Raw genomic sequence first — 56,439 nt, forward strand, 5'->3', positions numbered from 1 at the left:
TAGGGTTTGCCGCCCGCTCGCTCGACGTCCTCGATGGCCTTCTGCCAGCTGTCCTTGAATTCGATTCCGAAGCCCGACGGATCGAGGCGGACATCTGCACCCATGATGCGGGAGAGCAGGATATTGCCCACCTTGTCGTTGACCGAATCCGGCCAATCGACCCACTTCTCCTGCACCAGAACTGCTTTGAGTCCGAGCTTTGCCGCGACCGCAGCCACCTGCCGCGTGTGGTTGGACTGCACGCCACCGATCGAGACCAATGTGTCGGCACCCTGCGCGAGAGCGTCCGGGACGATGTACTCGAGCTTGCGAGTCTTGTTGCCGCCGTAAGCCAATCCTGCGTTGACGTCTTCTCGCTTGGCCCAGATCTTGGCCCCGCCGAGGTGTGCGCTCAATCGTTCCATCGGGTGAATCGGGCTCGGGCCGAAGGTGAGGGGATAACGCTCGAAGTCCGCGATCGCCACGTGGTTCTCCTTTGATCGGTGTGTCATGCAGGATGCAATATATCGCATACTGTACGTGGGACGCCTCGCCAGCGAAAGCGGTGGGCTACGATATTTTGCATGCCGGTCCCCGTCGAGCTCGGAAAACACAAGCGCTCCCTGCTGCGCGACAACGCCTACGTCTCGATTCGCGACGCTATCGTCGACGGCACCTTCGCGCCCGGCGAGCGGCTGCGGGATGCCGAACTCGAGCAGTGGCTCGGGGTGTCGCGTACACCTATACGCGACGCCATGGCCAGGCTGGAACTGGCGGGCCTCGTACACACGCAGCCCGGGCGTTCGACCATCGTGTCGACCATCGAACGCAAGGCGGTGCTGGACGCGCAGGCGGTCGCGGCATCGATGCATGCACTCGCGGTCCGGACGGCTGTACCGCTGATGAACAAGCGCGACATCGCCGCGATGCGTCGCGCCAACAAGGATTTCGCCACCGCATTCACCCGAGGCGATGTGGACCTCGCGCTGGCCGGCGACGACGCATTCCACGCAGTCGCCGTCGAAGCGAGTCAGAATCAGGTCGTGGTCACGGTTCTCGAGCAGGTGACGCCGACCCTGCGCCGACTCGAACGGCTACGATTCGCCTCGCTGGTGGGCCGAGATTCGATAGCCCAACACGAACGGATCATCAAGCTCTGCAGTGAGGGTGACGCGGACGGTGCGGCCGCTGCCGTGCAGGAGAATTGGGAGTCGTTGTCTTTGCTCGTCGATCACGAGGACGGAATACCGGGAAATTGACACCGTCGAACGCCGGCGAAAAGCGGAGTGGCCGCGCCGCATGGGCGGCATAATCGGCCCATGGCCGACTTCAACGAGATCATCATCGACGAGTTCCGAAGCAACAATGGCCACGTGTCCACGGCCGGCTTCGGTGATTCGCTCGTCGTTCTGCACACGATCGGTGCCAAGAGCGGTGCGGTGCGGCTGAACCCGCTCATGGCGATTCCGGAGGGAGAGAGCTGGTTGGTGGTCGGCTCGGCTGCCGGGTCACCGAAAGATCCAGCGTGGGTGCACAATCTGCGAGCCCATCCGGCCATCGACATCGAGGCACCCGGGGACGGAGGCATTCGCACCGTTGCCGTCGACGCCGACGAGATTCCGGAATCCGAGTGGGACCGGCAGTGGCAGAAATTCCTCGATGCCTCGGACGGATTCGCGAAATACACGGAGACGGCCGAGGGCAGGCGGTTTCCGATCTTCCGTCTGACCCCGACCGCCGAGTGAATCAGTTCTGCGTGTCGTCCTCGGGCGGGTGTGGGACGTTCTCTTCATCGACGTGAGCACCGACTGCAGCCTCGTCGGGAGATTCTTCGCGCGGACCGTCGTTGCTGCCTTCGGATGGGATCTCTGCACCTGCATCGGTCGGCATGGTCATGAGCACTCCTGATCGTCGGTCGGTTGGTTGCTGCGCTCTGCATGCCCCGCTTCCGGTGGACTCAACCGTCGAGCGGTCGATTCCTGTTGACTAGCATCGTCAGGTATGGGACCCGATCGATCGATGACAGCTCGCGACCTCACACAGGCGATTGCCGAAGCGACGAGGTCATTTTTCGCACCGTCCAGTCTCGACGAGACTCTGCGCGGCGTGACGGAGAGCGCCCGATCTCTGATACCCGCGGTCGATTGCGCCGACATTCTCGTGGTGGCGGGGCCGAAGAAGTACCAGTCGCACGCCGCGACCAGTGAGCTGCCGGTGCGCCTGGACGCAATGCAGGAACGCCTCGACGAGGGGCCGTGCATCGATGCCGCACGAAGCGAGCTGTTCGTGCGGTGCAACGACTTCCGCTCCGATTCCCGCTGGCCACGTTTCGGTCCGGAGGCGGTGGGAGCAGGGGTTCTCAGCAGCCTGTCCTTCCGCCTTTACACCAACGAGGACACCATCGGGGCGCTCAATCTGTTCGCACTGACCAGTGATGCGTTCAGCGACGAGGACGAGGAACTCGGTCGCGTGCTCGCAACCCACGCTGCGGTGGCGTTGTATGCAGCGAACAAGACCGAGCAATTCAAGTCCGGCTTGGCTTCACGGGACATCATCGGCCAAGCCAAGGGCATGTTGATGGAGCGGTACGGAATCGATGCGGTACAGGCGTTCGACTTGATTTCACGGCTGTCGCAAACCCAGAACGTCCCGGTGGCCACCTTGGCCGCAGAACTCGTCGACCTCGGTTCCGAATCGAACAAGGAACGCTCGTCCAGATAGGCTCGCCGGCTGTTCACACCGTGTGCCGACGAGAGGGTGCAGTCGGCGGCACCGGATGGTCGTGAGTCGAGCCGGCTTGCTGGGTCGACCCGGCGTTCACTGTCGACCCGGTCTGTGCGGTTGCCTCGTAGACGCGTGAAGTGTCCTCGGCGATGCGGTCCCACGAGAAGCGAGATTGCGCACGATCGGAGCCGGACACTCCCAGCTCGAAACGCCTGGACTCGTTGCGTAGCAGCTGGGCCAGCTCTCGTGCCAAGCGACGACGGTCGCCCGGCCTGATCGAGCGGCCGGTGACCCCGTCGATCACCAACTCTCCGGCGTAGCCCACTCCGTATGCGACGACGGGAAGTCCGCACGCCATGGCTTCGAGGGTGGCGATCCCTGCCGATTCGGTCGGGGACAGGCAGACGAACACGTCGGCCGACCTCAACAGCGACGACATGTGGCGATGGCGGACCGGGCCGGTGAACACCGTGCGCCCGGCCATGCCGTGTGCTGCGGCGACCGTGCGTAGCTGCGCCACGCCGCTGGATTCGCGTGGCTCGCCGCCGACAACGACCAATTCGGTGTCGTCGAGTTTTCCGAGCAGTTCGATGATCGTCGATACCTCGGCATCCGACCCGACGGTCGCCACCCGACACGCGGCACCGCTGCGTGGTGCAGTCGGTCCGGATGGATCGAAGTCACTCAGATCCACCCCGGTCGGGACGATGGACACCTTGGCTCTGGCGACGCCCATCCGCGTCAACATGTCGGCCACGTCGGGACATGACGCGATGATGCGGCTCGTCGATCGAGCGATCTTCTTCTCCATAGCCGCCCGGGGAACCACCGAATCGGTGCCTGCTGTCGGGGGCCCGGATCGGTCGGTCGCGGCGAGACCGTGGAACGACATCACCGTGGGGACGCCCGTCGCGCCGGCGGCCAGTACGGTTGCCAGCCCCGACACCCATGAATGTGCATGTGCTACATCGGGTTTCGTTCGGAGCAAGTGATCGCGGAGCGAGGAGGCGAACGCACTCGTGTGAGGTATCGATTCCTCTTCGGTCATCGGGACAGCAGGCCCCGCAGACAGGTTGACCACCCGGTAACCGTCGGGGGTGAGCAGCTCGTCCTCGTGATCCGGGTTCTGCTTCCTGGTGTACACATCGACTCGGGTGCCGGCGCGGGCCAGCGACGAGGCCAGCCGATCGAGCTGGGCAGCCGATTGTTCTGCCTCGATGCCGGCCGCATCATTTATCGGACTCACGTGTTCGGAGACAAGCGCAACGTGCATATCGATTCGATCCCTGATGGGTTCGCACGGCCCCTTTCGGGCGCATAGCCCGGCACCGGTGAAGGGTGTGGGATATGCCGACCCGATTTTGGAGTCAGCGTGCTCGAGACGCGGCCAGAACGGTCATCGCAACTGGGCGTCGAACAACACCCTATTACGTGCAGCCGCGTTGCGAAACCTCACACGAGGGAGTTGCCATCGCTGGAACGCTCACAACGGGCCGAACCGACGTGCCTTGCGGCCGAAGCGGGGAGCGTGTTCGGTACGGCTACCGGGCACTGGATTGCGGTCGGTTCAACCGTCGACCGCCGAAAATCGCAGCAGCGTAGCGTGTTTCGCCAGGCGCATTTGTGTATACACTGTTTCCACGCGGTTGAGGAGAAGCCCCGTAGTCAGGAAGTAGCGACTGCGAGATGTGCCCGACCGCGCTCTTCGACACCTGATGGTCCGAGACTCGTATTCTCGAGAACTGGTGTCAGAGGCAGCCGACAGTCTCCGGTCGCGAGCCGGTGGAGGTGGGCAATGGTGTTTCTACGGTCGGTGCACAGTGATCCGGAATCGATTCGATTGTCGTTCTGTGGGCCGGACAATCCCGAGGACGGCGCATTCGCGCTGTCCGTGGACGAACTCGTCGGCGGACCGGTCGTCATCCGCATCGTCGGGTCGATCGACAGATCGGCAATTCCGGTCATAGGCGAATGCGTGTCGGAGGCCATCGTGTGCGGGCGGTCGCTGGTCGTGGATCTGCTCGTTGTCGAATTCGTCGACCCCGCAGTGGTTCCCGTCCTCTCGGCAGCTGCCTCGCGGCTCGCTGCGCACCGGTGTCGCGCGATCGTCGCCTGTACACCCGAGCTGCAGCGACAACTCGATCCGAGTGGCGCTCACCTCGGTACGGAATGCGTCCGCAGCGTCGCGGACGCCGTTCGAAGTGCGGTGAAACCGGCGAGATCCGAACAGGTTTCGAATCCCTGCACAGGCGAGACGCCTGCGCGGTCAGCGTGACCGGCAGTTCCGCACCGTGCACGATCGTCGCCGCGGTGTATCTCGCGGTGGTCGTCGGCGATCACCCGGGCGACAGCGCCCGATGAGTGCAAAGGCAGTCCCCACGGTTGGAGTGGAGGAGGAGTTCTTTCTCGCCGACATCGACATGCTGCGTCCGGTGGCGGTCGGCCCCGGTGTCGTCGCGCATGCCCGAGCTGCGGGAATCGATGCCGTCTCGGAGCTGACCGAGGTGCAGGTGGAGGCCAATTCGCCTCCGCTGCAGTGTCTTCGCGAATTGCGGGAGAACGTGATCTCCACCCGCGCCACGCTGTCGGCGGTGGCCCTGGCGCAGGGTGCCCACTTACTGGCGGCAGGTGTCTCGCCGGTTGCGCCTGCTGATCGTGGCCGCCTGCCCATCTCGGACGGCTCCCGCTATCGGCGTCTGGCCGAGACCTACGGGGCACTGGCAGAGAGCGTTGCCACGTGTGGGGGTCACATTCATGTCGAGGTGCCGGACAAGGAGACGGCGATCGGGGTATGCAATGTCGCGCGACCCTGGCTCCCGACACTTCTGGCGTTGACGTGCAACAGCGCTATACACGACGGCGTCGACACTCGGCACTCGAGTTGGCGTTCGACGGTGTGGGGCAGGTGGCCGACGGCTGGTCCGCCCCCTCACCTGAGTTCGACGGCGGAGTACGACGACCTGGTCGGCTCGATGATCGAGACCGGGATGATTCTCGACGAAGCATCGCTCTACTGGGATGTACGGCCCAGCTCCCACCAGCCGACGGTCGAGGTGCGGGTCGGCGACGTACCTGCCGTCGCCGAGGAGGTGGTGTTGTCCGCTGCACTGGTCCGCGGTCTCGTCGTCACGGCCCTTCGGTCCATCGACCGCGGCGAGCCGGCACTCGTCGTGGCCGGCAATCACCTCGCAGCGGCATACCACCGTGCCCGCATGGATGGATTGACCGGCGTCGCAGTGGATCCGAGCACCGGGAGACCGGTGTCGGCATCGAGTCTGCTCCGGTCGCTCGTCCGCTACGTGGAACCGGCGCTGACCAGCACAGGCGACCTCCGCTGCGTGCAGACTTCTCTCGAACGTTTGACGCACCTCGGGAACGGCGCGCAACGCCAACGCCGGATCTTCTCGCGCAATGCAGACGCTGCCGCCGTCGCTGCTCACGCAGCCCGTTTCACTACTGCCGAGTGGAACTCGCCGGTGGCACAGGACGCGGGTTGATCGCGGTGGTCGGCCTCGTCTGCAGGCGGCCGTGCCCGCGCCGCGACACTCGACCGATTCCAGGAAACGATCGACGATGCGACCGAAGGTGGTTATCGTGAAAGCCATGGCAAGCACGTCCGCCAGCATGCTTCGTGACGCCGGACTGAGGGTGACGCGTCCCCGAGAGTTGGTTCTCGATATCGTTGATGCACAACCGCATTCCGATACCGACACCATCTTGCGACTGGCGCGCGCCACCCTGCCCACGGTCTCGAAGCAGGCCGTGTACGACGTGCTCGATGCGTTGACTGCATCGGGTTTGGTTCGTCGTATCCGCCTCGCGGGTCACTCCGCACGTTACGAAACCAGGGTGGCAGACAATCATCACCACATCGTCTGCCGTTCCTGTGGTTTCATCGTCGACGCCGACTGCGCCACCGGTGAGCCACCGTGTGCACGACCCGCCCGAGATCATGGTTTCGTCCTCGACGAGGCCGAGGTGACCTACTGGGGAACGTGCCCCAGTTGTGCATCCGACCGATCGATCGCAGCCCGCGATCGTCCATCCACAATGCCCATCGGAAAGGACAATTCGTGACCTCTGACGCACGCCCACCCCACTCCGCCACCGAGACCGCCAGCACCAGCGAGAGCGAGAATCCGGTCATCGAGTCGCCGAAGCCCAAGGCGCACGCACCGCTGACGAACAAGGACTGGTGGCCGGAGCAGATGGACCTGTCCATCCTGCATGCGCATACCTCCAAATCGAACCCGTTCGGCGAAAAGCTGGACTACAAAGCGGAATTCGAGAAGCTCGACGTGGACGAGCTCAAAGCCGACGTCATCTCGGTGATGACCACTTCGAAAGATTGGTGGCCGGCCGACTACGGCCACTACGGCGGACTCTTCATTCGTATGAGCTGGCACGCCGCCGGCACCTACCGCACGTTCGACGGACGAGGCGGTGGGGGTCAGGGCGCGCAACGCTTTGCGCCACTGAACAGTTGGCCGGACAACGCCAACCTGGACAAGGCGCGTCGGTTGCTGTGGCCGGTCAAGCAGAAGTACGGAAACAAGATTTCGTGGGCCGATCTGCTGGTGTTCGCCGGTAACGCGGCGCTCGAGTCCATGGGGTTCGAGACGTTCGGATTCGGCTTCGGTCGGGAGGACATCTGGGAACCGGAAGAGGTCTTCTGGGGTCCCGAGGATCAGTGGCTGGGCACCGACAAGCGATACTCCGGCGAACTGGAGCTCTCCAAGCCCCTCGGCGCCACCACCATGGGCTTGATCTACGTCAATCCCGAAGGCCCCGAGGGAGAGCCGGATCCGGTGGCCGCGGCCCACGACATCCGGGAAACCTTCGCGCGGATGGCGATGAACGACGAGGAGACGGCGGCACTCATCGTCGGTGGACACAGCTTCGGTAAGACACACGGAGCCGGACCGGCCGACAAGATCGGGCCGGAACCCGAGGGTGCCCCCATCGAACAGCAGGGCCTCGGCTGGAAGAACGGTTACGGCAAGGGCAAGGCCGAGGACCAGATCACCAGCGGGCTCGAGGTGGTCTGGACGGAGACTCCGACGCAGTGGGGTAACGGCTACCTGAAGAATCTCTACGGATACGAGTGGGAGCTCACGAAGAGCCCCGCCGGCGCGTGGCAGTTCACTGCCAAGGACGGTGCCGGTGCGGGCACGATTCCCGATCCGTTCGGCGGTCCGGGCCGTGCCCCCACGATGCTCGTCACCGACATCTCCATGCGGGCAGATCCGGCGTACGAGAGGATCACTCGGAGGTGGTTGGATCACCCCGAGGAGCTCTCGCTCGCGTTCGCCAAGGCGTGGTACAAGTTGCTGCACCGCGATATGGGACCGGTGTCCCGGTACCTCGGGCCGTGGGTTCCCGAACCTCAGCTGTGGCAGGACCCGGTTCCATCGCCGCACGGTGACCTGATCGACGAGGCGGACGCATCTGCGTTGAAGTCGGCGATCCTCGACTCGGGCTCGACGATCGCTCAGCTCATCGGTGTCGCGTGGTCGTCGGTCAGCAGCTTCCGAGTCACCGATTACCGCGGCGGTGCCAACGGCGCTCGGGTTCGGCTCGAGCCACAGAAGAGTTGGGAGGCAAACGAACCCGAGGTCCTCCGCGAGGTGCTCGCAATCTTGGACGGTATACGCGAAAAGTTCGAGGGCTCGGCGGCCGGTGACAAGAAGGTCTCGCTCGCCGACGTCATCGTGCTGGCCGGCAATGCGGCCGTCGAGAAGGCCGCACGCGACGCCGGTTACGAGGTGACCGTCCCGTTCCGGCCGGGTCGCACCGACGCGACGCAGGAGCAGACCGACATCGAATCGTTCTCGGTACTCGAGCCACGAACCGACGGGTTCCGCAACTACATGGCTGCAGGGGAGAGCACTCCCGCGCAGGTGTTGTTCCTCGATCGCGCCTACATGCTGAATCTGACTGCGCCCGAGATGACGGTTCTTCTCGGCGGTCTTCGAGCCTTGGGGGCCAACCACGGTGGTTCGAGCCATGGAGTGTTCACCGATCGCCCCGGAGTTCTGAGCAACGATTTCTTCGTCAATCTGCTCGACTCCGACACCGAGTGGACGACGAGTGAGGACGGCACCTACGTCGGCACGGATCGTGGCTCCGGCAGCCAGAAGTGGACAGCGACATCCATCGACCTGGTGTTCGGGTCCCATTCACAACTGCGAGCGCTGTCGGAGGTGTACGCCCAGGCCGACAACGGTGGCAAGTTCGTCGACGACTTCGTGGCCGCGTGGGCGAAGCTGGCAGACAACGATCGATTCGACATCCGGTAGCGCGGAGCCGATCACCGGGTGAACCAGATGCGCCTTCTGGCAATGGCTTTGATTCGCGTCACCATGACAGGGCTGAGGCCGAACTCGCCGAACACGCTGCCGGGGTCGCGGTCGAGGATCTCCAGCACGGTGCGGTAGTAGTCCTGAGTCGACATCGCGAAGGCGGACCGGATTTCGTCGTCCGGTCCGCCTCCGTGATTGACCCATCTCAGGGCGAAGTCGATCATGGCGCGGTCTGTGTCGGAGTAGAACGCTACCGGTCGCTCTGCCCCCGCAGAAGTACGTCGATTCGGCATAACACACCTCCTGGAACTGACTGTCGATCCGAAATTAGCACTGCTCGCGAACACGTGCCAAGGGTCCGGTATCTGCGATAAGGACCCGAATATCGGGTCGTAAGCCCCGTGTTTGGACTGCCGTCGTGCGTGGAAGTCGATACACAGCTCGGCGTACGCGCCCGGGCCGTGCGGTCGAGCCAGGGGCTGGAGGTTCAACCCCTGCAGCCTCCGGCCCCGCGCCCACAGAACCAGTCGCTGAAACAATCCGGCGAACACCTTCGACGAATCAGGTACGGAGAGTGTGTGATGGACACCGATGCAGAACAGCGTCTACCGACCGAGGCCGACGCCTCCTCGGTATGTAGGAAGATTGCCGACCTGGCGCAGACGTACGACATCGCGATCGGCACCGCCGAATCGCTGACCGCCGGAAATCTCGCGGCCACGCTCGGCAAGGCACCGTCCTCGGGGCAGTGGTACCGCGGCGGAATCGTCGCGTACCACGAGAGCGTGAAGCACACGCTGCTCGAGGTCCCCGACGGCCCGGTCGTCAGCGAACAGGCCGCGACGGCGATGGCTCGATCGACGGCGTCGCTGGTCGGCGCACATCTGACGATCGCCGTCACCGGCGAAGCCGGGCCGCAGAGCCAGGAAGACCAACCACCGGGGACGGTGTGGGCAGCGGTGTACGACCGCGGCGACGTGAGCACCGAATGCAAGCACTTTGACGGTGAACCGGAAGAAGTTCTGGCCCGGACCATGGCGTTTTCCCTCGATACCCTCCTGCGCCACGCGCGGAAACGGGCCCACGGGTAGCTGACGCCGGGGGAGTGCAGACAACTGTTCGTCAACGAGATCGGAGCGCAGTATGAGTACCGATTCCAGTATCCGAAGCCGTATTCAGCACGAGCTGGGTGTTCGGCCGTCGATCGATCCCGACGAGGAAATCCGCCGCCGGGTCGGTTTCCTCGCCGATTGTCTGAGGGTCAGTGGCACAGCGGGTTTCGTGCTCGGCATCAGCGGGGGACAGGACAGCACCCTGGCAGGAAAGCTCGCTCGGCTGGCCGTTCGCGAGGCCGCGGAACTCGGTAACCAGGCCACATTCGTCGCGGTGCGTCTGCCGTACGGAACTCAGGCGGACGAAGCCGACGCCGTCGTCGCACTCGACTTCATCGAGCCGGACCGGACGGTCACTGTCGATATCCGCGACGCCGTCGACGCCTCGGCGCGCTCGGCCGCCTCGGCGCTGGATACTCCGCGTATCGCGGACTTCGTACGGGGCAACATCAAGGCGCGCGAACGCATGATCGCGCAGTACACGATCGCCGGCCAGGAGAATCTTCTGGTGGTGGGTACCGATCACGCGGCCGAGGCGGTGACGGGCTTCTTCACCAAATACGGTGACGGAGGCGCGGACGTCACTCCGCTGAGCGGTCTCACCAAAAGCCAAGGTGCGCAGCTCTTGCGGCACCTGAACGCACCGGAATCGACGTGGCGCAAAGTGCCGACAGCAGACCTGGAGGACGACCGTCCCGCGCTCCCGGACGAACAAGCACTCGGCGTCACCTACGCACAGATCGACGCATACCTGCAGGGCGGACCCGTCGACGACGATGCGGTGGACACCATCGAGCGCTGGTTCGACAAGACCCGGCACAAGCGCGCCATGCCGGTGGGGCCGGACGATCGGTGGTGGCGCACGGCCGTCGACTGCCGGCCCTGAGGCACCGTCGACGAGACGTTATCGACGGCGGTGGATCCGGGGCAGTAGGAACCAGAACGCGACGGCCGTCGACGCCACGACAGCGGCCGCGGCGGCTGCGGCGCGCACACCGAGCACTATCTCGAACGTCAGGGCGGCAGCACCCACCAGTGTCACTCCCAACATGGCGAGACCGCTGATGGCGAGTATGTTGCCGACGCGCACTATGACCCCTATTGCACGCTGCCGGAACAGGAGTCGGTGCATGCTGACGGGAGCCACCAACAGGATCGTCGCAAGCATCGACGCCGACACCGTCATCAGATAGACCACGTGGCCGGCCGTGGACAGCCCGTCGAAGCGGGCCTGGAACGGCAGGGTCAACAAGAACCCGGTCAGAAGTTGTACACCGGTCTGTACGACACGGAGTTCCTGTAGCAACGACGACCAATTGCGATCCAACTGCTGAGTGGGAGTTTCGTTGCGCGCTTTGTCGTTCCACGCACGGTGGTCCTCGTCTTCGTCCGCGTCACCCGTCGTCATCGACCAAGACTAGTGCGATCTCGACGGGTAGGCGGTGGAAATTGGACCGGTTCACGCAGTGTGTACATCCGCGGTCGACGTGCCGGTCGCACACTCTGGACACCCGGCACCGGACTCGGACGAGCCCGATGCCCCGGTTACGGACTTCCTCAGCGACGAACCGACGGACTCGAGGGCCGAATCGATATCGGTGAAAATCGGAATCGCAGCATCGAGTCCGACCAGATGCATCGGCCGCCCCGTGGTCGGCCCGGATGCGACCACCACCAACGAGGTTGAGCAGCATGCCTTTCGGCGAGCTGCGATGAGCACGCTCATGCCGACGGAGGCCAAGAAGGACACCCCCGACAGATCGACGATCACGGCTGCCGGCGCTGCCGTGACCGCTTGTTCGATGTGGTGGGCGAGATCGGAGGCGGTCGCGAGATCCACTTCTCCGTTGACCCGCAGAACAATTGCGTTGTCATGGTGTTCGCTGGCGATCCCGAGCAACTCGTTGTGTTTCATAGGGGGTCACCGTCCTTACCCTGTGCAGTGGCATGTTCGTCGAACAGCGCACTGCGGCGTAACCGAGACCGGCAAGGATTGCAGAATTGAGGCGAACCCGGTGCGAGCGGCGCTGTCGACTGCGGGCAGGGGCTACACCACGCTGTCCGAATCATACCCACTGTTCGTTTCTTCGTGCAGGCCGGTTCGAGAGTTCGAATGTTCGGCAACCGATTCGATCATCGCCGACGCAATCTCGCTGACCTTGATGTTTCTGTTCTGCGACTGCTCGGACAGCAGGGCGAACGCGTCGTCGGCGGAGATTCCGCGCATCGCCATGATGATTCCTTTCGCCTGGTCGATGTCAGCTCTCGTTTTCATCGCTGTCCGCAGGCCGGTGATTTCTCGTTCGGCCGACCGGGCGCGCTCGGTGATCGCGATGACGGTCTCGATCGAGGTGGCGAGCAGGGCCACCGAGACCTCGTCGAGTGGGTCGAAGCCGTCGGCACTCGTCCCGTAGATGTTCAGCGACCCGTGGCGGTGCTCGTCGGGCGTCAGCGGGGCCGACAAATAGCTGTGGACGCCCAGATCGGCCACTGCGGCAGCGAAGCGAGGCCAGCGAGCTACTGCCTCGTGCGCCTGTGCGCGAACCATACGTCCGCTGCGGATGGCGTGCAGGCAGGGGCCTTGACCAGCGCGATACTGGTCGGAATCGATGTCGTGCACAGCGGGGTCGGTGGACGCCACGGTTCGCGGTCGTCCGGTGTCGTCGAGCATGGTGATGCCGACGAGATCCGCGTCGGGAACCACGGCTGCGACCTCGGAGCACACGGCTTGAAGAACGGCATCGACGTCGGCACCGGTCAGTATCTTCCCCTTGATTCGGCGCAACGCTTGGATGTATTGCCCGATCCGGGCGAACGCCGAACCCGAGGCGTCCGGTGCGTCGTGAAGACGGTCGTCTTCGATGGAAAAGTCACTCATCTGGTGGGCTCGTTTCGGTCGGGCCCCCGCATGGACAGCAGGCAGCCACTCGTCAACTCCCGGCCCCGACTCGACCGAACGGGGTCATAATATACAGAGCCTCGCGGGTGCATTCGCACCTGTCCCGAGCGCACGCCAACGGCCCCGCCGAACGCAGGGGTGGTCGCGTCCAGGCCCGAGTCGAGGTATCCTACACAGTGATTGGGTGGAGACCACGCCCGCAGAATCGACTACGGTACGAACCACGATCTTCCCCTGCCACAGTCTTCGATCTGTGGAGGTCAATGCCCATGATTCCCGAATCCTCGTCGTTTTCGATGTCCGTCGACCGCGGAGACGACGGCCCCATCGTCGTTTCGGTGCAGGGCGCACTCGAGATCCCCGGCAATACCCGCCTGTTGGCAGACTGCCTGGCGGGGTCCGTGCTCGCTGACCGACCGGTGGTGGTCGACCTGGTCGGTGTCACCGAGATCGGTGATGCCGCAACCGAGTACATCGTCGACGCGGCCCATCGGCTGTTGTGCCGTGGGTATCGCCTCACCGTCGTCCTGGCCACCTCCGCTGCCGACCGTAATGTGCGACGGCTCAGCGAACGTGTGCACGTCGAGCGTGCCGGCTCGCTCGGTCAGGTCGTCTTCGCGTCGACGACGCCTTGGCGACCTCGAGTCGCTGCAGTGGACGCACTGCAGGGGACTTACCTGTAGGTCGATAGCACCGCGGCCCTCGTGCGGACGGTGCTGCGGAAAGCCGTGTGTACCCGGATTTTCCGCCGGTGTCCGTCGTCGAGGCGTGGAGAAGTCGCGGTCCCGACCTATGTATCGAGTTCTAAACCCTTGCAGTGCAATGTGTTTGCTGCGAATTTCGGCGGGTAGCCGGATCGAGTCACCTGCTCGAACTTCGACCCGAACTGGAGTCCCTATGTTCCGACACACCGACTACCTACAATTCGATGCCAAGCCCGAGAAGCCGGATCCTGTGTACGCACACAAGCTTCAGGAGCTCATCGGTGGTGCATTCGGCGAGATGACCGTGACCATGCAGTATCTGTTCCAAGGCTGGAACTGTCGCATGGAGGGCAAGTACAAGGACCTGATCATGGACATCGCGACCGAAGAAATGGGTCACGTGGAGATGCTGGCCACCATGGTCGCTCGTCTGCTCGAGGGTGCACCGGCCACCGAGTCGACCAAAGCCGCTGCTACCGATCCCGTGGTAGCGGCAGTGATGGGCGGCATGGACCCGCAGCAGGCGATCGTGTCCGGCGGCGGTGCGCTTCCGGCGGATTCCAACGGCTACCCGTGGAACGGTCGGTACATCATCGCCAGCGGCAACCTGCTCGCAGATTTTCGTGCGAATGTCGCCGCCGAGGCGCAAGGGCGGCTGCAGACCGCGCGTCTGTACAACATGACCGACGACCCGGGCGTCAAGGCCATGCTGCAGTTCAATCTCGCTCGCGATACGCACCATCAGAATCTGTGGCTCGCTGCCATCGAAGAGCTGCAAGCCGACGGACTCGAGGACGTCGTAGCGCCGAGTGCACTTCTCGACGAGGAGGCATCCGAGCACGCAACCGATCTGTGGCACCTCTCGGACGGTGAGTTCTCCTCGACCGGTGGCTGGGCGAATCGGCTTGCGCCCGACGGCAAACGGCAGATGGGGTTCCTCGCCGATCCGCAGCCTCTGGGCGGCAAGGCATCCGCGCCTGCACCCGATCCGAAGTTGTACGCGACGTACGACGGGGCCAAGGGGGATCCCGCGTCGGCCGCACTGGGTACCGAGAAGGGCGTCATGGGGAAGATCAAGGACGCCCTGGATCCCGACGAGAAGTAGGCCCGAACTCCCTGTGCCGCACAGCAGTTGCGACGCGAACATCGCGTCGCAACTGCTGCGGTCAGCTGACTACGTCCCGCAGAACGTTCGGAACCCTGCGCTGAAGTCGACGGGCGCGGGTCCGGCGTACTGCGACAGCTCGTCCCGACCGTCGAACGGATTCGTCACGACCGACAACACGCGGTCGAAGGGCGCGAGGTCGCCCTCGGTCGCTGCTGCCAGCGCCGCGTCGACCATGTGGTTTCGAGGAATGTACGCGGGGTTCACTCGGTCCATGGCGTCCGAGACGGACCGGAGGTCGTGGCCCCGCTCGAGCACCGCTGCGCGCCATCGTTCGAGCCACGGTGCAGCTGCCTCGTGCGGTACGAGTGACGCAAAATCTGCGTCGTTGCCCCGCAGATTCTCCGCCAACGCGCGGAAGGTCAGGGTCCAGTCGGCACGATGATCCCGCAGAAGCACGTGCAGTTCGTCGAGGAGACTGCCGTCCGGTTCGATCGCATCGAGGCCGAGCTTGGCGGCCATCAGGTTCTCGTAGTGCTGTCGGTAGCGATCACCGTAGGAGTCCAACACCGTCGTCAGCGCGCTGATGGCGCGGTCCGGAACCGAATCGACCAGCGGCAGTAGTGTTTCGCCGAATCGTGCCAGGTTCCAACCCAGGACGGCGGGTTGGTTGCCGTACGCGTAGCGGCCGCCGTGATCGATCGAGCTGAAGACCGTTGCAGGATCGTAGGCGTCGATGAACGCGCACGGCCCGTAGTCGATCGTCTCACCGGAGATCGTCGTGTTGTCGGTGTTCATGACGCCGTGCACGAAGCCGACGGACATCCACTGCGCCACCAACTGTGCTTGCTTGTCGACGACGGCCTCGAAGAATGCGAGGTATCGACTCTCCGCGCCCTCTGCCGGGAGGTCGGCGAGCTCGGGATAATGCCGTGCGATGGCATAGTCGGCGAGGTTCTGCGCGAGACCCTCGCGGCGGGCCGCGAACTCGAAGGTACCTACGCGCAGGTGGCTCGAGGCAACCCGAGCCAGCACTGCGCCGGGCTGCGGACCTGCTTCCCGAACCACCTGCTCACCCGTCGTGACGACGGCCAACGAGCGGGTGGTCGGGATGTGCAGAGCGTGCATGGCCTCACTGATCAGGTACTCGCGCAGCATCGCACTCACCACCGCGCGCCCGTCTCCGCCGCGGGAGAACGGCGTGGCACCGGAGCCCTTGAGATGCAGATCGACTCGTCGGCCGTGTTCGTCGTGCAGCTCGCCCAGCAGTAGTGCTCGACCGTCGCCCAGCAACGGCACGAATCCGCCGAACTGATGACCGGCGTACGCCATCGCCGAGGGGGTCGAATCGGCCGGTGCGAGAGCCCCGGACAACACGCCTGCGCCCTGCTCGGAGCGCAGCATCGACGGGTCGAGCCCCAGTGACCTGGCGAGGTTCTCGTTGAGGATCAGCACCCGCGGATCCGGTGCAGGTGCGCCCTGCCACGGCACCGTGAAGCCGGGAACGTCGTCCACCAACGTCGACTCCAGTCCCCATGACGATGGGACCGATGAAGGCGGGTTGTCGGACGCAGCTACCGGTCCCGTCGCGAATTCACTCATACTCCAGGGGTACCACGAGATCGGGTAATCACACCGACCGTGCTCCGCGCATTACGAGCGCGCCGATATGTCGGGCGGGGACAGTGCGCGTTCGATACTCAGGGCGGCGGCCCGCAGCAACGGGGCGAGCATGTGCGGGGCTGCGGTATCGGCATCGACGACGACCGAGACGGCCGCGCGGATCGTACGACTGCGGTCGAAGATCGGTGCGGCAACCGATACGGCGTCCGAGGTGATCTGTCTGTCGCTGACGGCGACACCGGTTCTCCGAATATCGGCCAGCGTGCGCCGCAGGATGTCCGGATCGCAGATGGTGTGCTCGGTGAATCTGGTCAACGGTGCCGAGCACACCTCCTCCTGAACGTGGGCGGGCGCGTGGGCCAGCAGCGCCAGACCGACTCCGGTGGGCGGCAATGCGAAACGGCCGCCGACGCGCGTGCGCAGGGCCACCGAGTCACGGCTGCGAATTCTCTCGACGAACACGACCTCGTGACCGTCGCGTACTCCCAGCTGCACGTTCTCCTGAGTGACGTGGGCGAGATCTTCCATGACCGGTAACGCGCTTTCCCTGAGGACCAGGCCCCGCGGTGCGAGTGACGCGATCTCCCACAGTCGCAGACCGATGTGGAATCTGCCCGTCCGGTCATCGCGCTCGATCGCTCCCCACCCGACGAGATCGAGCGCGAGCCGGTGCGTGGTGGAGAGCGGGAACCCCGATCGTCGAGCGAGCTCGCTCAACGTCAAGGTCGGATGCTCTGGCGTGAACGCCTCCAGCAGTGTCAGCGCGCGTACGGCCACCGGACCGGTGCGAGCGGGGCCCTCGGCCGTCATGGAGTGCTTTCTTCGATTCGTCGGGCTTCGATTCGTAAGGAATGTCGTACAACGAGCTCTACAGTTCGAGAACGAGCCGGGGGCCCGTCGACCGGGACACACAGATCATCATGGTGTCGTTGGCACCGCGTTCCTCCTCGGTCAACAGTGTGTCGCGATGGTCGACGGTGCCGGCGAGAACGGCTGTTTCGCAGGTTCCGCACGTTCCCTCTCTACACGACGAGAGCACCTGCACTCCCGAGTTCGTCACGGCGTCGAGCACCGATTCGTCCGGATGCACGGTGACGGTTCGTCGGCTCAGCGAGAGTTCGACTTCGAATGACGCACCCGATGTCGGCCGATTGAGTGTGTCGGCACGGAACCGTTCGAGGTGCACGCTTCCTTCGGGCCAGTGCCCCGCCCGTTCGGTCACGGCGTCCAGCAGGGGCCCCGGTCCGCAGCAGTAGACGGCCGTGCCGACGCGCGCAGTCCCGAGCAGATCGTCGAGATCGAGCAGTCCCTTTTCGTCCTGCGGGACCACGGTCGTGTTGCCGGGGTAGCGGGAAACGAGCTCGTCGACGAACGCCATACTGTCGCGGGACCGGCCGCCGTACGCCAGCGACCACCCGGCCCCACGCCGCTCGGCCTCGGCCACCATCGTGATGATGGGTGTGATTCCGATACCGCCGGCGATGAACAGATAGTTCTCGGATTCGGTCAACTCGAAGTGATTGCGCGGTCCACGGACACGGACGGTGTCGCCGACGGCAAGGGTGTCGTGGACATGGAGCGAACCACCGCGGGATGCCGGTTCTCGTAGGACTCCGATGCGCCAGGTGTCGCGGTCGGCCGGGCTTCCGCACAGCGAGTACTGGCGGGTGATGTCGGAAGTCAACTCCAGATCGATATGAGCTCCCGGCGTCCAGCTCGGCAGGTCTGTGCCGTCCGGCTTGCGCAACTGCAGCAGGGCAACGCCATCCGCGCCGCTGCACTTGTCCGAGACGATCAGATCCAGGTCGCACTCGGGGAGGTTTCGCGTCACTCGGCTCTCCCCACGTGACTCACGAGTTCGCCTCGCACCGAGGGCAACTCGGGATGGCCGGGGTCGACGGTCGAGAAGTGCCCGATGGGGTGCGCGAGCAACCACTCCCACAGCAGTGCCGGATCCTCCTCGAGCCGGGACGAGCCACAATGGCAGACGCCGCGCAGCCGGTCGGTACCCGGAACCCACACCACACGCAGCACGTTGGGGCCCTGCAGCATTCGATTCGGTTCCGGTGTCACGACACCACCTCGGCACCTGCTCGCGAGCCCTCGAGGAGTTTGCTCAGAAGCCGACGCGCACCGAGGCCGCCCGCATCGATGTTGATCGACAGTTCCTGGTAGCCGGCCTTTTCGGTGTCCAGTGCTTGCTGAAGAATGTTCAGCGCCACCACGTCCTGCATGACCACTGTGCGATTGTTCTCGGCCAGAAACTGGGACACTTCGTTGTCGTCGATTGCGAAATCGCGAGCAACAGCCCAGAAGTCGTGTGTCGAGGTCTCGGTTTCCGGAGTGATCGCGTACACGATCTCGCTGTGGAACGCGTGGGCGTCGGAGCCGTCGTCCGCGGGTAGCGGTGATCCGAGCGGAGCGATGCGGCTGTGCAGTAGGTACAGGCACGGGGGCGTGTATTCGATGTCCTGCCAACGCGAGATGCGCGTGTCGATGCCGGTGGACTTCGAGTAGAACGGTGGGCATTCGGCGTCGTCCATGTGCCGCGAAACGTAGATGACGTTGCGATCGTCGTCGATCTCGGTGGTGATCGGTGTGTCGGCGACTTCGGGAGTGCCGATGTAACCGCCGTGCAGGTAGGTCTCGTGCGAAAGGTCCATGAGGTTGTCGACGAGCAACTGATAGTTGCACGAGATCGGCTCCATTCCGCTCACCACGGTGTAGTCCGGGGAGTCCATCCACGGGGCCCGGGGAATACGAGTGATGTCGCCGTCGATCGGATCGTCCGGGTCGGCAATCCACACCCAGACGAACGAATCCTGCTCGTGCACCTGATAGGTGGTGAGCCTGGCCGTCCTCGGCACCCGCTTCTGTCCGGGAACAGAGACGCAGCCGCCGTCACTGCCGTACGTGAATCCGTGGTACCCGCAGACCACGGTGTCGCCATCGAGGTGGCTGGGGGCCGCGGAGAGTGGGTACCGCCGGTGCACACAACGATCGCTCATTGCGGTCACAGCCCCGGACTCGTTGCGCCACAACAGAATGGGCTCGCTGCAAATGGTGCGCGAGAACAGCTCTCGGCCCACTTCTCTGCTGTACGCAGCGACATACCACTGGTTACGGACGATTGTCGTCATCGATTCTCCTGAACACGTAGAAGTCGTTCGGTCGCTTGACGTCTCGTCAGCGATCGTGACATCGAGTGTGTGGCACGCCACCCCGCCGGTGCGAGCGGACTTCCGGATGCCGGAAGCCCGGTCGGAATCCCGGTCAGAAGAGGAGGACCGGTTTGATCGACGCACCGCTGATCATGTCCGCCACCGCGGAGTTGATGTCGTCGAATCGGTAGTGAGTGATCAAGCGCTGCAGGGGCAATCGACCCGACACGACAAGATCCACCAGCACCGGAATCAGGGTCTGCGTTTCGCTGTCGCCGAGGGTCAGTCCCACGATGCGTCGGCCCGGCAGCATGGCGTTGACGTCGACCGGGACCTCGGTGCCGAAGGGCGGAGCGCCGACGACGACGGCGGTTCCACGAGGGGCCAGGGCATCGATCGCGGTACGCAGCACCCCTACGTTCCCGGTGGTTTCGATGGCTCCGTCGACGCCGGAGCCCTCGGTCAGTTCTGCCAACGCAGCCGCGGTGTCCTCGCGGGTGGCGTCGACGACGTGGGTCGCTCCCAACTCGGTGGCCAGTTCCAGACGTTCGGCAACCCGATCGACCGCGATGATCTTGGCCGCGGGAGTGAGAGCGGCAGCCATGATGGCCGAAAGCCCCACTGCGCCTGCGCCGGTCACCACGACGGTATCTCCCGGGCGTGGACGCAGCACATTCCACACGGCACCGACTCCGGTCTGCACCCCGCAGCCCAGCGGTGCCAGGATCTCCAGCGGTGCGGAGGAATCGACCCGAACCAGGCTCCGCTCGTCCACGATCGCGTGATTCGCGAACGACGACTGGCCGAAGAAATGGCCACCGAGCGCAGTGCCGTTGCGCGTGATCGGGCTGGAGCCGTCGGCGCGAGCCCCACCGATGAGGTTGAGCGGCAACCACGTTGCGCAATAGGCGGGATGACCGGATCGGCAGTTTCCGCAGGTACCGCACGAGGTGAACGACAGCAGAACGTGGTCACCTTCCTGCACGCCGGTGACTCCGGGACCGATGGCTTCGACGACCCCCGCACCCTCGTGGCCGAGGACGCCGGGAAGCGGAAACGGCAGCCCGCCCGCGGCGACGCCCAGATCGGTGTGGCACAAGCCGGCTGCGACGATGCGCACGCGCACTTCTCCGCTGCGGGGTTCGCCCAGTTCGACCGGGGACAATGTGAACGCGGCTCCGCCCGATTCGACTACTGCCGCTGTGGTTGTGGTCATGGCACTGCCCTTTCGATTTGGTCGAGGCCTTCGATTCGGTCGAGCCTTCGATTCAGTCGAGCGAGATGACGACGGATTTGACCTTGGTGTACGAGTCGAGGCCCTCGGGGCCGTACTCACGGCCGAAGCCGGAGTTCTTGACTCCGCCGAAGGGAACGGCCGGATCGAGCATCGCCCAGTCGTTGACCCACACGATGCCGGCGTGCAGTCGTGCTGCAACACGATGTGCGCGAGCCACATTCGTCGTCTGCAGACCGGCAGCGAGGCCGTATTCGGTGCCGTTGGCCAGGCGGACCGCGTCGTCTTCGGTGTCGAACGGTTGTACCGTCAGAACGGGCCCGAAGATCTCTTCTCGAACGACCCGCGACGTGGCGGGCAAGTCTGCGATAACGGTGGGGGAGTAGAACGAGCCACCGGCGAGGGGCGTACCGGACAGGTCTGGACGGTGCCCGCCGACGACGATACGGCCGCCGTCGCGGCGGGCGATGTCCACGTACTCCTCGACCTTGTGCACGTGCCGCTCTCCGGCCATGGGTCCGACCACCGTGGCCGGATCGAACGGGTCGCCGACGGGAACACCGGGAACCGCCTGGGCCAGAATGTCCAACACCGTTTCGTATCGAGAGCGCTGGACGAGCAGGCGCGGGCCGCCCATGCAGAACTGCCCGGAGTTGAAGACGAACCCTTTGATGATCGCTCCGATCGCCTTGTCGATGTCGGCGTCCTCGAACACGATGTGCGCGGCGTTGCCACCCAGTTCCATCGTCACCGGTACCAGATTGCGGCCTGCGACCCCGGCAGCGTGCCTGCCCACAGCCGTTGACCCGGTGAATGCGATCTTGTCGACTCCCGGATGCTGCAGAAGTGCCTCTCCCGCAACGGAACCTGTTCCGGTGACGACGTTGATCACGCCTGGCGGTACGCCCGCCTCGGTCAATATTTCAGCCATCAGCAATGCGCTGAGCGGGGTGTCCTCACTGGGTTTGTGGACCACGGTGTTACCCGCGGCGAGTGCAGGCGCGATCTTCGAACTCGACAAAATCAGCGGAAAGTTGAAGGGGGTGATCGCGGCGACCACACCGAGCGGTTCTCTGCGCGTGTACGCGTGCGCAGACAGCGGAGTGTCGCGATGCGATCCACCGAGCGTCTGAGCCAGTGCGGAGCAGTACTCGTACTGCTCCGCGGAGGTCAGTACGTCCACCGGGCGGCACAACGACACCGGCTTACCCACATCGGCGCTTTCGACGGCAACGATCTCGTCGGCGCGTTCGCGGATGAGCTGACCGGCTCGGTGCAGAATGCGTGCCCGTTCGCGTCCGGGCAGCGACGACCAGCGGCCGTCGTCGAAGGCGGTGCGAGCTGCGGACACTGCTGCGTCGACGTCTACAGCGGACGCCTCGGACACGGAGGTGAGCACCGCTCCCGTCGACGGATCGAGTACGTCGGATCGGCCACCTGCGGCAGCGTCACGCCAGTGACCGTCGACGAAGAGCCGTCCGGGAGTGACGTCGGGTCGGGTGAGAGTGACGCTGTCGTCGGTGATCGTCATGAACGCCTCGCTTCGATGGCCGGCTGTGACCTGATTAACAGGGTTCCTTATATACAACCTCGCGCATGCGCGGAAAGCAATAGGCGATCCAGGTGCCGGTCGGCGGCATTCGGTAATTAGGCTGCAGCCACACGCGAGTTCGGAAAGCGAGGTGGTGAACGTGCCATCGAGGCCGTCGTCGGCAGGCGAGCAGCCGACGCTGCTCTACGCCATCAAGCAGGTCGAGCTGGCGGTGCGGGCCCAGATGGATGCGCTGTTGCGGCCGATGAACATCACTGCCGTGCAGTACACCGCGCTGACGGTGCTACGTCGACGCGACGGGCTGTCGTCCGCGGAGTTGGCACGCAATTCCTTCGTGACGGCTCAGACGATGGGCGAGATGATCGCCGCACTCGAGAAGCGTGGATTGGTCACTCGCCGAACGGATCCGGCCAACAAACGGCGGATGCTCACGAGCTTGACCGAGGAAGCACGACGCTTGCTCGCAGAGTACGACGCGCAGATCGGTGACCTGGAGGACCGCATGGTCGCCGATCTGTCGCCGCGTCAACGAGACGAATTCCGCGGCTTCCTCCGTAGTTGTCGCCTGGCTCTCGGACACACCGGGGCGCACTGAGCCCCGAGGAGCGGAGGGTGCGTTAGCGATTGCCCAGGCGGTGTTGCAGGCCCGTCAGCAGTGCCGACAGTCCCAGCTCGAAGGCGACGTCGGTGGGGTTCGGCTGTTCCTCGGGATCGCCCACCGCAGCAGTGAGGGCCGGGTGCATCTGCGGGTCGGGTGTGTAGAGGTTACCGCCGCTGCCCATGTCGAGGGCCGAGCCGAGAATGAAGTTGTCGAACGCGATGATGATCGGAAGTACCTCGGGCCAAGCGAAGCCCGCATCGTGCAGACCGTCGGCGATTCGCTCGTACTCGGACAGCGATTCGCGGTCGCGGATGCGTGAGGTCGCGAACAAGCGAATGGACCCGGGGTGACGGGCGAACGCCGCTCGATACGACCACGCCAACCTCTTCAATGCCTCGTCCCACGGGCCCGTTCCGAAGCCCGTGTTGTCGATCTTGCGACCGATTCGAGCCCGCATTCGATCGATCACTTCGTCTTTTCCGGACACGTGGTGGTACAGCGAGGATGGATGCACGGCGAGTTTGGAGGCGAGCTGTGCAACTGTGAAATCGCCTGTGGCGTCGGTGATCTGAAGTGCGGCATCGACGATGCGATCGACATCGAGTAGTGCTGTCTTCGGCCTTGCCACGTGTACTCCATTTCGCCGGGGTCTTTCCAAACTGTCTTCTGTGGTCTACGTTACGTCAAAACCAAACATCGTTGGATTAATCACACGGAGCCGGCCATGACCATCCCCCAACATTCCGGGCAGCCGAATGCCCTCGATAGTTCCAGCCTCAACTCACGCGACATCGTCTTCTTCGTCGTCGCGGCAGCGGCACCGCTCACCGTCATGGTGGCCGTTGCTCCGATCGCGTTGCTGATCGGTGGGATCGGCGCTCCCGCCGGATACCTGTGCGCCGGTCTGATCAGCACGGTGTTCGCCATCGGCTTCACCAAGATGGCGCGGCACGTGCACAACAACGGCGCGTTCTACTCCTACATCCGGATGGGTCTGGGCAAAGTTGCCGGTCTCGGTAGCGCTCTGGTGGCCGTGGCGGGGTACACCCTCCTGCAGATCAGCACCTACGGGTTGTTCGGAGCGGTCACCAAGGCGACGATGAACGACTTCGTCGGAGTCGACCTACCCTGGTGGCTGTGGGCGTTGGTCGCTGCGGCGATCGTGTCCGTGCTGGGATATCGATCGATTCGGGTGGGGGCCAAGGTCCTCGGCGTGCTGCTCGTTCTCGAAGTGCTGGTGCTGCTCGTATTGGCGATCGCAGTGATCGCCAAGGGCGGTGCGAGTGGTCTGAACCTGCAGCCGTTCTATCCCGAGAACGTCTTCACCGGATCGATGGGGGCGGTACTGGCCGTGTCGTTCGCCGCGTTCGTGGGCTTCGAGGCAACCGCCCTGTTCCGCAACGAGGCGGTACGACCGGACCGGACGGTCCCCCGCGCAACCTATGCCGCGGTCATTTTCCTCGCGGTCTTCTACTGCTTCATCGTCTGGGTTGCGGTCATGGCGTTCGGCGCCGAGAACGCGATCGCCGCGGCTGCATCGGATCCTGCCGGTTTCTTCTTCACCGCCATGCAGACCTACGTCGGTAGTGCGGCAACGGATGTGATGCGCGTGCTGATCGTCTCGAGTGGACTCGCGGCTCTGCTGGCCTTCCACAACGCGATCACCCGGTACGGCTATGCGCTCGGTCGTGAAGGAATCTTCCCGGTGCGGCTCAGCCACGTGCACAGCAAGCACTTGTCTCCGCACATCGCCAGCATCGCGCAGACGGCGACGGCCGTAGTGGCCATCGCGTGTTTCGCCGCGGCCGACGTCGATCCGGTCCTGCAGTTGGCTGCGTGGACGGCGAGTACGGGAACCGTGGGAATCCTTGCGCTGCAATGGCTCACCTCTCTCTCGGTTGCCGTGTTCTTCCTGCGCGGTAGAGAAGTGGCACGGGATCGGGGCGCGGCACTCGCTGGAATCGCCGCGTTCGTCCTGATCGGAATCGCTCTGTACCTCGTCGTCGACAAGATCGAAATCGCCACCCTGACGACCGACCCGGTGGTGAACACCGTCGCCTCCATCGGATCCGTCGTGGTGTTCGCGTTGGGTTCGGCAGTGGCCCTGTGGATCCGGGCACGCCGCCCCCAGGTGTACGCACGGCTGGGGACGACCGACATCGATTCCGAGATACTGCCCGATACCCAGGCCGGACCGTCGACCGCACTACCTACCGATGATGCACGAGGAGTGCGACATGACTGATGCGACACTGATTCTGATGAACGCCACGGTGCTCACCCAGGTCGATGGTGCCGAGCCGCAGCAGGCCGTCGCCGTTCGAGACGACCGAGTGATCGCACTCGGGAGTACCGACAACGTCCTGGGGTGCAGTGGTCCCGGAACGAAGATCATCGACCTGGCCGGGAGCACTCTGACACCCGGATGGGTCGACGCCCACACGCACGTGGTGCAAGGCGCGTTGATGTCACTCGGCGTGGATTTCAGTCGGTGCGAGAATCTGGACGACGTGCGTCGGGTACTGCACGATGCGCACCCGACGGACGGTTGGATTCGCGGCTGGGGCCTGAACCACAACGTATTCGGCGGCCGAGCTCCGAGCTTCGAAGCCATCTCCGACTCGGTCACGACCCCTGTTCTCATTCGGTTCTACGACGCGCATTCGTCGCTGGCCAATCGGGCTGCACTCGATATTGCCGGCGTGACCGGCCGAGAGACCTTCGACCACGGCGGTGCCCGAGTGGCGGTGGACAGTGGCGGGAAGACCACCGGTCACCTGATCGAGGAGCCGGCCATCCATCTGGTGGAGGCGGTCATGCCTGCCCAGAACGTCGTCGCGGCGAAGTCTTTGTTACGCACCGTGACCGAGGAGATGGCGTCGGTCGGGCTGACCGGGGTGCACGTCATGGACGACCTCCCCGGGACCGTCGAGATGATCCGGGCGCTCGACGAGGACGACGCCGGACTGCGGTTCTGGGTGTACGGCTGGGTCCAGCCGGATCATCCTGCCGATCGGGTCGCAGAACTGGCTGCGCTGGTGCACGGTACCGCCGGGGCGCGGTGGCGATACGCGGGCGCAAAACTGTTCATGGACGGAACCGTCGAAGGTGGGACGGCGTGGTTGTGTCACCCGGACCTGTACGGCGACGGTACCCGGCCGTCGTGGACCGACCCGGAACGGTATGCGGCCGTGGTGCGCGAGCTCGACCGCCGTGCAGTGTCGACCACTACTCATGCGATCGGTGATGCCGCTGTGCACCACTGCGTACGGACGCTGGCAGCCCTCGGGAAGGGGGTTCGGCATCGCCTCGAACACCTCGAGACCGTCTGTCCCGAGGATCTGACAACGATCGCGGACGCCGGTATTGCCGCATCGATGCAGCCGACCCATTGCACCAGGTACACCCGAGCGGACGAGGCCGACGACTGGTCTCGGCGCATGGGCCGCGATCGTATCGACCGTGGTTGGCCGGTGGCCGAGCTTCTCGATCTCGGTGTGACCGTTGCGCTCGGATCCGATTGGCCGGTAGCACATTTCGATCCCCGAGTCGTGATGGCCGATGCCCGGCTACGCCGCCCCGCAGGCCTGCCGGCCGACCCTCCTCGTCAACCCCGGCAGGCGATTTCGGCTCGACAAGCCCTCGACGGGTACACCACCCACGCCGCGGCGGCGGCCGGTCTGACCGACGGAACCGGAACCATCGTCGTCGGTGGTCCCGCAGATTTCACCGCAGTCGGCGGCGACCTGATGGGCCCGGCGGATCGAATTCCCGAACTACCGATCATCGCGACGGTCGTCGGTGGCAGGGTTGTCTACGAACGGTGATCGGCCTACGTGTGCACGATCTACTGTGCACGGTCTACTGTGCGCGGACGATGGACTGCAGTGACTGCCGCAGCTCTCGGACACCGCGGTCGCCGAGGGCTGAGAGCGTGGCGGATTGGGTCGCCGCGAGCGCGCGCTGTGCGTCCACGCACAGCGCGCGGCCGGCGTCGGTCGCGTAGATGCGCTTGTTTCGTCGATCGCCGGGGTCGACCCGTCGGGTGATCAGCTCGCGGACCTCCAGATCGTCCACCAACGCCACGATCTGACTGGGGTCCAAGCCCAGTTCCTCCGCGAGCTGCCGCTGGCCGAGTCCGTCCGAATGTTCGCAGGCCAGGGCCAGCACGGAGTACGAACGTACGCGCAGCTCGAAGGGTGCCAGTGCCGTTTTGGCGGCGGCCGTCAGCGACGTTCCCGCGCGCGTCAGCAGGAATCCGATGTCGTCGGACAGGGGTGCGATGTCGGTCATGAGACTCCTCGTATCGGCGGTAATTCTAGCAAACGTAAATCATTGACTTTCTCAATTATTGATGGTTTTGTCAGTCTGGTAACCACGAAGAGGAGAGAGCTATGAATCTCGACAACAAGGTCGCTGTCGTCACCGGAAGCGGCCAGGGGCTCGGACTTGCGTATGCCCAGGACCTCGCGCGCCACGGTGCAGCAGTCGTGATCAACGACGTGAACCAGGCGACAGCCGACGCGGCTGTCTCCTCGATCGTCGACGCGGGTGGACGGGCAGTGGCCGTCGTGGCTCCGGTGGGCAGCACCGAGACCGCACAGAAGTTGGTGGCAGGCGCGGTCGAGGCGTTCGGTCGCCTCGACGTCATGGTCACCAACGCGGGGATCCTGCGCGACAAGGTGTTGTGGAAGATGACCGACGACGACTTCGATGCCGTCGTGAACGTTCATCTCCGCGGCACGTTCACCTGCGCACGCGAAGCAGCCGTTCACTTCCGCGCTCAGGGTGAGGGCGGCCGGATCGTGTGCATCGGCTCTCCTGCCGGTCAGCGCGGAAATTTCGGACAGACCAACTACTCCGGTTCCAAGGCCGGGATCGTCGGGATGGTGCGGACCTGGGCGATGGAACTCCAGCGTGCAGGTGTCACCGTGAACGCGGTGTGCCCGGTGGCGGCCACGGCGATGACCGAGACCATTCCGTTCCTGCAGCCGTACATCGAGGCCATGCGTAACGGGGATCCGTTGCCGCCGTTCGCCCGTCGTGAACTCGGGTTCGGGACCCCCGCGGACGCCGCAGGAATCGTCTCTTTCCTGTCAAGCGACGCGAGTGCAGACGTGACCGGTCAGGCATTCGCCGTCGGCGGTGACCGCCTGGCACTGTGGACGCACCCGGACATGATCGCCACGAGTTATCACGACGGTGGCTGGTCGGCCGAGGACATCGCCGCTGTGTGGCCGTCGACGTTCGCGGACAGCCTCGAATCGGTCGGAGAGAACCTCCCCGTCGAGCCGGCGCGATGAGCTCGAAATACCAGTGCGCCATTGACTTCGACTCGATACTCGCACTCGATGTGCACACCCATGTGGAGATCGACGGGTGCGGACACCGCGCACTGGACGACGAATTGATGACCGCGTCGGAGAAGTACTTCAAGTCGGGCGAGGACCGTACTCCAGGGATCGACACCATCGCCGAGTACTACCGGGCCCGCAACATGGCCGCAGTGGTGTTCACCGTCGATGCCGGTGCAGCGTCGGGACATTCACCGAACTCGGTGGAGGAGATCGCCGAGGGGGCGGCACGCCACAACGACGTGTTGATCCCCTTCGGCTCGGTCGACCCGTGGCAGGGTAAGGCCGCCGTGCGGCGGGTGCACCGGCTCGTCGAGGAGTTCGGGGTGCGCGGCTTCAAGTTCCATCCGAGCATGCAGGGCTTCGAGCCGAACGACCGCCGCTTCTATCCGATCTACGAGGCCATCACCGAAGCCGGAGTACCCGCGCTCTTTCACACCGGCCAAACCGGTATCGGTGCCGGACTTCCCGGCGGGCACGGCATCAAGTTGCGCTATTCCGATCCGATGCTGCTCGACGACGTCGCCGCGGACTTCCCCCAACTGACGATGATCATGGCGCACCCCGCGGTGCCGTGGGCGGACGCGCAGATCTCGATCGCCACGCACAAATCGAACGTGTACATCGACCTGTCGGGTTGGGCACCGAAATACTTTCCGCCCCAACTGGTGCGGGCGGCGAATTCCATGCTGAAGCGAAAGGTGTTGTTCGGCTCGGACTTTCCGGTTCTGACGCCGGATCGTTGGATGAAGGACTTCGCCGAGCTCGACATCAAGGACGAGATCCGTCCACTCGTGTTCAAGACCAATGCACTGGCCGCACTCGGCCTGTCCGCCAAGGAGACATCATGACCACCCGCGTCGCCACTCTCGCCGAGTTGAAGAACCTCGAAGGCACCGAACTGGGAACCAGCTCGTGGATCGAGGTGCCGCAACAGCGCATCGACACCTTCGCCGACGCCACCGACGACCATCAGTGGATTCACGTCGATCCCGAACGGGCCAAGGCCGAAAGCCCCTTCGGCGGTCCGATAGCGCACGGCTATCTGACTCTGTCGCTCATCATTCCGATGTGGGACGAGCTACTGGTCGTCGACAGCGTCACCACGAAGATCAACTACGGATTGAACAAGGTTCGCTTCACCAACCCGGTCCCCGCCGGCGGCCGAGTGCGCCTGGCCGCCACGCTGAAGGGGTACGAGGAGCTGCCCAAGGGCGGAGCTCAGCTGACCGTCGCCGCGACGATCGAACTCGAAGGCAGCGAGCGCCCCGCGGTCGTCGTCGAGGCCGTCTACCGCATGTTCGACTGAGATCACGGACCCGAGAGGAACAGATTTCAGATGCGTAATAAAGGCGTCGGTTCGTGGATCCGTCGACGTACCAGGCAGTGCCCGCGAGCAACGGCAATCGAGTTCCGCGGCCAGGTCTCGACCTACGAGCAATTGGACGAGCGCACCACCCGGCTCGCGCACGGTCTACGTGAGCTGGGGGTGGGTCCCGGGGACCGGGTCGGGCTGTTGTCCACCAATCATCCCGCCTACCTCGAAGTACTGTTCGCCTGTGGCGTGCTCGGAGCGATCTTCGTGCCACTCAACGCACGGTTGACCGCACCGGAAGTTGCTTTCGCAGTGCAGGACTCGGGGCTGTCGTTGTTGGTGCATTCCGAGGCCTTGCACGACGTCGCGACCTCGGCGGTCGGTGACGGCCCCACGCGTCGCCTCACGCTCGGCGAGGAGTACGAATCGCTGATCGCGGCGGCCCCCTCGACGCGCATCGACGAATCGGTGGAGGGTGCGGATCTATGCTTCGTCATGTACACCTCCGGTACGACCGGTAAACCCAAAGGCGTCGTGATGACTCACGACAACGTGCTGTTCGCCGTTCTCAACGCAGTCCTCGATCTGGACCTGTGCAGCGACGAGGTAGCCCTGGTCTGCGCTCCGCTGTTTCACACCGCCGCGCTCGACATGGTGGCACTACCCGTTCTGTTCAAGGGCGGCTCGGTCGTCATCGAGGAAGGGTTCGATGCCGGACGTGTGCTCCATCTCGTCGAATCACGCTCGGTCACGTACACGTTCGGAGTGCCGACGATCTTGGACTCGCTCGCGTCGCATCCCGCGTGGGACGACACGGATCTGACGTCGCTACGCCGGGTGGTGGTGGCCGCGGCGCCGGTGCCGCCGCGCACGCTCCGTACGTATTCCGAACGCGGGATCAAGATGTGTCAGGGCTACGGGCTCACCGAAAGTGGTCCTGGCGCAACGATGCTCGCTGCCGTCGATGCCGAACGAAAAATGGGTACCGCGGGTGTTCCCCATACCTTCTCCGACGTCAGGATCGTCGACGCGATGTCACAGCCGGTGGAACCGGGGGAGCGCGGTGAAATCCAGATCCAGGGTCCCCACGTGATGAAGGAATACTGGGGTCGTCCCGACGCGACCGCCGACGTGTTCGACGACGGCTGGCTTCGTACCGGCGACGTCGGAATTGCCGACGCGGAGGGATTCGTCACGATCGTCGATCGGCTCAAGGACATGATCATCTCGGGCGGAGAGAACATCTATCCGGCCGAGGTCGAAGCGGCACTTCTCGAACTGCCCGGCATCGACAGTTGCGCAGTGTTCGGTGTACCGGACGAAAAATGGGGCGAATCCGCCGTTGCCGCAATCACTGTCGTCGAGGGAGCAGACGTCGACCTCGATGCCATCGCGGACGCGCTCGGCGGCCGGCTCGCGCGGTACAAGATCCCCAAGCGTTACATCCTCGTCGACGAGATCCCGCGCAATCCGACGGGCAAGATCCGCAAGAACGAGTTGCGGGAGCAGTATTCGATACCTGCTCCCGCGTCCACTCAGTCCGTCTGAGCCTGTGGCTGGTTCTGTGTGATGCAGTGAATTCCGCCCCCGCGGGCGAAGAGTGGCCGAGCGTCGACGGTGACGACGGTGCGGCCCGGGTATGCCGCCGACAGAATGGCAGCAGCCTCTTCGTCCGCGGGATCGCCGTAGCTGCAGGCGATCACACCGTCGTTGACGACGTAGTGGTTGATGTAGCTGTAATCGACGAAGCCCTCCTCGTCGCGGAGAATCTCCGGTGCCGGAACTTTCACGATGGTCCACTTCTCACCGCGTGCGTCCGTGCTGTTCTCGAAGATCTCGAACACGGCCTTACTGATGTCGTGATCGGGGTGTTCGGGATTGCGTTGGTCGTGCACCAGAACGACGCCGGGCGAGGGGATGGCAGCGACGATGTCGACGTGGCCTCGGGTTCCGAACTCGTCCGCGTCACGGGTGAGTCCACGAGGAAGCCAGATCACCGTGGTGGCGCCGATCGTGCGGGCGAGTTCGGCCTCGACATCGGCCTTCGACAGCGTGGGATTGCGACCGGGATCGAGTTGTACCGTCTCGGTGACGAGAACCGTTCCCAGCCCGTCCACCTGAATACCGCCGCCCTCGTTGACGATCGGTGAATCGATCATCTCGGCACCGGACTTCTCGACGACGAGCGCGCCGATCTTCGAGTCCTTGTCCCAGCGCGCCCAATCCTGCGCGCCCCAGCCGTTGAACACCCAGTCGACGCCGCCGACACGGCCGTCCTCGGACAGCACGAACGTGGGCCCGATGTCGCGCATCCAGGCGTCGTTCAACGGTGCCTCGAGGATGTCGATGGGGAAAGCGCTCTCGGAGGTCAGATACGTGCGTGCGACGGCGCTTTCGGCGGGATCGACGACGACGGTGACCGGCTCGAATCGAGCGACCGCCTGCGCGACCTCGGCCCACGTGGTGCGAGCCTCGTGGTGCTCCTCGGGCGTGTCACCGAGCGAATACCCCTCGCACGGGTAGGCCATCCAGGTCCGTTCGTGCCGAACACCTTCGGCCGGCATCGTCCACGTCATCACTGCCTCCCGAGGTTCGAGGCCGCAGCAGCGGGCGAGTTATGTTTTGTGACAGTGCGCATGTGTGTCCTCGGTGCTAGGTGTGGGTCTGCGGTGTGCGATCGAAGATCGGGTGTCAGGAAACGATTCTCGAGACGATGTCCGCGGCGGTGCGGTGACCCATGCGGATTGCGCCGTCGACGTGTTGGTAGCCCTCCGCGGCGATGTCGGAGCAGGAGAAGTGAATCGGGCCGACGGGAGTGCGGCTGTCCTTGCCGTAGCGGTGCAGACCCCCCAGATCGAAGCTGGCCGCGTACGCACCACGGGTCCATTCTTCCGAACCCCAGTCCGACTCGTAGTAGACGACCGGCTCGGTTGCCTTGGGCCCCAGGTAATGTGCGATCGATTCGAGGATCTTCGCGCGGCGCTCCTGCTCGTCGAGCTCGAACATCGCGTCTGCCTTGGCGTCGGACACGAAGCCGACCAGTGTTCCGCGGCTGTCCTGATGGTTGGTGTTGTCGTACACCTCCTGCACGATCTCTGAGGCACCGAAGCCGGTTCCCGACAGCCCGTCCTCGCGCCAGAACGGGGTGTCGTAGACGGCATGGACCTTGATCACCAGTCCGAGGGACTGATGCTGGTGCATCTGGTGCTGGCGACGCGGGAGCGGCGGGTCGTAGGAGATGCGCGAATACAGGTTCGGTGGAACGGCGAGAACGACCCGCTTGGCGTGTACCTCGATGTCACCGTCGGCGAATACTGTTGCGCCGTCGGAGTTCCACCGCACCGTTCGCACCGGCGCGTCGAGGATGACGTCGTCGCCGAGGGCGGCCGCCATACGGATCGACACCTGCTGCATGCCACCGACGACGCGCTTGTCGAGGATGAAGTTCTCGTCCACCAAGTGCGAGAACGATCCCGCCGATGCGGCCATCAAGACTGCTTGCAGTGCCGAGAACGCGTGCGCAGGTTTGGTGAGCATGCCACCGGCGATGAACATGCCGATGTTTCCTCGTGCCTCGGCATCGTCGGACTCACGAATCAGCCACTGCTCGAACGAGATCGTGTCCAGTTCACGCGCCAGCGGGTGCGCCCACGGTTCCTCGGGGCCGACCTGGGCGGCCAAGTCGTCGAGCAGTGTTACGAGTCGGTCCATCTCTTTCTCGGTGGTCTCGTCGACGGGGAACGAGTCACCCGAGTAGCGGGTCCGCTCGCCCGCGGCGGAGATGTAGACGGACTCGCCCTCGCGGTATCGGTCGAACGTCTCGAGGCCGAGCTCACCGATCAGCGCGATGAGAGATTCCTGATCGGGTGAGACCCACTGACCGCCGATTTCGAGGCTCGCACCGTCGATGGTGTTCGTCCAGGTACGTCCTCCGACGCGGTCGCGCGCTTCCAGCACGGCGACGGACAATCCTGCTTTGCGGAGCTCGGTTGCTGCGGCCAGGCCGGAAGGGCCGGCCCCGACGATAGCGACGTCACGGTCGAGGGTGGGCACTGTCGAGCTCCTTTGTTCGCGGTCGATCGGCCCGGGCCGATAGCACTTCGATTCTGTCCGGAATCCACCCGATCCGCACACGACGAAGTGGCCAATCGAGCGCATTCTCGCGCACCGTTTCGGACAATAGGCTGGTGTGATCGGCGGTAAAAATCAGTTTGCGAGCGGTGTGATCGCCTCGAGCACGTCGGCGAGGTGATCGTGCATCGCCTTCCGGGCGCGAACCGGATCACGTTCTGCAATAGCGTGATAAATGCTGCGGTGGGCATCGACGGAGCGTTGCATCCGCTGCTCGGTCTGAAAACTCGCCTGCCTCGACGGTGCCATCCACTCGTTGGTCTCGGTCACGAGCCTGGTGAGCATGGAGTTGTGGGCAAGGCCGGCGATCGCGAGATGGAACTGCACGTCGCAGAGTTGCATCACCTGCAGAGACGGCGGCCGATTTACGAGCTCTCGCTCGGACGTTTCGAGTGGAGTGCGTAAGGCATGTAACTCGGACGTGCGGTGGCGGACGGCGGCACGCTCGGCAATGGGTGGTTCGACGACCGTGCGTAGATCCATCACCTCGCGAACGGTGCGTTGGTCACTGCTCATGCTTCCGAAGATGCTTCCTTCGGCCAGAGCGCGCATCTCCAGTGGTGCGACGATGCGGCCGGCGCGGGGCCTGCGCGTCAGATAACCCCGCAATTCGAGATCCTGAAGTGCATGGCGGATCGAGATTCGCGACGCTCCGAGCATCGTCACCAGGGCGCGTTCGCTGGGCAGCTTCGATCCCGCCTCGACGCGACCGCTGTCGATCAGCTGCGCGATCCTGGCGCTGAGCAGCTCGGGGACCGACGCCGCTTCGACGTCTATCTCGGACCACGCTGTCATGGAAAGCCCCGTCCCCGCAGGTTACGAACTGGTCCTACCAAAATACCAGACTCACTCTGTTTCCCCAGTAAAGATCCGTTGACGTGTAAATATCCCACTCTTCACCTTGACGGTCTGGTCCTACCAGTTTTAATCAAGACATCGTGACAACGGTCACTCATTCTCCTGAACCACTGATTCTCATGGACCCCAGAGGTGGACCAGCATGACAACGGACGGAACACTCCACATGCCGAACGCGAGCGGAGATCACGGCTCGATCGGCTCGACGTTCCGTGATCAGCCGCGTGGGCTCGTGACGCTGGCCGGCACGGAGTTGTGGGAGCGATTCAGCTTCTACGGCCTACAGGTGATCCTCGCGTATTACCTGTACTACTCGCTCGTCGACGGCGGGCTCGGACTCGACGTCGGAGTGGCAGTCGGTATCGCCGGATCCTACGGCGGCGCAGTCTATATCGCGCAGATGGTCGGAGCGTGGGTCGCGGACCGGCTCGTCGCGCCGCGAACAGTGGTTCTCTACTCCGCCATCTCCATCATCCTCGGCCACGTGGTGCTCGCTCTGGTCACGACGACTGTGGGTATGGGCGCAGGACTGTTGTTGATCGTCATCGGCACCGGCGGACTCAAGGTCAACGTCACCGCGATGGTCGGGATGCTCTATGCGAACGATGATCCCAAACGCGACTCGGGATACTCGCTGTACTACATGGGTATATCGCTCGGTGCATTCCTCGGCCCGCTGCTCACCGGTGCCCTGCAGAGCTCGGCCGGTTTCCACATCGCCTTCGGCGCGGCGGCAGTGGGCATGCTGATCGGCCTGGCCCAGTACGTGGTCGGGTACAAGCATCTGCCCGAGGCCACCCGAACGGTACCCAATCCGCTTCCGCGCTCGCGTCGGGCCGCGGCCGCAGCTCTCGCCGGATCGGTCACCCTGGTCATCGTTGCCGCGGCCGTCAGCGGCCTCCTGAATCTCGACAATCTGGGAACCGTGCTGACCGCGATCATCGTGATCGCCAGCATCGCCTACTTCGCAATGCTGTTGTTCTCGAGGAAAGTCGACGCCACCGAGCATCGACGAGTGCTCGCCTACATTCCGGTGTTCCTCAGTAGCTTGCTGTTCTGGACGTTGCTGTTCCAGTTGTTCACCACCCTGGCGGTGTACATGGACACCCGCGTCGATCTGACGGTCGGCTCGTTGACGATCCCTGCGGCAACCGTGATCACGTTGGAAGGTCTCTTCGCCACTGTCATCGCTCCGATCTATGCCGTCGTCTGGACGCGGATGGGCAGCCGGCAGCCCAGTCCCGGAACGAAAATCGTCGTGGGAATCGGCCTGCTGGCGGTGGCGATGGCCATGTTCGCGGCAATGGCGGGCACATCAGGGGCGACGAATTCCGTTGTGCTGGTTCTCGTTGCGATGTTGCTGTTCGGTGCCGGCGAGATAGCCGTCGTACCGTCCGTCCTGTCGGCCACGGCGCAGCTCGCACCCGCATCGCACAAGGCCGGCATGACCTCGCTGTACTTCCTCACGATGGCAGGAGGATCGACGCTGGCCGGCTTGCTCGCTCAGAAATACTCTGCAACAACCGAACTGACGTTCTTCGGTGCGACGGCGGCGGCGTCGATCGTCGCCGCGGCGGTGCTGTACGGTGCCTATCGCACGCTCATCGCACGAGCGCTCTGACGTGACACTTCCATGACGTGACACTGCTCCAACGCAACACTTTCGGACGAACCCAGAACATGCCCCGACCGATCCTGCTCTCGGATCGGCCGCACTCGAGGAGATATTCATGCCCGAACAGTCGCAACCGGCACCCGGCGTGGCAATCGCCGCGCCGCACACCGCGGCCGTCGACGCTGCCCGCACGATCGTCGAAGCCGGTGGCAACGCCGTCGATGCAGCGGTCGCTGCAGCTGCGGCCCTCACCGTGGTCTACCCGCACATGTGCAGTGTGGGCGGTGACGTCATCGCGTTGCTGCGAACGAGCGACGGCAGCACCACCTGTGTCAACGCATCGGGAGCATACGGTTCGGCCGCATCCGTGGACCAACTGTTCGAGACGATCGAGACCATGCCGATCAACGGTCCGCTGACGGTGTCCGTTCCGGGTGCAGTGTCCGGGTGGGCGGCTCTGCTCGACGCCGGTGGCTCGCTGCCGTTACGCAACGTACTGGCACCAGCAATTTCGCTTGCCACAGAGGGGTTTCCGGCCAGCCCCGGACTCGTCGAGATGATCGAGCTCGACCGTGACGCACTGATCACCGATCCAGGCTTGCGCGCGAATTTCTTCGTCGATGGTCAGCCGATCCCCGTCGGGCACCTCGTCGTGCAGCCCGAGTTGGCCCGGACCCTGACGGACCTGGCGACCGACGGCCTCGGTTCGTTCTATCGCGGTCACACGGCCGACCGATTCGCCGCCGGACTGAAGAAACTCGACGTGCCGGTATCGATCGACGATCGAACGTCATCGTCCGATCGTCGAAGAACCTCTGGTGCGCGAATTCGACGGATTCTCGGTGGCCACGGCACCACCGAACTCGCAGGGCTACACACTGATTCGATCTCTCGGTGCCGCCTTGTCCGGGAGCGCGTCTGCGGGCGATGTCGACGCCGGGGTATTGGCCGAGATCTTCTACGACTCCGACGAGCATCGTGATACCTACCTCGCCGACCCACGCTGTGCCACTGTGGATATCCACGATCAGCTGACCCCGGCCGGCTTCGCGGCAATTCACGAGGCGGCGGCAGCCCGGGTGGCAGGAGCCGAACGTCAGACATCGACCGCGTCTCCGCGTCCGGGCGGTGACACCGTCGGAATCGCCGTCGTAGCGAAGGACGGCACAGCAGTGTCGTTGATACAGTCCGTCTTTCACTCGTTCGGAGCGCAGATCCTCGAGCCCGACACCGGACTCGTGCTGCACAACCGAGCTGCGTTCTTCACTCTCGATGCCGCGTCGCCCAATCGCGTCGAGTCCGGAAAGCGGCCCGCGCACACGCTCGTTCCGGTAATCGTGGACTGGGCGGACGGAGCGGTGTCCGCCCACTCGACCATGGGAGGCAAAGCGCAGTCGCAGATTCACACCCAGTTGATCCTGCGGGCGCTGCGTGGATTCGATCCGCAGCAGACCGTCTCCGCGCCCCGATTCATCGTCGGCGGATTGGAAGCCGGCACACCCAACGGTTCGGTACTGGTCGAGCCGACATTGGAGGACTCCGCCGTCGAACAGATCTCGCAGACGGTGTTCACCGTCAAGCATGGCACCGAATTGGACAGTAACGCAGGTCATTCCATGGTGGCCAGGGTTTCAGCCGACGGAACGCTCGGTGCCGGCGCGGACCCGCGCAGTGACGGCGGCGTGTGGGTGACCGCATGAGTCTCGACGAGTCGGTATCGGCCGAAGAACATTCCGAAAGCCCCAGCGTGGGGCAACGCATCGACAAGGCCGTGAACGGTCATCTCCGATTGTGGTCGATGATGGTGCTGACGATGGTGACCGGCATGCTGGACGCCGTCGGCTACCTCGGGCTCGACCGCATCTTCACCGGAAACATGACCGGCAACATCGTCATCCTCGGTATGGGGGTGGCAGGTGAGGACGGACTCCCGATCGTCGGCCCGCTGGTAGCGCTGTTCGCCTTCGTGCTCGGTGCCGCGCTGGCTGGGGTGACGCTTCGCTCGGCTGCGCCGGGATGGAACATTCGGGTCACCGCGATCTTCGCAGTGGGAACGCTGGCACTTCTCGCAGCAGGCGTCACGCTGCTGGTGGTCGACGTGCAGGGCAACTCGCCGCTCGGTATCGCGATCGCCAGTGTCATCGCAGTCGACATGGGCGCTCAGGCGCTCGCTGCGCGCTTCCTCGCGGTCAAGGACATGACGACCGTCGTCGTCACGTCGACCATCACCTCGCTCGCCGGCGAGTCGTTCGTCGGCCAGGGCCCCGGTCGGCTGTTCAACCGGCGGCTCTGGGCGATCCTCGTGCTGTTCGTCGGTGCCGTCATCGGTGCGCTGCTACTTCGGGTGGATATCGCGATACCGGTGTTGCTCGGTGCCGCGCTGACCGCCGCCGTCGCGGCCCTGGGTCATTGGGCCTGGGACCGAGCCGCGGGCTGAGCCGCACCGGCGTCGTCGGTGCGGGACCGTTCTGCGCTGTGCTGGCGCCGGAGCATTTCTCGGTGGCCGTACGTAGCGTTGAGGATGTCGCTGCGATCGGACACCGACGAGCCCACTGCTCCGGCGACCGTGCCCAACGACGCCGCCAACCAGGCCAGTGACAGGTAGTCCGCCGTGTTTGCTTCTCGCCCGATCTGAGCGGTGAGAAACTCGGGCGAGATCACCACGGCAGCAGAGAGCAACACGACCGCGAAGAGAACGGCATACATACACAGCACGCCGGCCACGACGGTGCCGAGAGTGGCAGAGTTGTATATCCAGCGATCGGTGGTCGAGGAGCGGAACCGTCGGTGCTCCCAGAGGCCGTGCGGAAAGATCAGCCACACCGTGATGGCCACGATGGCGGCGACGCCGATCAGTGTGAGCCGGGCAGGTGTCATCGAGGCCGCCATCTGCCAGATGCTCGCGTAGAACACACCGAACGCCGATGCGGCGCTCGCGGCCGCGAGCACGCTCGACAGTGCGGGGACGAGACGCCACGGCCGATTGCAGCGAATCATGCCCATGATCATGCGTGTTCGGCCGAACATGCCGGGAGTGAGCAGGATTCGCTCGCCGCCACCGTCGGGGTCGGGGCCCGGAGCCCACTTGGACATCGACCGTCGCAGGTGTGGCCGCGAGGCAGTATCGCTGCGGAGGAGATCGTGCACGATGGCGATGGCCACCGCCACAGCGCGACGCCGTACTCCTATGGTGCCGAACGAGGGTACGTACAACGCACCGGTCGAACCGTCACGCAATTCGGCGACGACGGGGCTGGCCCCGACGCGTCGCGGAACCTCGGAGATGCAGAGCACCAGGTCGAATGTGTTGGTGGCCTGAATGGCCTCCAGCCACTGACCCAACGGCGCAGAACCTGCCTCGGTGGGAGGCAGCGTGACTGCGGGCCGGGCCGTGTCCAGTCGGGCATCGGTTCCGTCGATCGTGATGGTGGGCGGAAGTTCCTGTTCGATGGCGGCCGCTATCGTCGACGCGAATCCCTCGTCGGCCACCAACCCGATCGTGATCGTTCGTTGTCCTTCGCTTTCGGCCCCCGAGCCGTTGTCTGTCTTGTCGAAAACCATCTTGTCGCGGTACCCCGGACCAGGCGCCCTCACACACCGAGCCGGACGTCAGCACACGGGTTCGGGTTCACCCTTCGAGATCTGGAAGCGGCTGTGCAGTGCGTCCAGTTGGCGGTGCAATTCGTACAGCGCCTGCTTCTGAGCGCGGGCCTCGTCGGTGTGCCACTTCGCGCTGCGGGGGTCGCCCACCCGGAAGGCCTTGTGGGCGTAGTTCTCGGAGACCTCGATTCGGCTCGATGTCGACGCAATTTCGGCCGCGAGCATGTGGGCGAACACACGGGCCTGAGCCACATCCGAACTGTCCGGCACGGCAATCCTCTCTGAACGTGGCGTGATACTCGCGATCACCATAACGGACCTGAAAAAGACCGCTGGATCGGTTTTCGCGCACAAACCATGCGACATAGGCGAGACGCCAGTGCCTCTGCCGAAACGGGTAGTAGTCTGCTGTTCGTGCCCGCGACCCCGGACGGATCCGCAGCCCTGCGCGGGTCTGCCGTCGGCGCTCTGACGGCAACGATCACCGCCACCGCGCACGCATTCGGCGGAGGTATGTTCCCCTCCGACGCCGCGATCGTCCTGTTGGCACTGGTGTGCGCGGGACTCGGTTACGCCGCAGGCGCAGTGCCGATCGTCATCGCGCCTCGCCTGCAGCTGATGGCGACGCTGGCCGCTGCGCAGACAATCGGACACGTGCTGCTGACGATCGTCGACGGCGATCACCACGGTTCGGTGCTGACGCAGCAGATGCTTGCGGCCCACGCGATCGCGATCGTCGTCGGCGCGGTGATCGTGCACGGGGCCGAGCGTGGGATCTCGCACGCAGCCACCGTTGTTCGTCGAATACTCCCGATACTGGCAATTCTCGTCGTCGACGACTCGCAGAGTGCCGCCCCGCTTCCGCTGTATCGCACACCCGGCGTCCACCGGCTCCTCGATCTCTCGGGCTCCGGGAACCGCGGACCGCCTGCCGCGTCGTACTGACCGCAGCCTCCCACCTACCGCTCCTGCACCGCGGGGGCGAGCAGAGCTGCGGCAATTTCTTCACGCGCACAGCACGATTCGCTCGACATCGAGTCGACCCGTGCCCACGGCGCGCGCCCACCCCTGCCTTCACGAAACGAGCTCTCATGTCCACACCGGAAAAGGAACGCGTCGCCGATCCTCCCCCGCCCACCCGTCCGTCCGGCCCGCGCAGCTGGCGTCCGCTGATTCTTCGTCTGCACTTCTACGCGGGCATACTCATCGCACCGTTCATCCTGATCGCCACCGTCAGCGGCGGCCTCTACGCCGTCGCCCCGACCATCGAACAACTCGTCTACCGCGACTATCTGCACGTCGACTCCACCGGACCGGCTGTCCCGGTCGCCCAACAGATCCGAGCCGCTCAGGCCGAGAGGCCGGATCTGACCGTGTCGGCCGTGCGACCCGCCGCCGAAGTCGGCGACACCACCCGAGTGCTGTTCACCGACCCGACCCTCGGCGAATCGCGACGACTGGCCGTCTTCGTCGATCCCGCCACGGCGTCACCGGTGGGTGAACTTGCCGTCTACGGCTCCTCGAGCGCCTTGCCGGCCAGAACGTGGATCTCGGAACTGCACCGACACCTGCACCTCGGTGAACCGGGCCGGATCTACAGCGAACTGGCCGCATCCTGGTTGTGGGTGATCGCGCTCGGCGGCCTGTACCTGTGGATCGATCGCTACCGACGCAACCGAGACCGGGCGACACTGCTCACCTTCGATCGTGAATCGAAGGGCCGCAACCGATCCTTGAACTGGCATGGCGTAGCCGGTGTCTGGATCGCTGTAGGTCTGATCTTCCTCTCCGCCACCGGACTCACGTGGTCCACCTACGCGGGCGCGAACGTCACCGACCTCCGTGCGGCATTGAGCTGGACGACCCCTGCCGTCGCCACGACCATCGGTTCCTCCGACGCGGCGACCATGGGGGATCACTCGGGGGATCACTCGGGCCACGGTGGGCATTCGATGGACATGTCGGCCGATGCGTCGGCGACAGACAGCAATGTCGGCCGCATCGATTCGGTGCTCGATACTGCCGCAGCGAACGGCATCGACGGAGCGGCGGAGGCGTCGATCCCGGCGTCGGACGACGTGGCGTTCGTCGTCGCCGAAACCCGTCAGCCCTGGGTGATGTCGAACAACTCGATCTCGATCGACGGCAGCACCGGCGCGGTGATCGACACCCAATACTTCGCCGATTGGCCGGTGGCAGCCAAGCTGGCGGCCTGGGGAATTCAGTTGCACATGGGGACCCTGTTCGGCGTGGCCAATCAGATTGCCCTGGTTGGGCTTTCACTCGCCTTGGCATCGGTCATCGTGCGCGGCTACATGATGTGGTGGAAGCGTCGCCCCACGAAGAGCGCTGGACTCACCGCAGGCCGGCCGCCTCTGCGTGGGGGACTGCGCCGCATCTCGCCGATCTCCGCGGTGCTCCTCGCCACGGCTGCCGTGGCCGTCGGCTGGTTCCTGCCCTTGTTGGGGCTGAGCCTGGTCGCCTTCCTGGCGGTCGACTTCATGGTCGGATACGTCAGGCGGCCCGCGCACTGACGCGAGGAGGACGACGCGCTCTCGCCGGTCGGTCCGATTGTTTCTGCCGCCCTCGGGATACTCGGAGACCATGCCCGAAGGTGACACCGTCCATGCGCTCGCCGCGCGATTGCGGCGAGCGCTGGACGGCGTCACGCTACGGGCAGGGCGACTGAACGTGCCCGCACACGCCGTCGAGAATCTCGCCGGGCGAACCGTCGTCGCGCACCGGACGCACGGCAAGCATCTGTTCACCGATTTCGACGACGACACCACGCTGCACACCCACCTCCGCATGACGGGATCGTGGACGGTGGTGCGAACCGGCCGCTCGATACCGCGGCGCGTGCAGCCCGACGTCCGAGTGCGGCTGGCCGCGGTGGACGGGCCGACCGCATACGGAATCCTGTTGCCGGTCGTCGACTACGGGTACACGGCCTCGATGAATGCGCTGGTCGCGCATCTGGGACCGGACCCATTACACGCCGAGTTCGACACCGATCGTGCGGCATCGAACATCCTCGCGCAGGGTTCCCGGCCGATCGTCTCTACCCTCCTGGACCAGCGGGTCATCGCGGGACCCGGGAATCTATGGGCGAACGAGCTGTGTTTTCTGCGTGGACTGTGGCCCTGGGCTCCGTCGGCAGGCGTCGACGCGGAGAAATTGGTGACTCTGCTCGAGCGGGCGATGCGGCATTCGGCGAGCACCCCCGGGGCCATGCAGGTCACCACCGGCGACACTCGTCGCGGCCGGACCCACTGGGTTGCCGGTCGGGCCGGTAAACCGTGTCTGCGGTGCGCGACCGTCATTCGTGTCGAGGCCGACGTGCCGAACGACCCCGATCGACGTCGAACATGGTGGTGTCCGCACTGCCAGCCGGAGCCAGGGCTGTGACCGCGGAAGGGTCAGAACGTCGAGTTCGTGGGGTGGTCGGCGTCGACCAGGTTGCGGGCAACGGTGTGCAAGGGAAGGTTCTGTTGCTGCGACAGTTTCGCCAGTAGGTCGAACGCCTGTACCGCGTCGAGGTCGTAGCGTTCCATGATCATGCCTTTTGCCTGGCCGATGATGTCCCGGCTGGCCAAGCCGGTCCGGAATTGCTCGGTGTCGCGGGCACTGAGCATTGCGATGGCAGCATGCGCAGACAAGGCCTCCCCGATCGCTACCGCATCGGCGTCGAACGCTCCGGTGACGTCGCTGTACAACACCAGGGCCCCGAGGTCATCGGCGTTGCTGTAGAGCTGAAAGGCCGAGAGCGACTTGAAACCGGCCTCGATGGCCATCGCAGCGAACTGCGGCCATCGCGGTTCGGTTGCCAGATCGTAGGACACGACGACGTCGAGGTGTCGGACCTCGGTGGGAATCGGACCTTCGTCGAGTTCGTACTGCAACCGACACAGCTTCTCGGCGATCAGGTCCGTCGACGCGACGACTGTGCGCTCACCCTTGTTCACCGTGGTGATGCATCCGGTGGTTGCGCCCGGTATGAGCCGAATCGCCATTCGGAGAATCTCACTCAACGTCTGCGGCATCGACCGATGAGTGTCGCGCAGCGATCGAGCGAACTGCGCGAGCGACAGTGCTTCGGACGTTCGAGACGTGTCTTGCTCGGCCGGTGAATCAGTCATTCACACGATCCTCTCGCGCGGTGGACCGTCGACGTCGTCGCGTCGGCGAGATCCTCGATCGTGCGCCTGCTTCTGGACGCCCTGTCCCGACCTCGAGGCCGGATCAATGGATTTTATACGGTTCGCGATGCGGTGGTCCGGTGAGCATCTCCGCGCATCGTCGCGGGATGCACGAAGGGCCGCCGATCATTCGATCGACGACCCTTCCGGGGCACCGCGTCCTACTTGAAGGTGTCCTTGATGTTCTCGCCGACCTTCTTGACGCCGGCCGAACCCTGATCCTTCTTGCCCTCGGCCTCGAGGTCCTTGTTGTCGGTTGCGTCGCCGACAACTTCCTTCGCCTTGCCGATGGCGTCCTCTGCTGCGTTCTTGGCCTTGTCGATGAAGCTCATGGCGAGTTCCTTTCTCGGTTCGGGTTGTTCTCGAAGGGTTGGTCGGAACTCGACCGACGAAGCGCACGTCCAGATCGTGAGAGCTGGGTCACACCGAAAGCCGGAGCGTCGACGTTTCCGCAGGCTCGTCGCTGGCTACATTCGACCGATGATGGTCGCGAAGGTGGACAACTTCCAGCGTAGGCACCCCTCGGCAGGTTTCCCGCTGGCGGTGCTCTACAAATTCATGGACGACCGGGGCGGCTACCTCGCGGCATTGATCGCCTACTACTCGTTCCTGTCGCTGTTTCCCCTTCTGCTGCTGTTCACCACGCTGCTGGGCATCGTGCTGGCCGGAGACCCGGAGCTGCAGACCCGCATCATCGACTCGGCGATGAGTCAGATCCCGGTCATCGGTGACCAGCTCGGTCAACCGGATCGCCTCAGTGGCGGAACCACGGCCATCGTCATCGGCGTCGTCGGGTCGCTGTACGGCGGACTCGGAGTGTCGCTGGCCGTGCAGTACGCGATGAACACGGCGTGGTCGGTGCCGCGCAACGAGCAACCGGACCCCATCAAGGGTCGGCTGCGCGGATTGTTGCTGCTCAGCACTGTCGGCACGGCGATCATCGGACTGACGGTGCTGAACGGCGTCGCGTCCTCGGGCGTGTTCGGGTTCGCCGGTGGTGCGCTCGCACTCGTCGGAGCGGTGGTGGTCAACGCCGCCGTCTTCACCGCGGCCTTCCGAATCGGCACCGCGCGGGACCTGAGCGTGCGCGACGTACTCCCCGGCGCAGCGATCGCGGCGGTCGTCTGGCAGGCGCTGCAGTCGTTCGGCGGCATCTACATCCGCTACGTCGTGGGCAACGCGAGTGCAAGCAACGGCATCTTCGCCATCGTCCTCGGTCTGCTCGGTTTCCTGTACGTCGCGTCGGTACTGATCGTGCTGTGCATCGAGATCAACGCCGTGCGCGTAGACCACCTGCATCCCCGGGCTCTGCTGACGCCGTTCACCGACAACGTCGAACTCACCGAGGGTGACAAGAACTCCTACACCGGTCAAGCAGAAGCGCAGCGTAACAAAGGATTCCAAGACATCACCGTCACGTACGACGAGCCGAATTCGGTGGTGGACGAGGACTCGTCGAGCACGCGAGGCGACTGATCGGCGTGGGCAAACGCGCGCGCATTCGTTGGATGCGCGCGGAATAGCTGGGCGATCGGGCACTATTTCGCGCGCGGATGGCAGACGCGCGCGCGTTTGCGGGAACTGGGGCTGAGCGGCGTGGTGACGAGCTGACGCCGGCCGGTCGGAAAAGTTTTCGGATTTATTTCGCGAAAGCGCATGCGCAAGCGCTTGTATTGGTCGTACGCTCCTGCAATCGAGCGACGCGACCTGCGGAGCGAGGACAAGGGAGTCCAGATGTTCAATCACCGTCGGAAGACCACGCTGACGATCGGAACCGCGTTGATGGCCGGTTCCCTCGTACTCGGACTGACTGCATGCAGCGGTTCGGATTCGGACAGCGTCAAGGTCGGACTCATCACCAAGACGGATTCCAATCCGTACTTCGTGAAGCTTCGTGAGGCAGCTCAGGCCAAGGCGGACTCCAGTGGAGCCGAATTGGTCGCTCTCGCAGGTGCATTCGACGGTGACAACGAGGGTCAGGTCGCGGCGATCGAGAACTTGGTCGGCCAGGGTGTCAAAGGCATTCTGATCACCCCGAACTCCTCCACCGGAGTCCTCGACGCGATCAAGAAGGCACGCGACGCAGGCGTCGTCGTCATCGCCCTCGACACGGCCACCGATCCCGAGGACGCGGTGGACGCGACGTTCGCCACCGACAACAAGGCGGCAGGCGTCAGCCAGGGCGAGTGGGTCAAGGGCACGTTGGGAACCACTGCACCCCAGGTCATCATGCTCGACGGCACCGCGGGCGGCACTGTCGACACGTTCCGTCACGACGGCTTCCTCGAAGGAATGGGCTTGACCGACAGCTCTCCCGAGATCGTCGGCCAGGAGAACACCAACGGCGACCAGACCAAGGCGCAGACGGCCATGGAGAACCTGCTGCAGCGCGCTCCGGGTGTCAATGCGCTCTACACGATCAACGAGCCCGCCGCGGCGGGTGCCTACCAGGCGATTCAGTCCGCAGGCCGCGCCGATCAGATCACCATCGGCTCGATCGACGGTAGCTGCACCGGTATCGCGAACGTCAAGTCCGGCATCATCGGTGCGACGGTGCTGCAGTTCCCGGCGAAGATGGCCGAGCAGGGCGTCGACGCTGTGGTCAAGTTCGCCCAGGACGGCACCAAGCCCAGTGGCTTCAACGACACCGGTTCTCAGCTGGTCACCGACAAGCCTGTTGCCGGAATCGAATCCCAGGACACCGCATGGGGCGAAGCGAATTGCTGGGGCTGATCGCAGAAATCCGTCGAGGACCAGGAACTGATTCGTGAGCACCGATACTGCCGCGCCTCCCAAGGCTCCGAGCCGGTTCAACGTGGGAACCATCCTGCGTGAACCGCTGCTCGGGCCCATGGCCGCGCTCGTCATCGCCATCATTGTGTTCAGCTCGATTTCGAGCTCGTTTCTCAACCCGCAGAACGTTTCTCTGATTCTGCAGCAGTCCGTGGTGGTCGGCATTCTGGCCGTCGGCCAGACGCTCATCATCCTCACCTCCGGTATCGATCTGTCGATCGGCGCGGTGGCCGTGATGGGCACCATCGTCATGGCGCAGACCGCTGGTGCCAACGGCCCGGTGGTGGCGCTCGGCTCGACACTGGCCGTCTGCGTGGCGTTCGGCGCGATCAACGGCGGATTGGTGACGATGCTGCGACTGCCGCCGTTCATCGTCACCCTCGGTACCTTCACCGCGATCCAGGCAGCCACGAGACTGTTGGCCGGATCTGAGACGTACCAGGTGCCGAGCGGACCGCTGACTCTGCTGGGCACCTCGTTCAAGATCGGTAGCTTCTCCACTACCTACGGCGTGGTGGTGATGCTGCTCGTGTACGCCGTGATGTGGTACGCATTGTCCCAAACATCCTGGGGCAGGCACATATACGCGGTGGGTGGTAGCCCGCAGGCCTCGGACCGCTCCGGCATCAAGTCCGGTCGCGTGCTGTTCTCGGTCTACATCGTCACCGGTGTCATCGCCGCGATCGCGGCATGGGCAGCGCTCGGACGAATCCCCAATGCCGACCCGAACGCCTATCAGAACGCCAACCTCGAAACGATCACCGCGGTCGTCATCGGTGGAACCAGCCTGTTCGGTGGCCGGGGCACCGTCATCGGGACTCTCATCGGAACTCTGATCGTCGGGGTGCTGCGCAACGGGCTCACCCAGGCCGGCGTCGACAGCCTGTACCAGAACGTCGCGACCGGCATTCTCGTCATCGTCGCGGTGGCCGTCGATCAATTCGCACGCAGGAGGTCACAGTGACTGCCCCCCTCGCTCTGGAAGCACGTGGTCTGGTCAAGACCTACGGCAGCGTGACGGCCATCAACGGCGCGGATTTCGAGCTGCGGGCCGGTGAGGTACTGGCAGTGATCGGTGACAACGGTGCCGGAAAGTCCAGTCTCATCAAGGCTTTGGCCGGAGCTGTCATTCCGGATTCGGGAGAGATCCTGATGAACGGCTCGCCGGTGTCGTTCAAGAACACCCGCGATGCCCGGGCGGCCGGGATCGAGACGGTCTATCAGGACCTGGCCGTCATTCCTGCGCTCGACATCGCCTCGAATGTCTACCTCGGACGCGAGATCAAGCGCAAAGGCATCAGCGGCAGCATCTTTCGGCGATTGGACATGCCGAGAATGCGCGACGAGTCGTCGAAGCATCTGCAGGACCTCAAGATCGGGATCAAGTCGGTCAACCAGGCCGTCGAGACGTTGTCCGGTGGGCAGCGTCAGGGCGTCGCAGTGGCTCGAGCAGCGGCGTTCGGCCGCGGGGTGATCATCATGGACGAGCCGACCGCAGCTCTGGGCGTGCGGGAATCGGGCATGGTGATCGACCTGATCCGAACGATTCGCGACCGTGGGATACCCGTGGTGCTCATCAGCCACGACATGCCGCACGTGTTCGAGGTCGCCGACCGCATCCACATCCACCGCCTCGGCAAACGCGCAGGCGTCGTGGATCCCAAGAAGCGCACCATGTCCGAGGTCGTCGCGCTCATGACCGGCGCGGAGGAGCCGACCGATGAGGAACGCGCCGGTCTCTGATGTGTCTCGCCCGGTCGGCGTTTTCGTCGGGCTGGCGACACTCGATGTGATTCATCGAGTGTCGTCGCCGCCGGCGTCGAACCAGAAGATCACGTCGAACGCGCAGTTCGTTGCGGCCGGCGGTCCTGCCGCCAACGCCGCCGTCACGTTCGCCGCACTGGGTGGTACGGCCGTTCTCGTCACTGCGCTCGGGGACGATCCGGTGGCTGCCTTGGTCAAGGAAGAGCTTGCGGAATGCTGTGTGCGCGTGGTCGACTCGATCGCGGGCACCGTGAGAGCAGTACCCGTCTCGGCCGTGACGGTGATCGAGTCGACGGGAGACCGGTCGGTCGTCTCGGCCGACGCCGTGCACTCCGACGCCGCGCCGCCGAACGATCTCGATGCCGTGCTCGCCGGTGCCGACGTCGTACTCGTCGACGGCCACCACCCCCTGATCGCCCGCGCCGCCGTGGAACATGCGGCGGCGCGGGATACCACGTCGGTCGTCGACGCCGGACGCTGGAAACCCGTGATGAGCGAGCTGATTCCGTTCGTCACGGACATGGTGTGCTCAGCGGACTTTCGCACGCCCGGAGCGTCGGACACAGCTGCCACCGCAGCGACGTTGGTGCGCTCGGGCGTACGCACGGTCGTCACCACCCACGGCGGAGAGCCCGTCGAATTCTGGTCCGAGGGCAACTCCGGCTCCGTGGCCGTCGAGGCGGTCACCGTGGTCGATACACTGGGAGCCGGCGACGTCTTCCACGGCGCGTACGCGTACTACTCGACGCAGTTCGGCTCCGTGCAGGAACGTATCCGACGGTCGGCTCGCGTTGCGGCGCTGCGCTGTTCGGTCATCGGCCCCAGGGCGTGGCTACGCGAACTTCCCACCCACGTATTCGAAAGCGACAACAGTGAGCAATGACCGACAGGTGCAGGAAGCATCCCTCGACGAACTCGTGGAGCTGGCCGGACGGCTCGCCGTGCCGGGAGAGCGGCACATACTCGGCCTGACCGGTGCACCGGGTGCCGGAAAGTCCACCGTGGCACAGCAGTTGGTGGATGCACTGGGCCCCGAGCTTTCGGTGCTGGTTCCGATGGACGGATTCCACCTGGCCAACGAGGTGTTGATCGAACTGGGCAGGCTCGATCGCAAGGGCGCACACGATACCTTCGACGACGGCGGCTATGCGCGTCTCGTCGCCGCGATTCACGATCAACGCCCCGGCGATCCGCTGGTGTACGCACCGAAGTTCAGGCGAGAGATCGAGGAATCGATCGGGTCCGCCGTACCGGTCCCGTCGGACGTTCCGTTGGTGATCACCGAGGGCAACTACCTGCTGATGCAATCCGACGCATGGCCTGCTGCACGGGAGATGATCGACGAGGTGTGGTTCCTGGCTCCGCACACGGCCGTTCGGCACGAGCGTCTCGTCGCGCGGCACGAGGCGTACGGGAAATCGCCCGAGGAAGCGCAGTTCTGGGCATTGGGTTCGGACGAACGCAACGCCGAGCTCATCGGTTCGACCGCCCAGCGCGCCGATCGAATCCTGCGATTGACATGAGACCGCCGGCGACCGATACCCATGGAGACGACTGACATGCCCACCATGGACGACGTCGCTCGGATCGCCGGAGTGTCGGTATCGACGGTCTCGCACGTGCTCAACGGAACTCGTAAGGTCAACCCGGCCACCCGGCAACGCGTCGACGCTGCCATCGTCGAGATCGGATACCGGCGCAACGTCGTGGCGCGTTCTCTCGCGGCCGGTCGAACCCACACGGTGGGACTGTCGATCGCGGCGCTGACCAATCCGTATTTCGGCAGCCTCGTCTATGCCGTCGAGCAGCGGTTGTCGGAGGCCGGCTACGTGTTGATTCTCGGTGACTCGCACGACGAGCCGACGTCGGAGCGGCGCGTCACCGATTCTCTGCTGGACCGTCAGGTTGACGGCATGATCCTTGCGCCTGCGGCCGGCTCGGAGGAGTCGACGATTCCCGAGATCATGCGCAGCGGAACACCTCTGGTGCTGATCGACCGTATGCTGGATATCCCGTGCGATCAGGTGGGCCCGGAGAACGAGCAATCCGCGTACGAGCTGACGGCCCATCTGCTCGACGCCGGCCACGAACGAATTGCGATCGTCCGCGGGATCGAGGGAATCTCCTCCACCACAGAACGTTTCGCAGGTTATGCCAGGGCGCTCGCCGACCGGGGAATCGAACTCGACCCTCGGTTGATCCTCGAGGGAAGGTCCAATGTCGAGGTGGCCGAGACGGAGGTACGTCGACTGCTGACGGGTTCGGACCGGCCTTCGGCTCTGGTGTCGATGAACAACTCGATGACCATCGGTTCCCTCAAAGCAGTTCGCTGCCTTGGTTTGTCGATTCCCGACGACCTGGCGTTCGTGTGCTACGACGATTTCGAGTGGTCCGATCTGTTCGAGCCGCGCCTGACGGCCGCCGCGCAGGACGTGCAGACCATCGGCAGAACCGCTGCCGACCTGTTGATCGGTCGAATCGAAGGCCGTGACGACGCGCCGCGGTCCATTTCGGTACCGACTACGTTCACCCACCGCAATTCGTGCGGCTGCGCTGCAGCAACACGCTGAAGACCAGCCGCACCCGAAAGAGAGAACAGCCCATGCCGATTGCCAGTCCGGAACAGTACGTCGCCATGTTGGACCGCGCGAAGGAGGGCGGGTTCGCGTACCCGTCGATCAACGTCACCAGCTCACAGACCCTCAACGCGGCGCTGCAGGGATTCGCCGAAGCCGAGAGCGACGGCATCATCCAGGTGTCGGTCGGCACCGCGCTGTACCTGTCCGGCAATGCCGTGCAGAACCGCTTCGCCGGCTCCAAGGCGCTCGCGCAGTACGCCCACGAAGTGGCGCAACACTATTCGATCTCGGTGGCCCTGCACACCGATCACTGCCCCGCAGAGAACCTCGACGATTGGGTGCGCCCACTGCTGTCCGACGCGATCGAACGACGCTCGCGCGGCCTGGCACCGCTGTACCAATCACACATGTGGGACGGCTCCGCCGTGTCGCTCGACGAAAACCTGCGTATCGCACGGGAACTGCTCGATCTGTCGGTCCAGGCGGACACCATTCTCGAGATCGAGGTGGGAGTGATCGGCGGGGAAGAAGACGGGGTGTCTCACGAGATCAACGAGCAGCTGTACTCCACCGTCGACGACGCCCGCGCCACGATCGCTGCGCTCGGTGCAGGCGAGCGTGGTCGCTACATGACGGCGCTGACCTTCGGCAATGTCCACGGTGTCTACAACCCGGACTCGGTACATCTACGTCCCGAGATTCTCGACGAGATCCAGTCGGTCGTCGGTGCCGAAACCGGAAAGGACAAGCCGTTCGATCTCGTCTTCCACGGTGGATCGGGCTCGAGTGCCGCCGATATCGCGTCGGCAGTGGCCAGCGGGGTGATCAAGATGAACATCGACACCGACACCCAGTACGCGTTCACACGGTCCATCGCCGGCCACATGATCGGCAAGTACGACCAGGTTCTCAAGATCGACGGCGAGTACGGCAACAAGAAGGCCTACGACCCCCGATCGTGGGGCAAGCCGGCCGAGTCGGCCATGGCAGCACGCGTGGTCGAGGCAACCCAGATGCTCGGCTCGGTCGGACGCACGATGCGGTGAAGTTTCTCGGTCGAGTGTGTAGATATCGGCCGACCGGCTCCGTCCCAGGGGCGAATGCAGAAAGAATGACTGCATCCGACGCTAGGAGACATCATGGCCAAGTACCTCATGCTCAAGCATTACCGCGGGGCCCCCGAGCCTGCCGGCTGGATTCCGATGGACCGGTGGACTCCGGCCGAAGTGCACGACCATATCCAGTTCATGCAAGACTTCGCCGCCGAGCTCGAGAAGACGGGCGAGTTCGTCGACGCGCAGGCCCTGGCCCCCGAGGGAACATGGGTGCGGTCGGACGGGGCCGGAAAGCCCCCGGTCACCGACGGTCCGTTCGCGGAGACCAAGGACTTGATCGCAGGTTGGATGGTCATCGACGTCGAGTCCTACGACCGCGCACTCGAACTCGCGGGGCAGCTCTCGGCAGCACCCGGTGCCGGTGGTGAGCCGATCAACGAGTGGCTGGAGCTGCGTCCGTTCATGGAGGCCCCTGCCACGATCGAAGACTGAATAGGTCGCCGTGGACCCCCACCTGCTGCGGGAGCTGACTCCGTCCGTGATCGGCGTCCTCGTCCACCGTGGAGCAGATTTCGCGGCGGCCGAGGACGCCGTCCAGGAGGCGTTGGTGCAGGCGGCCTCGGTGTGGGGAGCGTCGGCAGGGGCGGGTGACGCGCCGTCCGACCCGAAGGGGTGGCTCGTCACCGTGGCGTGGCGCAAATTTCTCGACTCCCAGCGATCGGAGAAGGCTCGACGGGATCGAGAGAACCGGGTTGCGGCCGAGCCGGAACCGGGCAGTGTCCACGGCGTCGACGACACACTGCAGTTGTTCTTCCTCTGCGCGCACCCGGTGCTGACACCCGCAGCAGCGGTAGCGCTGACGTTGCGTGCCGTCGGGGGTCTGACGACGCGGCAGATTGCGCAGGCGTATCTGCTGCCGGAGAAAACCATGGCCCAGCGCATCAGCCGAGCCAAACGGGCGGTGCGTGACGTCCGTTTCGACGCTCCGGGTGACCTCTCGACGGTTCGGCGGGTGCTGTATCTGGTGTTCAACGAGGGGTATACCGGCAACGTCGATCTCGCGGCCGAGGCGATCAGGTTGACGAGGCAGCTCGCGACCCTGTCCGACGACGCGGAGACCGCTGGACTGTTGGCGTTGATGGTGCTGCACCACGCCCGGCGCGCTGCGAGAACAGGCTCCGACGGCCGGCTGATTCCCTTGGCCGAGCAGGATCGGTCGAGCTGGGACACCGTCTCGATAGCCGAGGGAATTGCGATTCTGCAGGCGGCGCTCGCTCGGGATCGGCTGGGCGAGTTCCAGATACAAGCCGCCATTGCCGCCCTGCATGCCGATGCGCAACGGGTCGAGGACACGGACTGGGTACAGATCGTCGAGTGGTACGACGAGTTGCTCGCGATCACCGACAGTCCGGTAGTCCGGCTCAACAGAGCTGTCGCGGTGGGGGAAGCGGACGGCCCGGCCGCCGGACTCGCGGCGCTCACCGCCGTCGATTCCGCAGTACCGCGGTACCACGCGGTGGCTGCGCATCTGCACGAGAAGGCCGGCGATCTCCGGTTGGCGGCCGAGCTGTTCGTGCGTGCGGCCGAGTCGGCGTCCTCGGTGGCCGAGCGGCATCATCTGACGCTGCGCGCCACTCGAATTCGTACCGCAGGTTCGTAGAGATACCGGGAAACAGCGAACGGACCGGGCGGTTTTGTAATCGGATCGTTAGCGGTCGAAAGCGGAATTCGTGCAACCCTCGTATGGTGCTGATGTTGCCTGTGGGACAGATGAGAAAGAAGCTGACTCGATCCACCGCGGTGGTGTCGGCGGCCGTACTGGCGTCGATAGTGTTGGCCGGAAACGCGGCGCAGGCGCTGCCGGGCACTACCGGATCGGCCGACGCGGCAGTCGGGGCCGTCGGAATCCACCAGGTGTCGGCAACGCGCGCGGTGCTGAACGTGTTCTCTCCGTCCATGAATCGGGTCATCTCCAACGAGGTGCTGCACTCGCCCGGAGGTGGTCCCGCGCCCACGCTGGTTCTGCTCAACGGTGCCCTCGGCAACGAGGACGGGGTCGGCTGGCTCAACAACTCCGGCGTCGAACAGTTCTTCCTCGACAAGAACGTCACCGTCGTCGCACCGATCGGCGGTCGGTTCAGCTTCTACACCGATTGGCTGACAACCGATCCGGTGCTGGGGATCAACCTCTGGCAGACCTATCTGAGCCGTGAACTACCCGCGGCCGTGGACGCTGCTTACGGCTCGACGGGCAAGCGCGGCGTCGCGGGCCTGTCGATGAGCGGTGGCCCGGCGTTGGATCTGGCGATCCAGGCTCCCGACGTGTTCGACGCGGCCGCGTCGTTCAGCGGATGCCCGGCACCGTCCAATCCGCTTGCTACCGCAGGCATCTCGGCCATGATCGCCGGCGGACTCAACAACCCGTTCAACATGTGGGGGTTGCCGGGAAGTCAGGGATGGCGAGACCACGACCCGTCGCTCAATGTCGAACGACTTCGTGGGACGGCGGTGTACGTGAGCTCGTCACGCGGTGCGCCCGGCGCCGTGGATCGCATTCCCGACGGTGCCGTTCCGCCGTTCGGCGGCATGGCGGTCGAAGCGATGGTCAACTACTGCACATCCATCTTCGTCGACGCCCTGCGTCGGGCCGACGTTCCGGCGACGGTATCCATGCGCGACGAAGGTGCGCATACCTGGCCGCTGTTCGAGGACCAGCTGCGAGAAGCCTGGTTCACCACACTGGCTCCGGCTCTGGAAACCAGCTGATTGCGCCGACGCGCTCGTGGGTAAGAGTCGATGGACAGACCACCGACGAAGGGATCACCCGAACATGTCGAAGGACGATTTGCACAAGGGCGACAAGGTCGAATGGCAGACCCACGGAACTACCACCGAGGGAACGGTGCAGGAGAAGATCACCTCCGAGACCGAAGCCGCCGGCCGCAAGGTCAAAGCCTCGAAAGACGACCCGCAGTACCGCGTCGAAAGTGACAAGTCCGGAAAGGACGCAGTGCACAAGCCCCAATCGCTCGACAAGAAGGACTGATCTCGCTCCGTAAGCTTCTCGAAAGTTGCTCCTGCTGACGATCTGTACCCTCGGCTGGGACGGATCGTCACTTTGGAGGCAACGATGGGGACGACCCCGATGCGGATTGTTCGTGCACGTTCGCGTCTCGGTCGGTGGGGTAGCGGTTGCCGCACGGGGAGGGCTCTTGTCGCTACGGGGACGCTGGCGATCGTGTCCCTACTCGTCGTGGGCTGCGGCGTGTTCTCCGGGAACTCGACCACGGACGCGGACACACCGTCTGCAGTGACCTTCACCGGGCAGATCGAGTCTCCCGACAAGCTCTGCCTCGATGGAAGTGACACCGACACCGTCCGTCTCGCGACGTGCAACGGAACGCCGGCGCAGCAAGTAGTCGCCGAGGCCGACGGCACGGTTCGGTCGCAATCGCAGTGCCTGGTGCCGAAGAACAGCGAGACCGCAGCCGGTGTACCTGTTGTCCTCGGAAGTTGCGACGACAGTGCGGTCGCCAGTTGGACAGCGGGCGAATCCGGTGCGATCGGGCTGACGGGCACCGGCCTCTGTCTCGCGGACGACGCACGGCAGACCTCTCGGCGTGTGGCCGTGCTGGCCAAATGCGACGGCTCGTCGGTGCAGACATGGACACCGGTAGCGGCCGCAGAACCGACCGCCGACAACCCCGGAGGAATTGCTGCACCCACCGGGGATCTGCCCGGCTGGAAGCAGATATTCGTCGACGAGTTCACCGCCCCGTCCGCCACCGGCAGTTGGGCCAATCAGTGCGACCCCTCGAAGGTCGTCTACACCGGAGCCGAGGGCCAGCGGTGGCGCACGTATCCGTCGTGCTATCCCGACACCTACGACAAGCGGCCGTATCGGCCCGATGCAGTGCTGTCCACTGCCGACGGCGCTCTGCAGTACCACCTAGGTCAGGTCGACGGCGTTCCGGCCGGAGCGAGTATCTCCCCACTGATCGGTGCCGACCAGTATCAGACGTACGGAAGATATTCGGCGCGTCTGAAAGTCGATTCACCGGATCTGTCCGAGTACTACGCGGCATGGTTGCTCTGGCCGCAATCCGAGAACTGGCCGTACGACGGCGAGTTCGATTTCCCGGAAGGTGCGCTGTCGGCCAACGTCGGTGGGTTCCATCAT

The 56,439-nt window shown here is 64.5% G+C and carries 60 protein-coding genes and 1 pseudogene (2 of these 61 cut by a window edge); 38 read left to right on the top strand and 23 right to left on the bottom strand.

Translation table 11 applies throughout. The annotated features are described in order from the left end of the window. Positions 1-464, bottom strand: partial view of a 1-aminocyclopropane-1-carboxylate deaminase gene (locus CH285_RS10385; RefSeq protein ID WP_032381509.1) — the 5' end (the start) only. It extends 541 nt beyond the left edge of the window; the window shows 464 of its 1,005 coding nt (coding positions 1-464); its start codon is at positions 462-464; its stop codon lies off the left edge, out of view. Positions 465-563: 99 nt separating this feature from the next. Here CH285_RS10385 and CH285_RS10390 point away from each other — a divergent pair, with 99 nt between their 5' ends. Next, positions 564-1,238, top strand: a complete 675-nt coding sequence (locus tag CH285_RS10390; protein WP_094643478.1) for a GntR family transcriptional regulator — start codon at positions 564-566, stop codon at positions 1,236-1,238. A gap of 60 nt (positions 1,239-1,298) precedes the next feature. Then, the gene (locus CH285_RS10395) at positions 1,299-1,724 is read left to right on the top strand and encodes a nitroreductase/quinone reductase family protein (RefSeq protein WP_094643479.1); all 426 of its coding nucleotides are present in this window, start codon (positions 1,299-1,301) and stop codon (positions 1,722-1,724) included. A gap of 1 nt (position 1,725) precedes the next feature. Here the strand turns inward: CH285_RS10395 and CH285_RS27905 are convergent, their stop codons facing one another. After that, positions 1,726-1,875, bottom strand: a complete 150-nt coding sequence (locus CH285_RS27905; protein WP_167328339.1) for a hypothetical protein — start codon at positions 1,873-1,875, stop codon at positions 1,726-1,728. Positions 1,876-1,980: 105 nt separating this feature from the next. On the opposite strand from CH285_RS27905, the gene CH285_RS10400 reads away from it, so the two are divergent. Further along, on the top strand, positions 1,981-2,700 hold the full coding sequence (locus CH285_RS10400; RefSeq protein WP_032366830.1) for a GAF and ANTAR domain-containing protein: 720 nt from the start codon (positions 1,981-1,983) through the stop codon (positions 2,698-2,700). Between the two features lie 13 nt (positions 2,701-2,713). Here CH285_RS10400 and CH285_RS10405 read toward each other — a convergent pair whose 3' ends face one another. Beyond that, a complete protein-coding gene (locus CH285_RS10405; RefSeq protein ID WP_176458457.1) occupies positions 2,714-3,949 on the bottom strand; it encodes a glycosyltransferase in 1,236 nt (411 codons plus the stop codon). 549 nt (positions 3,950-4,498) lie between these two features. On the opposite strand from CH285_RS10405, the gene CH285_RS10410 reads away from it, so the two are divergent. The 4 genes from CH285_RS10410 to katG all read left to right on the top strand — a co-directional run bounded on the left by CH285_RS10410 (position 4,499) and on the right by katG (position 9,002). Beyond that, positions 4,499-4,978 (top strand): STAS domain-containing protein, encoded by a 480-nt coding sequence (locus CH285_RS10410; protein ID WP_094643481.1) that lies wholly within the window; start codon positions 4,499-4,501, stop codon positions 4,976-4,978. Positions 4,979-5,060: 82 nt separating this feature from the next. Continuing rightward, positions 5,061-6,200, top strand: coding sequence for a carboxylate-amine ligase (locus CH285_RS10415; RefSeq protein ID WP_094643482.1), 1,140 nt, complete (start codon positions 5,061-5,063; stop codon positions 6,198-6,200). A 106-nt stretch (positions 6,201-6,306) separates the two neighbouring features. Further along, positions 6,307-6,780, top strand: coding sequence for a Fur family transcriptional regulator (locus tag CH285_RS10420; RefSeq protein WP_045842162.1), 474 nt, complete (start codon positions 6,307-6,309; stop codon positions 6,778-6,780). Beyond that, positions 6,777-9,002, top strand: a complete 2,226-nt coding sequence (katG, locus tag CH285_RS10425; protein WP_094643483.1) for a catalase/peroxidase HPI — start codon at positions 6,777-6,779, stop codon at positions 9,000-9,002. Before CH285_RS10420 ends, katG begins: the two co-directional genes overlap by 4 nt. 11 nt (positions 9,003-9,013) lie before the next feature. Here the strand turns inward: katG and CH285_RS10430 are convergent, their stop codons facing one another. Beyond that, positions 9,014-9,298 carry a DUF3263 domain-containing protein gene (locus CH285_RS10430; protein WP_052054633.1) on the bottom strand — a complete coding sequence of 95 codons (285 nt, stop codon included), beginning with the start codon at positions 9,296-9,298 and terminating at the stop codon, positions 9,014-9,016. 288 nt (positions 9,299-9,586) lie between these two features. On the opposite strand from CH285_RS10430, the gene CH285_RS10435 reads away from it, so the two are divergent. Together CH285_RS10435 and nadE are read left to right on the top strand one after the other, a co-directional pair. Continuing rightward, positions 9,587-10,096 carry a CinA family protein gene (locus CH285_RS10435; RefSeq protein ID WP_094643484.1) on the top strand — a complete coding sequence of 170 codons (510 nt, stop codon included), beginning with the start codon at positions 9,587-9,589 and terminating at the stop codon, positions 10,094-10,096. Between the two features lie 52 nt (positions 10,097-10,148). Further along, positions 10,149-11,003, top strand: coding sequence for an ammonia-dependent NAD(+) synthetase (gene nadE / locus CH285_RS10440; RefSeq protein ID WP_094643485.1), 855 nt, complete (start codon positions 10,149-10,151; stop codon positions 11,001-11,003). Between the two features lie 18 nt (positions 11,004-11,021). Here the strand turns inward: nadE and CH285_RS10445 are convergent, their stop codons facing one another. The 3 genes from CH285_RS10445 to CH285_RS10455 form a co-directional block, all read right to left on the bottom strand. Then, positions 11,022-11,525, bottom strand: coding sequence for a DUF6328 family protein (locus tag CH285_RS10445; protein WP_094643486.1), 504 nt, complete (start codon positions 11,523-11,525; stop codon positions 11,022-11,024). Between the two features lie 51 nt (positions 11,526-11,576). Beyond that, positions 11,577-12,032 (bottom strand): STAS domain-containing protein, encoded by a 456-nt coding sequence (locus CH285_RS10450; RefSeq protein ID WP_094643487.1) that lies wholly within the window; start codon positions 12,030-12,032, stop codon positions 11,577-11,579. Positions 12,033-12,164: 132 nt separating this feature from the next. Beyond that, positions 12,165-12,995, bottom strand: a complete 831-nt coding sequence (locus tag CH285_RS10455; protein WP_094643488.1) for a GAF and ANTAR domain-containing protein — start codon at positions 12,993-12,995, stop codon at positions 12,165-12,167. Positions 12,996-13,285: 290 nt separating this feature from the next. On the opposite strand from CH285_RS10455, the gene CH285_RS10460 reads away from it, so the two are divergent. Further along, a complete protein-coding gene (locus CH285_RS10460) occupies positions 13,286-13,699 on the top strand; it encodes a hypothetical protein (RefSeq protein ID WP_094643489.1) in 414 nt (137 codons plus the stop codon). Positions 13,700-13,913: 214 nt separating this feature from the next. Continuing rightward, positions 13,914-14,825 (top strand): manganese catalase family protein, encoded by a 912-nt coding sequence (locus CH285_RS10465; protein ID WP_032369153.1) that lies wholly within the window; start codon positions 13,914-13,916, stop codon positions 14,823-14,825. A 69-nt stretch (positions 14,826-14,894) separates the two neighbouring features. On the opposite strand, the gene CH285_RS10470 is transcribed toward CH285_RS10465, so the two are convergent. The 7 genes from CH285_RS10470 to CH285_RS10500 all read right to left on the bottom strand — a co-directional run bounded on the left by CH285_RS10470 (position 14,895) and on the right by CH285_RS10500 (position 22,374). Beyond that, entirely contained in the window at positions 14,895-16,427 is a 1,533-nt protein-coding gene (locus tag CH285_RS10470) for a protein adenylyltransferase SelO (RefSeq protein ID WP_094643490.1), read from the bottom strand. A 51-nt stretch (positions 16,428-16,478) separates the two neighbouring features. Continuing rightward, on the bottom strand, positions 16,479-17,258 hold the full coding sequence (locus CH285_RS10475) for an IclR family transcriptional regulator (RefSeq protein WP_052054635.1): 780 nt from the start codon (positions 17,256-17,258) through the stop codon (positions 16,479-16,481). 58 nt (positions 17,259-17,316) lie between these two features. Continuing rightward, entirely contained in the window at positions 17,317-18,279 is a 963-nt protein-coding gene (locus tag CH285_RS10480; RefSeq protein WP_094643491.1) for a PDR/VanB family oxidoreductase, read from the bottom strand. Continuing rightward, positions 18,276-18,521 carry a hypothetical protein gene (locus tag CH285_RS10485; RefSeq protein ID WP_201245408.1) on the bottom strand — a complete coding sequence of 82 codons (246 nt, stop codon included), beginning with the start codon at positions 18,519-18,521 and terminating at the stop codon, positions 18,276-18,278. Before CH285_RS10485 ends, CH285_RS10480 begins: the two co-directional genes overlap by 4 nt. Next, on the bottom strand, positions 18,518-19,588 hold the full coding sequence (locus CH285_RS10490; protein WP_094643492.1) for an aromatic ring-hydroxylating dioxygenase subunit alpha: 1,071 nt from the start codon (positions 19,586-19,588) through the stop codon (positions 18,518-18,520). Before CH285_RS10490 ends, CH285_RS10485 begins: the two co-directional genes overlap by 4 nt. A gap of 133 nt (positions 19,589-19,721) precedes the next feature. Beyond that, positions 19,722-20,825 (bottom strand): NAD(P)-dependent alcohol dehydrogenase, encoded by a 1,104-nt coding sequence (locus CH285_RS10495; protein ID WP_032407231.1) that lies wholly within the window; start codon positions 20,823-20,825, stop codon positions 19,722-19,724. Positions 20,826-20,877: 52 nt separating this feature from the next. Continuing rightward, positions 20,878-22,374 (bottom strand): aldehyde dehydrogenase family protein, encoded by a 1,497-nt coding sequence (locus tag CH285_RS10500; RefSeq protein WP_032381517.1) that lies wholly within the window; start codon positions 22,372-22,374, stop codon positions 20,878-20,880. 160 nt (positions 22,375-22,534) lie between these two features. Here CH285_RS10500 and CH285_RS10505 point away from each other — a divergent pair, with 160 nt between their 5' ends. Next, a complete protein-coding gene (locus tag CH285_RS10505; RefSeq protein ID WP_032381570.1) occupies positions 22,535-22,990 on the top strand; it encodes a MarR family winged helix-turn-helix transcriptional regulator in 456 nt (151 codons plus the stop codon). Positions 22,991-23,012: 22 nt separating this feature from the next. Here CH285_RS10505 and CH285_RS10510 read toward each other — a convergent pair whose 3' ends face one another. Further along, the gene (locus CH285_RS10510) at positions 23,013-23,624 is read right to left on the bottom strand and encodes a TetR/AcrR family transcriptional regulator (protein WP_032366821.1); all 612 of its coding nucleotides are present in this window, start codon (positions 23,622-23,624) and stop codon (positions 23,013-23,015) included. A gap of 96 nt (positions 23,625-23,720) precedes the next feature. Between CH285_RS10510 and CH285_RS10515 the strand changes: the two genes are divergently transcribed. Together CH285_RS10515 and CH285_RS10520 are read left to right on the top strand one after the other, a co-directional pair. Next, positions 23,721-25,241 (top strand): APC family permease, encoded by a 1,521-nt coding sequence (locus CH285_RS10515; protein WP_094643493.1) that lies wholly within the window; start codon positions 23,721-23,723, stop codon positions 25,239-25,241. Further along, entirely contained in the window at positions 25,234-26,823 is a 1,590-nt protein-coding gene (locus CH285_RS10520; protein ID WP_032407420.1) for an amidohydrolase, read from the top strand. Before CH285_RS10515 ends, CH285_RS10520 begins: the two co-directional genes overlap by 8 nt. Positions 26,824-26,857: 34 nt before the next feature. Here the strand turns inward: CH285_RS10520 and CH285_RS10525 are convergent, their stop codons facing one another. Continuing rightward, a complete protein-coding gene (locus CH285_RS10525; protein ID WP_032369146.1) occupies positions 26,858-27,289 on the bottom strand; it encodes a MarR family winged helix-turn-helix transcriptional regulator in 432 nt (143 codons plus the stop codon). 101 nt (positions 27,290-27,390) lie between these two features. On the opposite strand from CH285_RS10525, the gene couN reads away from it, so the two are divergent. From couN to CH285_RS10545, 4 genes are read left to right on the top strand one after another with little or no spacing between them, the layout of a single operon-like run. Further along, the gene (gene couN, locus CH285_RS10530; RefSeq protein WP_094643494.1) at positions 27,391-28,299 is read left to right on the top strand and encodes a 4-hydroxyphenyl-beta-hydroxyacyl-CoA dehydrogenase; all 909 of its coding nucleotides are present in this window, start codon (positions 27,391-27,393) and stop codon (positions 28,297-28,299) included. Further along, the gene (gene couO, locus CH285_RS10535) at positions 28,296-29,201 is read left to right on the top strand and encodes a 4-hydroxyphenyl-beta-ketoacyl-CoA hydrolase (RefSeq protein ID WP_032369144.1); all 906 of its coding nucleotides are present in this window, start codon (positions 28,296-28,298) and stop codon (positions 29,199-29,201) included. Before couN ends, couO begins: the two co-directional genes overlap by 4 nt. Then, positions 29,198-29,659 (top strand): p-hydroxycinnamoyl-CoA hydratase, encoded by a 462-nt coding sequence (gene couM, locus CH285_RS10540; protein WP_032366817.1) that lies wholly within the window; start codon positions 29,198-29,200, stop codon positions 29,657-29,659. The genes couO and couM overlap by 4 nt, the downstream gene beginning before the upstream one ends. A gap of 30 nt (positions 29,660-29,689) precedes the next feature. Then, positions 29,690-31,213, top strand: a complete 1,524-nt coding sequence (locus CH285_RS10545) for an acyl-CoA synthetase (RefSeq protein ID WP_094643495.1) — start codon at positions 29,690-29,692, stop codon at positions 31,211-31,213. Here the strand turns inward: CH285_RS10545 and CH285_RS10550 are convergent. From CH285_RS10550 to CH285_RS10560, 3 genes are all read right to left on the bottom strand, one after another. Further along, on the bottom strand, positions 31,201-32,241 hold the full coding sequence (locus CH285_RS10550; protein WP_027495713.1) for an agmatine deiminase family protein: 1,041 nt from the start codon (positions 32,239-32,241) through the stop codon (positions 31,201-31,203). The two genes, CH285_RS10545 and CH285_RS10550, sit on opposite strands and share 13 nt — an antisense overlap. A gap of 115 nt (positions 32,242-32,356) precedes the next feature. After that, complete coding sequence (locus CH285_RS10555) at positions 32,357-33,718, bottom strand: flavin monoamine oxidase family protein (RefSeq protein WP_032369236.1); 1,362 nt, start codon at positions 33,716-33,718, stop codon at positions 32,357-32,359. 153 nt (positions 33,719-33,871) lie between these two features. Then, positions 33,872-34,591 carry a FadR/GntR family transcriptional regulator gene (locus tag CH285_RS10560; protein ID WP_032407224.1) on the bottom strand — a complete coding sequence of 240 codons (720 nt, stop codon included), beginning with the start codon at positions 34,589-34,591 and terminating at the stop codon, positions 33,872-33,874. 205 nt (positions 34,592-34,796) lie between these two features. Between CH285_RS10560 and CH285_RS10565 the strand changes: the two genes are divergently transcribed. The 4 genes and pseudogenes from CH285_RS10565 (at position 34,797) to CH285_RS10580 (ending at position 38,706) form a co-directional block, all read left to right on the top strand. Next, positions 34,797-36,275: a peptide MFS transporter gene (locus tag CH285_RS10565; RefSeq protein WP_094643496.1), complete on the top strand. Its 1,479-nt coding sequence runs from the start codon at positions 34,797-34,799 to the stop codon at positions 36,273-36,275. A 109-nt stretch (positions 36,276-36,384) separates the two neighbouring features. After that, positions 36,385-37,038: pseudogene (locus CH285_RS28365) on the top strand (gamma-glutamyltransferase); the annotation flags it as partial. A 49-nt stretch (positions 37,039-37,087) separates the two neighbouring features. Continuing rightward, positions 37,088-37,969, top strand: coding sequence for a gamma-glutamyltransferase (locus tag CH285_RS10575; protein WP_176458458.1), 882 nt, complete (start codon positions 37,088-37,090; stop codon positions 37,967-37,969). Then, positions 37,966-38,706, top strand: a complete 741-nt coding sequence (locus tag CH285_RS10580; RefSeq protein WP_230591689.1) for a YoaK family protein — start codon at positions 37,966-37,968, stop codon at positions 38,704-38,706. The genes CH285_RS10575 and CH285_RS10580 overlap by 4 nt, the downstream gene beginning before the upstream one ends. Here the strand turns inward: CH285_RS10580 and CH285_RS10585 are convergent. Together CH285_RS10585 and CH285_RS10590 are read right to left on the bottom strand one after the other, a co-directional pair. After that, the gene (locus CH285_RS10585) at positions 38,676-39,830 is read right to left on the bottom strand and encodes a hypothetical protein (RefSeq protein ID WP_080729090.1); all 1,155 of its coding nucleotides are present in this window, start codon (positions 39,828-39,830) and stop codon (positions 38,676-38,678) included. The two genes, CH285_RS10580 and CH285_RS10585, sit on opposite strands and share 31 nt — an antisense overlap. Before the next feature lie 48 nt (positions 39,831-39,878). Further along, positions 39,879-40,139 (bottom strand): hypothetical protein, encoded by a 261-nt coding sequence (locus tag CH285_RS10590; RefSeq protein ID WP_141214541.1) that lies wholly within the window; start codon positions 40,137-40,139, stop codon positions 39,879-39,881. 144 nt (positions 40,140-40,283) lie between these two features. Here CH285_RS10590 and CH285_RS10595 point away from each other — a divergent pair, with 144 nt between their 5' ends. From CH285_RS10595 to CH285_RS10605, 3 genes are all read left to right on the top strand, one after another. Next, a complete protein-coding gene (locus CH285_RS10595) occupies positions 40,284-40,814 on the top strand; it encodes a hypothetical protein (RefSeq protein WP_045842081.1) in 531 nt (176 codons plus the stop codon). A 146-nt stretch (positions 40,815-40,960) separates the two neighbouring features. Continuing rightward, the gene (locus tag CH285_RS10600; protein ID WP_032369140.1) at positions 40,961-42,403 is read left to right on the top strand and encodes a PepSY-associated TM helix domain-containing protein; all 1,443 of its coding nucleotides are present in this window, start codon (positions 40,961-40,963) and stop codon (positions 42,401-42,403) included. Positions 42,404-42,473: 70 nt separating this feature from the next. Next, on the top strand, positions 42,474-43,277 hold the full coding sequence (locus tag CH285_RS10605) for a DNA-formamidopyrimidine glycosylase family protein (protein ID WP_094643499.1): 804 nt from the start codon (positions 42,474-42,476) through the stop codon (positions 43,275-43,277). A gap of 11 nt (positions 43,278-43,288) precedes the next feature. Here CH285_RS10605 and CH285_RS10610 read toward each other — a convergent pair whose 3' ends face one another. Next, positions 43,289-44,008, bottom strand: a complete 720-nt coding sequence (locus tag CH285_RS10610) for a GAF and ANTAR domain-containing protein (protein ID WP_032369136.1) — start codon at positions 44,006-44,008, stop codon at positions 43,289-43,291. Between the two features lie 221 nt (positions 44,009-44,229). Next, the gene (locus CH285_RS10615) at positions 44,230-44,400 is read right to left on the bottom strand and encodes a CsbD family protein (protein ID WP_008718579.1); all 171 of its coding nucleotides are present in this window, start codon (positions 44,398-44,400) and stop codon (positions 44,230-44,232) included. Between the two features lie 151 nt (positions 44,401-44,551). Between CH285_RS10615 and CH285_RS10620 the strand changes: the two genes are divergently transcribed. The 13 genes from CH285_RS10620 to CH285_RS10680 all read left to right on the top strand — a co-directional run. After that, positions 44,552-45,544, top strand: a complete 993-nt coding sequence (locus tag CH285_RS10620; RefSeq protein ID WP_027495725.1) for a YihY/virulence factor BrkB family protein — start codon at positions 44,552-44,554, stop codon at positions 45,542-45,544. Positions 45,545-45,802: 258 nt separating this feature from the next. After that, positions 45,803-46,801, top strand: coding sequence for a substrate-binding domain-containing protein (locus tag CH285_RS10625; protein ID WP_027495727.1), 999 nt, complete (start codon positions 45,803-45,805; stop codon positions 46,799-46,801). 34 nt (positions 46,802-46,835) lie between these two features. Then, positions 46,836-47,825 (top strand): ABC transporter permease, encoded by a 990-nt coding sequence (locus tag CH285_RS10630; RefSeq protein WP_027495728.1) that lies wholly within the window; start codon positions 46,836-46,838, stop codon positions 47,823-47,825. Positions 47,826-47,875: 50 nt separating this feature from the next. Next, complete coding sequence (locus CH285_RS10635; protein WP_441344384.1) at positions 47,876-48,604, top strand: ATP-binding cassette domain-containing protein; 729 nt, start codon at positions 47,876-47,878, stop codon at positions 48,602-48,604. Further along, on the top strand, positions 48,582-49,508 hold the full coding sequence (locus CH285_RS10640) for a PfkB family carbohydrate kinase (RefSeq protein WP_094643500.1): 927 nt from the start codon (positions 48,582-48,584) through the stop codon (positions 49,506-49,508). Before CH285_RS10635 ends, CH285_RS10640 begins: the two co-directional genes overlap by 23 nt. After that, on the top strand, positions 49,498-50,148 hold the full coding sequence (locus tag CH285_RS10645; RefSeq protein WP_032366808.1) for a nucleoside/nucleotide kinase family protein: 651 nt from the start codon (positions 49,498-49,500) through the stop codon (positions 50,146-50,148). Before CH285_RS10640 ends, CH285_RS10645 begins: the two co-directional genes overlap by 11 nt. 36 nt (positions 50,149-50,184) lie before the next feature. Next, positions 50,185-51,195, top strand: coding sequence for a LacI family DNA-binding transcriptional regulator (locus CH285_RS10650; protein WP_094643539.1), 1,011 nt, complete (start codon positions 50,185-50,187; stop codon positions 51,193-51,195). A 32-nt stretch (positions 51,196-51,227) separates the two neighbouring features. Further along, positions 51,228-52,250 (top strand): class II fructose-bisphosphate aldolase, encoded by a 1,023-nt coding sequence (fbaA, locus tag CH285_RS10655; protein WP_094643540.1) that lies wholly within the window; start codon positions 51,228-51,230, stop codon positions 52,248-52,250. 93 nt (positions 52,251-52,343) lie between these two features. Continuing rightward, a complete protein-coding gene (locus tag CH285_RS10660; protein WP_032381579.1) occupies positions 52,344-52,751 on the top strand; it encodes a YciI family protein in 408 nt (135 codons plus the stop codon). A gap of 10 nt (positions 52,752-52,761) precedes the next feature. Further along, the gene (locus CH285_RS10665) at positions 52,762-53,919 is read left to right on the top strand and encodes an RNA polymerase sigma factor (protein ID WP_094643501.1); all 1,158 of its coding nucleotides are present in this window, start codon (positions 52,762-52,764) and stop codon (positions 53,917-53,919) included. A gap of 110 nt (positions 53,920-54,029) precedes the next feature. Beyond that, positions 54,030-55,025 carry an alpha/beta hydrolase gene (locus CH285_RS10670; RefSeq protein WP_176458459.1) on the top strand — a complete coding sequence of 332 codons (996 nt, stop codon included), beginning with the start codon at positions 54,030-54,032 and terminating at the stop codon, positions 55,023-55,025. A 64-nt stretch (positions 55,026-55,089) separates the two neighbouring features. Beyond that, positions 55,090-55,305, top strand: coding sequence for a DUF2945 domain-containing protein (locus CH285_RS10675; protein WP_032389086.1), 216 nt, complete (start codon positions 55,090-55,092; stop codon positions 55,303-55,305). Between the two features lie 192 nt (positions 55,306-55,497). Further along, positions 55,498-56,439, top strand: the 5' portion of a protein-coding gene (locus CH285_RS10680; RefSeq protein ID WP_255032518.1) for a ricin-type beta-trefoil lectin domain protein. Its footprint extends 267 nt past the window's final position; only the first 942 of its 1,209 coding nucleotides appear in the window; the start codon lies at positions 55,498-55,500; the stop codon falls past the right edge of the window.

The organism is Rhodococcus sp. 05-2256-B1 (assembly GCF_002258465.1).
In the GTDB taxonomy this organism is placed as follows: domain Bacteria; phylum Actinomycetota; class Actinomycetes; order Mycobacteriales; family Mycobacteriaceae; genus Rhodococcoides; species Rhodococcoides fascians.

Coding starts and splice junctions, on each gene's coding strand:
- CH285_RS10670 (WP_176458459.1), top strand. CDS start 54,030: ATGAGAAAGAAGCTGACTCGATCCACCGCGGTGGTGTCGGCGGCCGTA.
- CH285_RS10585 (WP_080729090.1), bottom strand. CDS start 39,830: ATGGTTTTCGACAAGACAGACAACGGCTCGGGGGCCGAAAGCGAAGGA.
- CH285_RS10500 (WP_032381517.1), bottom strand. CDS start 22,374: ATGACGATCACCGACGACAGCGTCACTCTCACCCGACCCGACGTCACT.
- CH285_RS10390 (WP_094643478.1), top strand. CDS start 564: ATGCCGGTCCCCGTCGAGCTCGGAAAACACAAGCGCTCCCTGCTGCGC.
- CH285_RS10410 (WP_094643481.1), top strand. CDS start 4,499: ATGGTGTTTCTACGGTCGGTGCACAGTGATCCGGAATCGATTCGATTG.
- couO (WP_032369144.1), top strand. CDS start 28,296: ATGAGCTCGAAATACCAGTGCGCCATTGACTTCGACTCGATACTCGCA.
- CH285_RS10615 (WP_008718579.1), bottom strand. CDS start 44,400: ATGAGCTTCATCGACAAGGCCAAGAACGCAGCAGAGGACGCCATCGGC.
- couM (WP_032366817.1), top strand. CDS start 29,198: ATGACCACCCGCGTCGCCACTCTCGCCGAGTTGAAGAACCTCGAAGGC.
- CH285_RS10565 (WP_094643496.1), top strand. CDS start 34,797: ATGACAACGGACGGAACACTCCACATGCCGAACGCGAGCGGAGATCAC.
- CH285_RS10455 (WP_094643488.1), bottom strand. CDS start 12,995: ATGAGTGACTTTTCCATCGAAGACGACCGTCTTCACGACGCACCGGAC.
- CH285_RS10400 (WP_032366830.1), top strand. CDS start 1,981: ATGGGACCCGATCGATCGATGACAGCTCGCGACCTCACACAGGCGATT.
- CH285_RS10520 (WP_032407420.1), top strand. CDS start 25,234: ATGACTGATGCGACACTGATTCTGATGAACGCCACGGTGCTCACCCAG.
- couN (WP_094643494.1), top strand. CDS start 27,391: ATGAATCTCGACAACAAGGTCGCTGTCGTCACCGGAAGCGGCCAGGGG.
- nadE (WP_094643485.1), top strand. CDS start 10,149: ATGAGTACCGATTCCAGTATCCGAAGCCGTATTCAGCACGAGCTGGGT.
- CH285_RS10600 (WP_032369140.1), top strand. CDS start 40,961: ATGTCCACACCGGAAAAGGAACGCGTCGCCGATCCTCCCCCGCCCACC.
- CH285_RS10495 (WP_032407231.1), bottom strand. CDS start 20,825: ATGACCACAACCACAGCGGCAGTAGTCGAATCGGGCGGAGCCGCGTTC.
- CH285_RS10525 (WP_032369146.1), bottom strand. CDS start 27,289: ATGACCGACATCGCACCCCTGTCCGACGACATCGGATTCCTGCTGACG.
- fbaA (WP_094643540.1), top strand. CDS start 51,228: ATGCCGATTGCCAGTCCGGAACAGTACGTCGCCATGTTGGACCGCGCG.
- CH285_RS10460 (WP_094643489.1), top strand. CDS start 13,286: ATGATTCCCGAATCCTCGTCGTTTTCGATGTCCGTCGACCGCGGAGAC.
- CH285_RS10475 (WP_052054635.1), bottom strand. CDS start 17,258: ATGACGGCCGAGGGCCCCGCTCGCACCGGTCCGGTGGCCGTACGCGCG.
- CH285_RS10675 (WP_032389086.1), top strand. CDS start 55,090: ATGTCGAAGGACGATTTGCACAAGGGCGACAAGGTCGAATGGCAGACC.
- CH285_RS10430 (WP_052054633.1), bottom strand. CDS start 9,298: ATGCCGAATCGACGTACTTCTGCGGGGGCAGAGCGACCGGTAGCGTTC.
- CH285_RS10445 (WP_094643486.1), bottom strand. CDS start 11,525: ATGACGACGGGTGACGCGGACGAAGACGAGGACCACCGTGCGTGGAAC.
- CH285_RS10415 (WP_094643482.1), top strand. CDS start 5,061: ATGAGTGCAAAGGCAGTCCCCACGGTTGGAGTGGAGGAGGAGTTCTTT.
- CH285_RS10610 (WP_032369136.1), bottom strand. CDS start 44,008: ATGACTGATTCACCGGCCGAGCAAGACACGTCTCGAACGTCCGAAGCA.
- CH285_RS10545 (WP_094643495.1), top strand. CDS start 29,690: ATGCGTAATAAAGGCGTCGGTTCGTGGATCCGTCGACGTACCAGGCAG.
- CH285_RS10465 (WP_032369153.1), top strand. CDS start 13,914: ATGTTCCGACACACCGACTACCTACAATTCGATGCCAAGCCCGAGAAG.
- CH285_RS10435 (WP_094643484.1), top strand. CDS start 9,587: ATGGACACCGATGCAGAACAGCGTCTACCGACCGAGGCCGACGCCTCC.
- CH285_RS10640 (WP_094643500.1), top strand. CDS start 48,582: ATGAGGAACGCGCCGGTCTCTGATGTGTCTCGCCCGGTCGGCGTTTTC.
- CH285_RS10395 (WP_094643479.1), top strand. CDS start 1,299: ATGGCCGACTTCAACGAGATCATCATCGACGAGTTCCGAAGCAACAAT.
- CH285_RS10560 (WP_032407224.1), bottom strand. CDS start 34,591: ATGACAGCGTGGTCCGAGATAGACGTCGAAGCGGCGTCGGTCCCCGAG.
- CH285_RS10470 (WP_094643490.1), bottom strand. CDS start 16,427: ATGAGTGAATTCGCGACGGGACCGGTAGCTGCGTCCGACAACCCGCCT.
- CH285_RS10515 (WP_094643493.1), top strand. CDS start 23,721: ATGACCATCCCCCAACATTCCGGGCAGCCGAATGCCCTCGATAGTTCC.
- CH285_RS10450 (WP_094643487.1), bottom strand. CDS start 12,032: ATGAAACACAACGAGTTGCTCGGGATCGCCAGCGAACACCATGACAAC.
- CH285_RS10550 (WP_027495713.1), bottom strand. CDS start 32,241: ATGACGTGGACGATGCCGGCCGAAGGTGTTCGGCACGAACGGACCTGG.
- CH285_RS10420 (WP_045842162.1), top strand. CDS start 6,307: ATGGCAAGCACGTCCGCCAGCATGCTTCGTGACGCCGGACTGAGGGTG.
- CH285_RS10605 (WP_094643499.1), top strand. CDS start 42,474: ATGCCCGAAGGTGACACCGTCCATGCGCTCGCCGCGCGATTGCGGCGA.
- CH285_RS10580 (WP_230591689.1), top strand. CDS start 37,966: ATGAGTCTCGACGAGTCGGTATCGGCCGAAGAACATTCCGAAAGCCCC.
- CH285_RS10620 (WP_027495725.1), top strand. CDS start 44,552: ATGGTCGCGAAGGTGGACAACTTCCAGCGTAGGCACCCCTCGGCAGGT.
- CH285_RS10490 (WP_094643492.1), bottom strand. CDS start 19,588: ATGACGACAATCGTCCGTAACCAGTGGTATGTCGCTGCGTACAGCAGA.
- CH285_RS10650 (WP_094643539.1), top strand. CDS start 50,185: ATGCCCACCATGGACGACGTCGCTCGGATCGCCGGAGTGTCGGTATCG.
- CH285_RS10660 (WP_032381579.1), top strand. CDS start 52,344: ATGGCCAAGTACCTCATGCTCAAGCATTACCGCGGGGCCCCCGAGCCT.
- CH285_RS10625 (WP_027495727.1), top strand. CDS start 45,803: ATGTTCAATCACCGTCGGAAGACCACGCTGACGATCGGAACCGCGTTG.
- CH285_RS27905 (WP_167328339.1), bottom strand. CDS start 1,875: ATGACCATGCCGACCGATGCAGGTGCAGAGATCCCATCCGAAGGCAGC.